Consider the following 56,808-nt stretch of genomic DNA (forward strand, 5'->3'; position numbering starts at 1 on the left):
TGAAGACGAGGGGGATGAGTTCGAGCGTCGAGAAGGCGCTCCCGATGGGCACCCAGAAGTCGGGCTGGCCGACCCACCAGTAGTGGTGCGAGACGCCGATGACGCCCGTACCCATCACCAGCAGGGCCTGGACCATCACCGCCTTCTCGGCCGAGCGCTTCGAGAGAAGGTTCATGCTGACCAGCGTGACGCCGACCAGCGCGACGATGAAGAACTCGAAGGCCCCCTCGACCCACATGTGAACGACCCACCAGCGCCAGAACTCGGTGACGACGATATTGGTCTGGGGCGTGTAGAGGAAGCCCGCGGTGAACAGCAGAGCAATGGAACCGCCCGCGTACAGAATCATGTGTGCGAGGCCCCACTTGGGTTCGCGGTCGAGCAGCGGCTTGAGTCCCCGCGCGACCAGCGTGGCCCACGCGAGGAAGCCGACGAGGATGCCGACCTGCCAGAGACGACCGACTTCGAGGTACTCCAGCCCCTCGTTGCCGAGGATCCACCAGAGCGCGTCGCCGAAGTACCCCTTCGCGCCGAGCCAGATGCCCGCCATGGCGCCGACCACGACCACGACGAGAACGCCGAGCAGGCGGTTTATCCACTTGCCCTGCTCGCGGGGTTCGCGACCAGTCAACAGGGGCGGAAGGAACAGGCCCGCGCCGAGCCACAGCGTCGCGATCCAGAGGATGCCGAGGTCGATGTGCCACGTCTTGGCGATGGTGAACGGCAGGACCTGGAGGATGTCGAAGCCCAGCATCTCGCCGAGACCGAAGAAGGCGTCGCGCTCGATGTAGAAGTGCGCGAGCAGGCCGCCGAGCAGGACCTGCGCGAGGAACAGACCCGCGCCGACGACCGCGAACCGGAGCGCCGCGGCCTGTCCCGGGAACAGGTTCACCTCGTCGGGCCGGGGCACCGTGACGCCCTCTGTCTCGGGTTCGGGGAGTTCGATGGACTTGTACAGCCAGACGCCGAACCCGGCCCCCGCGACGAGCAGAATCATGGCGATGACGCTCCACGTCATAGACGCGCCGGTCGCATCGTTACCGGCCGCCGGCTGGTAGGGCCACTCGTTAGTGTAACTGTGGTCCGCGCCTGGTCGGTCGGTGTGGGAAATCCACGCCGTCCAGAGCGCGAAGTCGGCGAACCGCTCGGCCGCCTCCTCGCTGTCGATCATGTTCGTCGGGACGCCGCGCTCGTGGCTCCCCTCGTGGTAGCGCTCGACGTACACCTGCGTCACCTGCTCGTGGGCGTACGCCTCTGCGGCGGAGTACTCGATGTCGGACGTGGGGTCGCCGTCGGTGAGGTCCGACTTCACCGCCACGTCCACGGTGGCCTGCTCACTGGCCGAGAGGCCGTCGTACGAGTCGGCGCCGTACTGTTCGTCGGCGTAGTACTGGCGCATGAACTTCACCTTCAGGTCGAGCGTGTCGGCGGTGAAGTCCTCGCCGTAGTACGCCCCGTTGCCCAGTATCGACCCGTGGTTCATCAGTCCGTCCGACTGGAAGGTCGTCTTGCCCGCCCGCACTTGCTCGGCGGTGACCACCGTCTCGCCGTCCGGACCGACGACTTCTTTCGGGATGGGCGGAGCCTGCTCGTAGGAGTACCACGCGCCGACGCCCATCACGAGTAGATTCAGGACGAAGACTGTCGCCAGTATCTTTCCAAGTGTGCTACGTCTCACTCTCATACACGTCGGAGTTCGTCGACGTGGGGCTTTTAACCGGAACGCGATTCCTGAAAATTGGGAAGGCGTCCGAACGTGTTCGTCCCAGCCTTGGGTCCCGTGTTCGACCTCTGCCTGCGACTGTCGAGGAGGTGAGGGGAAGAGGGTCGAAACGACGTGGAGAGGGACGTGCGCGACGCTATCTGGTCGACGTTCAAAATAGGACGGCGGTGACGGCGATTCGAACCCGTCGTACCGCTCGCGCGTCGTGGGCGACTGGTTTCCAGTCGACTACTGCTTGGGAAACTTGGCGACAAACTTCTCGGCCGCCTCGCGCTCTACCTCGTAGTTGTCGGCGTCGAACGACTCCACCTCCGCCTGCATCTCGTAGAACAGTGGTTTGGGTTCGTGGTCGTTGACGATCTCGAGGACCTCACCGCTGTCCATCTCCTCGAACGTCTCGTGTATCTTCGGGTGGCGTTGCGGCGGCGGAATTTCGCGCACGTCTAGCGTCGGCATACACGTACACTGAGACGGACCGGCCTATTCGGGATTCTCCCGAACCTGTTCGGACCGCGCGGCGGAGGAGCGTCTGGAAACCGTGCGCTCCGAGCGAGGCCCCCGCGTCGGACTGACGAACATCGTCGCCGTACGCAAACGCCGGGAGAACCGGAGGTCGATCCCCTGGAGGAAGTCGCGTTACGCGTCGGCGTCGGGGTCGAACGCTCCCTTCCGCAGCCCCTCGAGCACGGGGTCGTGTTCCGCGTCGGTCGGCGGCGGGGCCGTCACGAGCGTGGCCTCCAGGCGCTCGTCTCCTGCCTTCACGCCTCGACGCTCCCCTGCGGGAACGACCACCACGTCGCCCGGTCCGACATCGTGGTCGGTCTCGCCGTCGCGAACGACGCCCCGGCCGTCCTGGACGGTTATCGCCACGTCGCTGTCGGGTGCGTGGACGGGAATGAACTGCCCCGGTTCGAAGTAGCCGAGGACGACCTTCATCCGGTCGCTCCGGAAGACCGACCGGGCGCTGAACTGCTCGTCGTCGTACTCCCGCTCCGCGTCGAAGTCGGTGGCGACCATGTCAGAACCGTGGCGCGAGTCGGTCGTGGAGGCTTCGCCGAACGTGTTCGGTCCACGGCAGCGATGGTTTCGTCGAGAGAAGCGAACCATGGAGGTCCCCTAGTCCGCGTCGGGGTCGCTCCCGGCCTGCGCGAGGAAGCCGACACGGAGCGACTCGGGGCCGTGACGGACGACGACGCCGACCAGATTCAGCGCGAACACCGCGAAGCCGAGGGTCGCCACGACCCCGCCGACGAGACGGGCGATTTCGACCTCCGCGACCCCACCGCCGACGACCAGGGCGAGACCGCCGAGGGTCGACCAGAAGTCCGCCGCGGCGAGCCGGTCGTCGTAGAGGTCGTCTATCATCGGCACCGGTTCGAGACCCACGCGGTCGCTGTACTGGCGGACCCAGACGATGAAGGGGACGACGTGGTAGAGCGTCCCGAGCAGGACGAAGCCGACCACCACCGCGAGCAGGAGGTGGGTCGCGTCGGGCGGTCCGAAGGTCGCCGCCGGGTCGGTCGGGTCGGCGACCCACGCCGGCAGCGAGACGAGCGCCCAGACGACGAGCGCGAGCGCGACGACCGCGTACCTGGAGAGCATCGGCGTCCGCGCGACCCTGGTCTCGTAGAGTTTTCGTCCGAAGACGACCGCGAACGACAGCAGACTCGCCAGCACGAGCAGCGCGCCGATTCGAGCGGGCCACTCGGCCGCGAACAGACGTCCGCCCGCGAGCGCGACCACGCCGACCGGGTAGCCCACCTCCTCGAACCGCCGCAGGGGCGCGTCCATGCCGTGGAGTTCGGTCTGGGTGAACATCGTCGCCAGCTGGTAGAGCGCGCCCACGACCGTCGTGAGCACGACGCCGAACACCGCGAGCGTGGCGTGAGCGGCGACGACTCGCGGACGGGCGAGTCCCGCCGGAGCCAGCGTGGGCCGGACGAAATCGAGTGCGAGGACGAAGCCGAACGCGGTGACGACGGCGACGTAGCCGAGCGCGAGCGCGAAGTGACGCTCGGTCACGTCGAGGCTCTCGGCCTGCCGGAGCGTCCGGGCGACGTTGTAGACGAAAGTCCAGAACCCGGCGAGCATCAGCCCGCCGGCGACCGCGAGCCAGTCGAGTCGCCCCGATAGCAGCAGGCCAGCGAATCCGGCGACGCCAGCCGCGACGAGCGCGAGCTGGGCGACTGCGAGCCGCCGTGAGTGGAGGTCCACGCCCGACCAGACCGGAACGAACTGGGTCATCGCACCCATGATGGTGATACAGACCCACCCGACCAGCAAAAGGTGGACGTGGGCCAGCCCCGCGAGTCCACCGTCGAACCCCGCGGCCGAGGCTACACCGAGGGCGCTCCCCGCGAGCAGGAACGCGAAACCGACGAGGAAGTGGCCCAGGGGCACCGTCATCGGCGGGCCACGGTCGGCGTCGACGCCTGCGGGGACGGTCATCGTGGCGTTATCTCGACGCGCCACTCGTCCGGCCTGGTCTGCTCGGTCTCGTGGTCGAAGCCCCGCTGGTCCAACGCCGCGTACAGCGGTTCCGGCTCGAAGCTGTTGACGAGCACCAGCGTCTCGCCGGCGCTCAGTTCGTCGAGCGCCGACACGATATCGCTGAACGGTTCGCCCTCGATTTCACGCACGTCAAGTTCTCGTGGCATGTGTCACTCTCTGTGAGACGTCGGTCTATCGGTTGTCCCGACCATGTTCGACCGGGCACGGCAGAGACCACGAGCGCGCCTCACAGACGTTCGGCCGACCACATTGTTCCGGAGCGGCCTCGCAATCGCACGACAACGTCGCGACCACCGACCGACGGCTCGATCCGCCACCTCAGAACGGGGGCGACGGACCCTCGTCGGCGTTCGAATCGGGAGGGTCGCTCTGGTCACGAAGCCGACGTTCGAGGTCGCGGAGTTTACCGTTTATCTCGGTGCTCTGCTGGTGCATCGGTGCGACGGCGACCGACACCCGGTCGTAGTCGTGACGGTCGCTCAGTCCGTTCCACGCACGCAGTGCGCCGACCGTGAGGCTGTCGCTCTGCGGACAGAACTTCGTCGTCGGGGTGAACTCCGCGAGCAAGACGTTTCTCTCTCCAGGGGCAACCGCGTACCGGAACCCGGCACCGGGGTGGCGCGAATCGAGGTTGAGGCGCGCGAGGTTGTAGCCGAACGTCGCGTCGTAGACGCCCCGCTCTTCGAATATCTCGCGCGTGAGTCGATGGAAGTCGACGTGGTCGTCGCCCGTCAGCACGTCGGTTCCCTCGAGGAACGGACCGGGTTCGGGCAGGTGTCGGGGGACGAACTCGTCGTAGTCGTCGAAGGTTTCGTCGCTGGCATCCTCGCTAGCGAACGGGCGCGGGAATCCGGGCATGTGTGTGAGTAGGTCGAGGCGTCCGGTATCGGTGGTCCCGAACACGTTCGGACGGGATTTTCACCCGGCAGGAATCGGAGCTACTGCCATTTACGTACCCCACGAACCCCCGACCGATGACGGAACGCGATACGCTCAACCGACGGACGACATCGAAGACGAGGGACGCGATCGTCGCGGAGTGAGTCACTAGCATGTCCACACCTGCGAGCAAGTCCGCCGGACCACCGCCACGCGTAGACACGGCCGAACGCCCCTTCGTGCTGATATGGGAACTCACGCAGGCCTGCGACCTCGCCTGCGAACACTGCCGGGCCGACGCTCAGCCCGACCGCCACCCGGACGAACTCTCGACGACGGAGGCGAAGCGCCTCCTCGACCAAACTCGCGAGTTCGGGGAGAATCAACTGGTCGTGTTCTCCGGCGGTGACCCCCTGAAGCGCAACGACGTCGTCGACCTCGTGGAGTACGGAACCGACGTCGGCCTGAGCGTCACGATGACGCCGAGCGGCACCGCCTCGCTGACGCCCGACGCAGTTCGCGAACTCGCCGACGCGGGTCTGCGCCGGATGGCGGTCAGCATCGACGGTGCGACGGCCGACAACCACGACGACTTCCGGGGCGAACCGGGAAGTTTCGACGAGACGTTACGGGCCGCGTGTGCCGCCCGAGACGCGGGACTGCCGCTGCAGATCAACACGACGGTCTGTCGGCAGACCGTCTCGGACCTGCCGAAGATAGCCGACCTCGTGGCCGACCTCGGAGCGGTCCTCTGGAGCGTCTTCTTCCTCGTCCCGGTCGGACGGGGGGCGGCGTTGACGCCCATCTCGCCCGACCGGGCCGAGCGAGTGATGGAGTGGCTGGTCGACACCGACTGGCCGTTCAGCGTCAAGACGACCGAGGCACCCCACTATCGCCGGGTCGCCGTCCAGCAGACCGAGCGACCGCCGGACCGACAGATGGGTATCACCGCGGGTGACGGCTTCGCCTTCGTGAGTCACGTCGGCGAGGTCTACCCGTCGGGGTTCCTCCCGCTATCGGCCGGAAACGTCCGCGACCGGAGCGTGGTGGACGTCTACCGGGACTCGGAACTGTTCGAGTCCCTCCGCGAGAAAGACTCCCTTCGCGGGAAGTGTGGCGCCTGTCCGTTCCGCAACGTCTGTGGCGGAAGTCGGTCCAGAGCCTACGCCTACACGGGCGACCCGCTCGAAAGCGACCCTCTCTGTTCGTTCGTTCCGGAGGGGTACGACGGACCGCTTCTGTGGACGGACGTCGAGTGACGTCCGTCGCTGACGTTCCCGTCCGTCGGGCGTCGAGACGAACGTGTTCGGGACAGTCGATTCGGGAGTCGAAGCCGAATCCGGGTTCGTGACCCGACTCGCAGCACGGTGCGACCGGAAAACCGCCGACGAAGATGCCCTTGACACCCGAGAGGTGGCCGACCTGGTCCGCGACCGGGCCGAGCGAATCCGTCGCCGGGAGCTCCAGACTGCGCTCCGACGGCTGGAGACCTGCGGCCAGGTGGCGCCCGAGGACCGCCAGACGGTGTCCCGCCTCTCGGCCCGGATTACCGACGCGCTCGTCGAACGCTGGGTGGCGAATCTGGCCGACGACGGCGTCGACCACGCGGTCGCGCTCGAACTGCTCGCCGACGGCGAGGAGACCCGAACACGTTCGGAGATGGGATAACCGGCCCTCGCTCCCCGTTTTCGAGTATGAGAGTCGGCATCGTCGGCGGCGGCATCACGGGACTGGCGGTCCACCACTATCTGCAGGCGTCGGGCGTCAAGAGCGTCCTCTTCGAGGCGGCCGACGAACCCGGCGGCGTCGTCCGGAGCGCCGAAATCGAGGGGCGGGTACTCGACTTCGGACCCCAGCGAACTCGCCTCACCCCCGAGGTCGCCGGACTCGTGGAGTCGCTCGGACTGGCGGAGGAACTGCGGGAGGCCGACGACGTCCCCCTGTACGTCTACCATCACGGGACGCTTCGGCGGGTGCCTCAGACGCCGCGAGCGGCGGTGACGACCGACCTGCTCTCGTGGCGCGGGAAGGCCCGGGTTCTCCTCGAACCGTTCACCGGCCCGGCCCGCGACGGCGAGACGGTCGAGGAGTTTTTGACCCGGAAGTTCGGGGACGAGGTCGCCCGGTACTACTTCGGACCGCTCTATGGGGGGATCTACGGGTCACGTCCCGGAGAGATGCCGATGGAGTACTCGCTGTCCCGGGCGCTCGACTCGGCCGGCATCGAGGGAAGCGTCCTGACGTCGGTCGTCCGGAAGTTCCTGAACGGCCGGGAGGTCCCGCCGATCACCTCGTTCGACGACGGTCTCCAGCGATTGCCGGCGGCACTCGCCGACGCTCACGAGGAGAGCGTCCGCCTCGGAACCCCGGTGCGGGCGGTGCGCCGGGAGGGACCGGGGGCGAGGTTCGTCCTCGAAACGCCGGCTGGCGGGACGGTCGCGGACGAACTCGTCGTCACGACCCCGGCCGACGTGACCGCCGGTCTCCTCTGTGACCTCGCACCGGACTCCGCCGACGCACTCCGAACCCTGAACTACAACCCGCAGGTCGTCGTCCACCTCCACTCCGAGGCCGGCCTGACGGGTGCAGGGTATCAGATCCAGTACGACGAGGAGTTCCGGACGCTCGGCGTTACGTGGAACGCGAGTCTGCTGGACAGGGACGGTGTCTACACCTGTTTTCTCGCCGGGTCACGGAGTCCGGAGATGGTCGAGTGGAGCGACGAGCGCCTGGCAGCAGTGGCGGTCGAGGAGTTCAAAGAAGTCACCGGCCATCCGGCGCGGGTACTGTCCGTGCATCGACTGGAACGCGGGATGCCCGCCTACGACGCGAGCTGGACCGCACTGGACGGGGTTTCGACGCCCGACGGCGTTCATCTGTGTACGAACTACACGTCGCGGGCGGGGATTCCGGGCCGGATTCGGGAGGCGAAGGCGACGGCGGAAACCCTGGCCGAGCGCCAGACCGCCGACGTCACCCCTCGCTGTACTCCTTGATAATCTTCTCCTCAACGCGGTGCAGGACCTCGCTGGCGGTCGATTTCGCCACTCCTGCCTCCTCGGCGAGTTCCGTCAGCGAACACTCGCGCGGGGTGTCGTAGTACCCCGCCTCCACCGCGGCGTCCAGCAACTCCTGCTGACGGTCGGTCAGTAGACTCTCGGAGTCGACCATCTCCCGGACGTACTCCACGTCGAAGGACATCCCGAACGCCTCTAGTTGCGTCGTGAACGCCGAGAGACGGTCGCGCGAGGCGGTTATCTCGATCTCCGCCACGCCCTCCTGCACGGTAAACGGAAGTTCGAGCGGTAGCCCCGACTCCTGCACCGAGAATAGCAGTAGCGGTTCGGTCGTCTCGAACTCCACGAGCGCGGTCTCCTCGGAGGCCTCGTGGAGTTCGAGGCTCACGACTTCCTCGTCGTCGTCCATCGCGCGCACGACGGCGGGCAGGTCCGACGACGTGATCTCCAGCAGGCCGACGCCCGTTTCCTCGGCGGGCAAGGCGGCGAGCACGCGGAACTCGGCGTTCGGATGGGTCGACGACACCTGATGAATCCATACGTCTTCTGGGAGCGTGATGTGCAGTTTCGCGGTCGGCATCTGTACGTACATGTTCGGACCTCGCGCTCCCATAAGTCTCCCCGAACACGTTCGGGAAGTCGTCGAACGTGTTCGGGGCAACGGTCGTAGCGGTACGAGTCGTCGTTCGGACTATGCAGACCGACGTCACCGAAGCGGCAGTCGACCGGACTCGTGCTCCGACCGAACGACCACGCGAGACGCTCGACGTCCGAGCGCTCGGCCCGCCGAAACCGCTGACGCGGACGCTCGAAACGCTGGCCGACCTCGACGAGCTGACGGTGCTGATGCAGGTCAACAACCGTGCGCCCCAACACCTCTACCCGAAACTCACCGAGAGAGGGTACGAGTACGAGACCATCACGGACGACGGCGTGGTGGTGACTGCTATCTGGCAGACGAAGTGAGTACCGCGGAGACCACCTCCGTTACTGATGGTCGACGTCGGTCCGGTGAGCGGACGAGAAACGCAGGCCCTCTGTCGTGCCATCACGGCATTCGGAAGGGACGCGTCACGCGTCTGGAGCGATGAGCCGCGGGAGAACGAGTTCGGCGGTCAACAACCGGTGGAGTGTTACCGTCCAGGGGGTTCCCGGCGGACGCGTCTCGATGGGGGTCCCGAACGCGAAGGGACACGTATCACGCCGTCGACCGTGGTTCGGTCGTCGCCTCCCGCTCGGCCCGTCGCTGGATCCCCCGGAGCATCTTCCGCTCCATGACGAAGTGAGCCGGTTCCCAGAAGAGGTAATCGACCGCGTCGAGGAGTCGTGGACGTCCGGCCAGGGGACCGATCGAGGACTCGGCCGGCTTTGACCGCATTCGGGCCAGAAGCCGCGTCGTATCATCGCCGACCGGTTCGAGGACGAACGCCCACGTCCACGCCGGCGACTCGCCCGGCGGCCGGAGGACGAGCGCCCGTTCGGGGTCGAGACGGGCGACTTCGGGCGCCGACTCGGGCGACGATAGCGGGTAGTCGGGAGGGGCGAGCCGTACGACGTCGCCCTCCTCTAGGTCCTGATACTCCGGAACGATTCGCTCGACGTTGTGGATGTCCGCCCCGATAGCGTTCTCCAGCCAGTCGTAGCTGTAGAACCCGCCGCGGCCCTGCCCCATCTGGACGAGCCACGGCCAGACCTCCCCGGGGGGTGCGTCGATTTCGACCGCGTGCGTGACCTGTCTGGTCGTCCCCGCGAGCAGGTCGTCGCCGGGAAGCGATTTCCTCGCCTCCTCGTCGGTCGCTCCCCAGCGTCGGTGCCACGGCCTGACCAGGAAGTGGTACGTTCCCGCGAGCACCAGCACGGCCATCGCCGCGATTCGCCCGCGGGTCCAGGACGAACGGGGCTGTTCGCCGGTTTCGACGCTCCTCGCCGTCGTCTCGTGGGCCTGGCGCGCCCGCGTCTCGGCGTCGGTCGCCACGCGGTCCAGCGCGCGCGACATCAGGTACCCCGCGAACGGGCTGATGACCCGCCAGTACAGTCCGAAGTTCCGGCTGGCGCGTGCGTCCGTCGTCGCGGTGCGGGCCTCGTAGGAGAGCACCGTCCGGTTCTCGCCAAACGGCCGAACTGACAGGCTGATAGCGAGCTTCGCGTACCCCGGTTCGTCGAACGTCACGAACTCCTCGGGGTCGACCTGTCGCCACTCGATACTGGGCCGCCAGAACTTCCCGACGGCGCCGAAGACGAACTCCTCGCCCGGCGTTTCGTCCAGCAACGTCCACTCGTCGGTCTCCGGAACGTCGGCGAACCGCAATTGGTCCGGCGGAGCCTCCGGAGCGGTTCCCCGGAGCCAGTCCGAGAGCGCCACCGGCAGGTCGCGTAGCCGTCCGAGGGCGCGGACGACCGGCCCGAGGTCCAGCAGGTCGGCCGTCAGCATTGCCTCGTAGGTCGTCTCCGGGTCGGCGTCTACGACCGCGTGGCGAACTTCCGTCACGTCGTACTCCGGCAGGTACCTATCGACGAGCATCGACGGTTCCGCCTCGCTCGATGCTGGGTTCGTCGAGGGGTCCATCGTCCGTTCACCTCTCGCGGGGTACGGTTTCGAAGGTAATAGGTGGGACGGCAGTCCGATCGACGCGACGGTCCCCGAGTCGAGCGCTACGGCGCGAAACTCGCCAGCCACTGTCGACCACGGATATCGATAGCGTGGCAATAGATGTAGAAGAATCTCATCATAACCTTTTCCAGTCGAATATATTGTAAGCTTCGGTTCGTTTTCGCGCTACTGTTCGTAGACTGGGAGGAGTACTCCCCCGGACGACGTCGGCGGGTGGAGGGCGGAGGGAAGCCGTAGGACCCGGAGGGGACCGTTCCGGTAGCCGGCCTCGAGGCGAGTGGTCTCCTGAGTCGGGAGGCGGCGACCCCCTCGGGAAGTCCACGACGGCAGCAGGAACGCCCGTACGAGAAGCGAGGGCTGGGCGAGGAGACCGTCTCGAAGTCCCCTCGCGCCCGCGACGGGACCAGGTACGTAGTGACTGGCGTCGCGTCGACGCGTGCGCGAAGACTCCCCTTCGGAGCAGCCCTCCGGTCGGTCCCGTCCCTCGATGCCGTCCGAGTCCCTCTGAACCCGCGACATCGGCGAGGAGGACCGACAGGGCGACGAACCGGACGACGCCGACGATATCGCCAGTCCGTCCTGAAAGTGCCGAAACCGGCGTCGGCGACGAGTCCAGGTCGAAGAGCAGGCGAGGACAGCGCCGGCGTGGTGCCGGCGTCGCCGCGTCGTTTTTTCCGAGTCCGGACGACGCATCGAACGCTCGTATAACCTTCACGTATATCCAGTGTAAGCGTCAGGTTCGGGGGTCTCCCGGCGGAGGCGTCGGCCGTCCGGTCGCAACTGCCCGCCCCGGAGAGTTGCCGAGAGTCAGGAACGGACTCGGGCAGGGGTGGGCTTAATAGCCATGCCCCAGTGTCCCCCGACATGGAGCTAGATGCGCTTTTCGAGGATAGCTGTGCGCGCGACTGGGAGACGGTCGACGGCGAGGAAACGGCGGCGGTTCGGTTCGCCGTCATCGGCCTCGGCTGGTTCACGAAGGGACGCGCCCTGCCGGCGCTGGAAGCGAGTGACCGCTGCGAGCCGACGGTGATGGTCAGCAGCACGACCGAGAAGGCCGATCGAGTGGCGGCCGACACGGACGGCGCGGTCGACGGCATCGACTACGACGAGTTCCACGACGGCGTCGCCCGCGACGAGTACGACGCCGTCTACATCTGTACGCCCAACGCGCTGCACCTCGAATACGTTGAGACCGCGGCGGCGTACGGGAAACACGTCCTCTGCGAGAAGCCGATGGAACGCGACAGCGAGCGCGCCCGGGAACTCGTCGAGGCGTGCGAGGCGGCCGGCGTCGAACTGATGGTCGCCTACCGGATGCACACCGAACCGGCGGTCAGACGCGCGCGCGAACTCGTCGAGTCGGGGTTCGTCGGGGAACCGATGGAGGTGCGCGGGGACATGTCCCAGCGCTTGCTCGACCGTATCAATCCGGACCCCGACCAGTGGCGGCTCGACGAGGGGCTCGCCGGCGGTGGCGCGCTCTTCGACATCGGCATCTACCCGCTGAACACGGCCCGCTTCCTCCTGGACGCCGACCCCGTGGCCGTCACGGGCCGGACCGCCAGTACGCACGACGCCTTCGACGACGTGGACGAGACGGTGTCCTTCATGCTGGAGTTCCCCGACGAGGTGTACGCGTCCTGTTACGCCAGTCACAACGCTCGCCAGTCCAGCGGCATCACCGTGACCGGCACGGAGGGCCAGGTGCGCGTCGAACCCGCATTCTTCCAGGACCAGTCGCGGACGCTTCACGTCTCGCGGGGGGACAGTCGGTCGTCCATCACGCTCGAGAAGGTAGACCAGATGCTGGAGGAGTTCGACTACTTCGCCGACCGCGTCCGCGGTGACGCGCCGATGCACCCGGACGGCGAGCACGGTCTCATCGACATGGTGACGATGGAGGCCGTCTACGAGTCGGCGGCGGACCGCGAATGGGTCTCCACCGACCGGACATGAGCGGCGACCGTTCGCAGGACCCGACCGTCGACCGGCTTGTCGCCCGGATGACGCTTGACGAGAAGGTCGCCCAACTCGGCACCGTTCGCGTCGGAGCACTCCTGGAGGATGGTACGTTCTCCGAGGAGAAGGCGGCGGCCGAAATCGCCGACGGAATCGGACGCGTCACCCGGTTCGGTCGGGAGAGCGACCTCGGGCCGTGCGATCTCGCACGGGTTGCGAACGAGGTCCAGGCGTTCCTCGACGAGGAGACCCGTCTCGGCGTTCCCGCCATCGTCCGCGAGGAGAGCCTCTGTGGCTACGCGGGCAAGGGAGGAAGCACGTTTCCCCAGAGCATTGGCCTCGCGAGCACGTGGAATCCCGCGACGATAGAGCGCGTGGCGAACGAGGTCAGTCGCCAGCTCGAAGCCGTCGGCGTCGGCCTGACGCTGTCTCCCGTGGCCGACGTGGCCCGCGACTTCAGATGGGGGCGGACGGAGGAGACCTACGGCGAGGACCCGTTCCTCGTCGCCGAGATGGCCACTGCCTGCGTCGCCGGGCTCCAGGGACCAGACCGGGACGGCGTCTTCGCGACCCTGAAACACTTCGCCGGGCACGGTGCCCCCCGAGGTGGCCGGAATCGCGCGTCGGTCGACGTCTCACCCCGGGTCTTCCGGGAGCGCCACCTCTTCCCATTCGAGGCCGCTCTCGATGCGGGCGACGCCGCGTCGGTGATGGCCGCCTACCACGACGTCGACGGCATCCCGTGCCACGCGTCCCGCGAACTGCTGACGGACCTGCTGCGGGACGACTGGGGGTTCGAGGGCACCGTCGTCTCCGACGGCCGGGGTATCGAGATGCTCGCGACGGACCACCGGGTCGCGCCGAACCGGCAGGCGGCGGGCGTCCTGGCGATGAACGCCGGCATCGACGTCGAGGTGCCCGAGACGGAGTGTTACGGCGACGAACTCGTGGCGGCGGTCGAGGACGGTCGGGTGGACGAACGTCGCATCGACGAGGCCGTCCGGCGTCACCTCCGAGAGAAGGTTCAGTTGGGGCTGTTCGACGACCCGTTCGTGGACCCGACGGCCGCTCGGAACACCTTCGAGACCGACGCACAGCGCGCTCTCGCGCGCGAAGCGGCGCGACAGTCCATCGTCCTCCTGCAGAACCGGGGTGAACTCCTACCGCTCGATACGGACGTGGACTCGCTCGCAGTCGTCGGCCCGAACGCGGACGCACCGCGGAATCTGCTGGGGAACTACGCGTACGGAGCGAACGACGACAAGGACAGTTCCGTGCGCGTCGTTAGCCCGCTAGCGGGCATCAAGGCCGCCGCGCCGGACGGGACGGCCGTCACGCACGTCGAGGGCTGTTCGCTCACGGACGGAGCGGACGCGGACGTCGCCACCGCCGCGGACGCGGCGAGGGAGGCCGACGTCGCGGTGGTCTGTGTCGGAGGGAAGTCGGGCATCGACGTCGAACACGATTCAACGGGCACGTCTGGCGAGGCGCTCGACAGGGCCGAGTTGGGGCTGCCCGGTCGGCAACGTGAACTCCTGCAGGCGGTTCACGCGTCAGGGACGCCCGTGGTCGCGGTACTCGTCGGCGGGAGACCGCTCGCCGTCGAGTGGACGGCGGCGAACGTCCCGGCGGTCGTCGAGGCGTGGCTCCCGGGCGAGGAGGGCGGCAACGCCATCGCCGACGTGCTGTTCGGCGACGCGAACCCGGGCGGCAAGCTCCCGGTCTCGATTCCGCGTTCGGTCGGCCAGTCCTCCGTGGCGTACGACCGGAAGCCCGTCGCGTCGGACCACGAGTACGTGTTCGCCGACGCCGGCCCGCTGTACCCGTTCGGGCACGGGGAGAGTTACACGACGTTCGAGTACGGCGACCTCGATATCGACCCGGCGACTGTCACGCCGAGCGGGGCGGTGACCGCCAGCGTCGACGTCGCGAACGCCGGCCGTCGGGCCGGCGACGAGGTCGTCCAGTTCTACGCTCGAACCTCCGTCGCGAGTCGCGTTCGACCGTCCCGGTCGCTCGTCGGCTTCCGGCGCGTGTCGCTCGAACCGGGGGAGATTGCGACCGTCGAGTGCCACCTCCCGTCCGACCTGGTCGCGTTCTACGACCGCGAGGAACGACTGGTGGTCGAACCCGGGGACGTCGAGGTGCTGGTCGGGTCCTCGTCGGCCGACGTCCGGGCGTCGGAAACGTTCGAAATCCGCGGCGATACGACTCCAGTCACCGAACGACGGTACTTCAGCGACGTCACTATCGACGAGAGAGAATGAGAGTCTCGGGAGTGCATCGGACGGGCGTCGTTACCGAGGGGGCCGAAAGGAGACGGCGGCCGTCTCGGTCAGGCGTTGAACCCCTGGTGGAACCCGACGAGTTTCTCGCGCGAGAAGTGGTCGAGGGCGTACTTGATGCCCTCCTTGCCGACGCCGGAGTCCTTGAACCCGCCGTAGGGCATGTGGTCCGCGCGGAATCCGGAGACGGTGTTGATGTTGACGCCGCCGGCGTCGATCTCGTCCGCGGCGCGTTTTCCGCGGTCGATGTCCTGCGTGAACAGTCCGGCTTCGAGCCCGTAGTTCGTGTTGTTGGCCTCCTCGATGGCCTCGTCGAAGTCGCTCACCGGGATGACGGGCACGAGGGGTCCGAACACCTCCTCGCTGGCCGCGGGCATCTCCGGCGTGACGCCCGAGAGGACGGTCGGTTCGAACACGCGCTCCCCGAGGTCGCCGCCGTAGTTGCCGCCGTACTCCACGGTCGCACCCTGCTCGACCGTCGCCTCGAACAGGTCGACGACGGTCTGGAACTGGTCGTCGTCGACCATCGAGGCGACGTCGGTCTCGTCGTCCGTGGGGTCACCGACGGTCAGCGATTCGGCGGCGTCGACGAGCGCGTCGACGAGTTCGTCTTCGACGGTCTCGTGGACGAGAACGCGCTCGACGCTGTTGCAGACCTGCCCGGCGTTCGAACAGGCACCGCCGACGAGCTGTTCCGCGGCCTGCTCAATGTCGGTGTCGTCCCAGACGATGGTCGGGTCGTTCCCGCCGAGTTCCAGGGTGAGCTCCTTCATTCCGCTGTTGTTCGCGAGATACTTGCCGACGTCCGTCGACCCCGTGAAGGAGATGGCCTCGACCGCCTCGTGGTCGAGGATGGCGTCGCCGACGGTCGACCCGCTTCCAGTGACGACGTTCACGAGACCGTCGGGGGCGTCCACCTCCTCGGCGGCCTCCGCCAGACACTCGAACAGCACGATGGAACTCAGGGGCGTGTTGGACGCCGGTTTGCCGACGACGGCGTTGCCCGCGGCGAGGGCAGGACCGACCTTGTGGACCATGAGGTTCAGCGGGAAGTTGAACGGCGTGATGGCGGCGACGACGCCCAGCGGCTCGCGCTGGGTGAAACAGTGGTCCTTCGCGAACCCCTTCTGGCCGTCCATCGGAACGTACTCGCCGAACATCCGCTTTGCCTCCTCGCCGGAGAGCCGCAGCGTCTGTACGGCTCGGTCGACCTCGGTCCGCGACTCCGAGAGCGGTTTCCCCTGTTCACTCGTCACCACGTTCGATACCTCGTCCGCGCGTTCTTCGAGTCTGTCCGCGGCTGCGGTGAGCAGCTCGTAGCGCTCGTAGGCCGAGAGCGTCGACTCCTGGTACGCACGGTCGGCGGCCTCGATGGCCTCGTTCACTTGCTCCGCACTCGCGACCGGGACGGACCCGACGGTCGATCCGTCGTACGGATAGCTGACGTCCGTTCGGTCGTCGGCGTCGACCCACTCGCCGTCGATGAGCATCTGCTTGTCGAGACGGCTGGCTACTTCCAGGCTCATACCTCAACGTGGCCCAACGTCACAATAAGTGTTGCCCCCGGGAACGCCGCTCGCGCAGTCGCCGTGTGTCCGTCGCCTGCGACACGCGCCGTTTCTGACAGAAAGGAGAGGTTATAACCGATTGTGACTCCATCCCAAATTATAAATCGGTGCTAGTCCAGTCAATAGTCATGGACCTATCGGGGACAGTCGTTCCCATGGCTACGCCTACCGACAGGCGGAGCGGGGAAATCGATGTGTCTGCGCTCGAGCGATTCACGGACTCCCTCGTCCAGAGTGGCGTTCACGGCCTGTTTCCAGGGAGTTCTATCGGCGAGTTCTCGAGCCTGACGACCGAGCAGAATCGTACCGTCATAGAGACCGTCGCCGCCGTCGCCGACGACCGCGTTCCCGTCTTCGCGGGCTGTGGCCACACGAGCGTCGACGCCGTCGTGGAGAACGTACAGACGGCCGCAGCGGCGGACGCCGACGTCGCCGTCGTCGTCACCCCCTACTACCTGAGTACGACCCAGAACGGTCTCGACGGCTTCTTCACCGACGTCGCGGACCGGTCGCCGATTCCTGTCGTCCTGTACAACATCCCGCAGCTGACCGGCAACGCGATCGAGATAGAGACCGTGACGTCGCTCGCGGACCACCGGAACGTCGTCGGACTGAAAGACACCTCTGGCGACCTCACCTACCACCACCGGGTCAACGAACGGACCGCCGAGGAGTTCGCCGTCTTCCAGGGCGCGACCGAACTCGCCGCTGCGTCGCTCGAACTCGGATCCGACGGAATCATCGCGGGGCCCGCGAACGTCTTTCCGGAACACCTTGCTCGCCTGTACGAGGCCTTCGAGTCGAACGACCACGACGTTGTCTCCCACATCATGGAACGCATCGTCGCGCCCGCGGTCAGCGCGACGAACGACCTCCCGACCGCCGCGGCGGTCAAGCACCTCGTCGCCGTCCACGAGATGGACATCGGCGACCCGCTGCCGCCCCTGCCGACGCTGACGGAGTCCGAGCGGGCGCGACTGGAGCAGTCCTACGGACGCATCGTCGACGCCGCCGAGAACGAACTCGTCGAGCAGTGAGCGCCCGTTCCGCTCGTCGCCATCGTCGGAGTTGCCGAACTGAACGCGGTCGCGTCGGTGCGCCTCGACTGCGGCGGAGACGGCGAAAGAGAAGCAGTTTCGTCAGGCGTTGTTGACCTGGCTGTCGATCTGACTCTGGGCGTCGTCGAGCGCCTTCTTCGGTGACTTATTCTGGACCAGCGCCTTGTTGCACTCCGTGAAGACGATCTTCGAGAACGTCGAGTACTTCGGCGTCGAGGGGCGGGCGCTCGTCTGCTCGACGATTTTCTTGAACACCTTCAGGTGTTCCGCCTGCTCGAGGTACTTGTCCTTGTAGAGTTCCTTCCGGACCGGGAGTCGACTGTGCTCGAGCGCCATGTTCTTCTGGGCCTTCATCGAGGCCATGAAATTGGCGAACTGCTGGGCCGCCCCCTTGTTCTTCGAGTTCTTGTTGACGAAGATGTTCCAGCCGCCGAGACAGGAGTTCTGCGCGTTGGGGTTGCCCTTGGCCTTCGGCATCGGCGCGACGTCGAACTTGTCTTTGACCGCCGACCCGTCCTCGTTCATCAGCGCGTAGGCGTACGGCCAGTTGCGCATGAAGATGGTGTTGCCCTGCTGGAACGTCTTCCGGTTCTGGTCGGTGCTGGACGAGGGGATCGAGTCCGGCGTCACGTTGTGCTCGTGGATGAGGTCGACGGCGTGGGAGAGCGCGTCGACGCCCTTCTGGGTGTTCACCTTGAGTTTCCCGTTCTTCCGGACGCCGCCGCCCATGCCCCACAGCCAGTTGAGCCACATGATGGTCAGCCCCTCGTTGGCCCCACCCTGCCAGATGTAGCCGTTGAGGTCCTTGTCGCTGTTCTGCTTGATGTCTTTCGCCATCTTCACGAGCTCCATGTACGTCTTCGGAGGCTCGTCGTACCCGGCATCTTTCAGGAGGTCGGTGCGGTAGTACAGCGCGTTGGCGTCCGTGTGAATCGGCATCCCGTACATCGAGCCGTCGATGGTGACGGACTCGACGGGGGTCTTCAGCATCTTGTTCGTGAGGTTGTTCGAATCCTCGACCTTGGCCGCCCAGCCGTTCTTGACGAACTCCGCGGGCCAGACGACGTCCATGTTCCCGACGTCGAACGCCGAGGACTGGGAGATGAACTGGTTGACGTAGTACTTCCGCGTCGACGACGACTCGGCGGGCGTCTTCTGAGAGTTGAGTTGGACGTTCTTCGCCTGCTCGTTGAACATCGGCAGCAGGTCCTTCGCGTCCGCGCTGAAGTAGCCGGGGTAGACGTACTTTATCTTGGTCTTGCCCCCGTCCTGGTCGCCGGAGCCTCCGCCGCCACCGCCGCCGCCGCCACCACCGGTGCACCCTGCGAGCAGGGCGGTTCCACCGGCGGCCATTCCTTTCAGTAGCTGACGTTTCGAACGGCTAGTATCCTCGTTCCACATACATTGTCACACATGGTCAGGTGGTGTGATAACTGTTATTGTTAACACATATTCATTAACCCTGGAAGAAACCCGGGGCGGGTGGAACCGAGTCGCCAGGGCGTCAGGCCAGACCGGCGAGGGTCCGAATCTCGTGCCAGCGGTCGTCCTCAAGCTCGACGACGTCCCGGTTGCGGTCGCGCGCCACCGACCGCTCGCCGGGAAGGCGAATCTCGTCGACGTCGCTTGCCCGTTCGGACGCCTTCAACTCCCGCAGGAACGCGCTCGCCTCCGACGCGAAGTCGGGGCGGCCGAATGCCGACGGGTCGAGGGCGAGAAGGAAGTCGCCCTTCGTGCAGGGGTCGCCGGTGTGGTACGTGCCGGTCACGTCCGTTCCCATGGCCGCACCGACCAGACCGCCGGCCAACACCTCGACGGCGATGGCGAGGCCGGACCCCTTCGCGCCCCCGAACGGGAGGATGGTCCCCTCCAGCGCCACGGTGGGGTCGGTCGTCGGTTCGCCCTCCGCATCGAGCGCGACGGCTTCGGGGAGCGTCTCGCCACGCTCCTTTCGGTGGAGCACCGTTCCGCGCGCGATGGCGGACGTCGACATGTCGAGGTTGAACGGCGGGTCCGTCGGGAGGCCGACGGCGATGGGGTTCGTCCCCAGTATCGGTTCGGCCCCGCCGTACGGCGGCATCGCGGGTTCCGTGTTCGTGATGGCGACGCCGACGTACCCCTCCGAGCGTATCCGGTCGGTGTAGTAGCCGAGCATCCCGAGATGGTTCGTGTCGTGGACGCCAACGGCGCCGACGCCGAACTCGTCGGCGCGGTCCATCGCGGTCACCGCCGCTTCGCTCGCGACGACGGGGCCGAGTCGAGAGCCGCCGGAGAGCGTCACGGCGCCGCCACGTTCGGCGACCACCTCGATGGTGCCGTCGGGGTCAACGTTCCCGTGTTCGATGCCGCGGACGAACCGCGGCAGACGCAGGAGCCCGTGCGAGTGCTTCCCGCGGGCGTCCGCGCTCACCAGGGTTTCGGCCGTGAGTTCGGCGTCCGACGGCGAGATGCCATGGTTCTCGAAGGCCGCAGTCGCTACGTCCACGGCGCGCTGACAGTCTACCTCCATCTCACGTGGACGGTCCGATGCGGTGGATGGCGAACTGGCTCTCGCCGAGGGCCTCGCTCATCGTGAGTTTGCCGTTGACGACGTCCTCTATCTCGTCCCATAGCTGGTCGGTCGCCCAGTCGAAGGACTTGTCGCCGACGAGCGCGTCGCTCACGTCGACGTCGGTCTCTTCGGGGACGCGCTCGGCGCTGCCGGGGTTGCCGGTGACCTTGATGGTCGGCATGACGGCGTTCGAGAGCGTGTGTCCCTGGCCGGTCGAGATGACCATGAAGTGCGCGCCACTCGCGCCGATGCCCGTGACGGACTCGGCGCCGTGGCCGGGCGAGTCCATGATGTACATCCCCGACCTGTCGGGAATCTTCTCGGCGTAGTCGACCATGTCCTGGATGGGACCGTCGCCGGACTTGACGAGCGCGCCGAGCGACTTCTCCTCGATGGTCGTCAGGCCGCCGTCCATGTTGTCCGGGGTGGGCTGGGCGCCGCGGACGTCGTAGCCCGTCGCCTGCAGGCGCTCGTCCCACCACTCGACGCGGTCGAGTATCTTCTGTTTGACCTCCTCGGAGACCGCGCGCTCCGCGAGTTCCTTCTCGCCGCCGAAGAACTCGGGCGTCTCGGCGAAGACGCCGCGACCGCCGTGGTCGTCGATGAGTCGCCAGACCGCGCCCGCGGTCGCCTTATGCTGGCAGAGCCCCGAGGTGGTGTCCGACGTCGCACAGTTGATGCCGAAGGTGAGATTGGACATGTCCGCCGGAACGCGGCGCTGCGCACTGGCGTCCCGGACCATCTCCTGGGCAGCGTTGACTGTGGCCTTCAGACCGTTCATCACGCCTTTCTCCCGGTGGATGTTGACCGATTCGCTCGGTCGGCCGGTCTCGGCGACGTCGTCCGCGAGTTCGTCGCCGTCGACGATCTCGCCGGCGTGGGCGACCACGACCGCGCCGTAGGTGTTCGGATGCGTCGCGTAGCCCAGCAGCGTCCGGTACGTCTGGAAGACGTCGGGCTTGGTCTGGCACCGCCCGAGCGGGTGGGTGATGGGGATGGCGTCTTCGACGATGTCCGCCGCGCGCTCGACCGTGTCGTTCGCGTACGGGGCCGTCGAGACGATTACGACGTTGTTCCGGATGCCGATGCTACCGTCGTCGCGTTCGTATCCGAGGAATTCGCTCATGGTGTTCACTCGTGTGCTGCCTGCGCTTGGTTCTGGTCGTCGGCGAGGTCGCCGCGACCGTAGTTCGAGTCGACGTTGTGGACGTGGACCCAGTCGCCGGCCTCAATGTCGGTCGAGGCGTTTCCGATGCTCTTGCCGTACTTCGTGACCGTCTCCCCCTCGGGTATCGGCTCGAGTGCGAGTTTGTGGCCAAACTCGACATCGTCGTTCATCTCGATGGTTCGTTCCGCGTCGCCGACGGCGACGGTGACCGTCTCGCCGGCCTCGACGTCACGAAGCGCCGTTGCGACGTTGTCTGCAGGTTCTACGACCTCTATAAGCTGGTCGGCCATGCAATCGAGCGAACAGACTCCTTCGTATTAACAGTTGTTGTCAGCGGTACCGCTGGCGGGCGCGGCTGGTTAGAGAAGCGTCATGACGGCGGCCAGCGAGAGGGTGCCGACGGTGGCGAGATGAGCGACGACGAGGGCCACCGGCCGCATCCCCGCCGCACCGAGACTGTCGAGGTCCAGCTCGAAGCCGAGGCCGGCGAATGCCAGGGCGAACAGCCAGTCACCGGTGACGTCGATCGCGGCCACGGTCGACGACGGGAGGCTCACCGCGTTCACGATGACGATGACCGCGAGGAACCCCAGGAGGAACTTCGGGAAGCGATTCCAGAGCTCCGTGGGACCGGTCGAGTCGTCGGTGCCCGCCGTGTACCGGACCGCGTACGCGATGGCCAGCAGGCCGATGAAGGAGTTGCGGACGAGCTTCGTGACGGTCGCCCACCGTCCGGCCGTTTCCGACATCGCGAATCCCACGGCAGCGGTCGGGCCGGTGCTGAACAGGCTCAGGCCGGCCCAGATGCCGAACTGTTTGCCGGTGATGCTGAGAACGCTGCCGAGGGCCGGAAAGACGACGAGCGTCACCGCGTCGAACAGCAGTATCGTCGCCACGGCGTACGTGATGTCGGCCTCGTCGACGTCGATACTCCCGGCGACGGCCACCACCGCGGAGACGCCGCAGATACTCGCACCCGCGGCGAGCAACGACGTAGTTCGTCCGTCGACGTCGAGGAGACGTCCGGCGACCGTCTCCATGAAGAAGACGCCGACGACCACGGCCCCGGCGGCCAATCCGACGACGAGCGGGCCGGTGGTGACCAGTTCCTCGACAGTGAGACGGGCCCCGAGGAGGACGATACCGGTCTCCAGGAGGAGTTTGTGTCGACTCACGCCCGGCGTCGCCCAGTCCGGGACGCCGACCGTGTTGGCGACGAACGCGCCGACGGCGATGGCGACGATGAGGGGGCTGAGATGCGCGAGGCGCGTTCCGAGCGTGCGAGCGACGACCGTCACGCCCGCGAGGAGCGCGAGCCCCGGGAGGAGTCGTCGCGCGTGGGTCCGCGCCGTCATCCGACTATGAGATGGATAGACACGATTCCCACACCCAGAATCGTCGCCTTCCAGCCGCGGTCGAGCGCGCTCCACCAGCAGAGCGCGACACCGACAGCGTCGCTATCGAGAGACGCGGACGTTGCTGATACCATGGTCGTGTTCGCACTGTCTCCGACGAACTATTTAAAATTCGCGTTGCGGCGCTCCGCGGACTCCCGTAGGTTTATTGTCGAGGGTTGCTTCATGTGCGACGTATACGTATGCCAGACACTGTGGACCACGCAAGTAGCTCCCGCCGTGACTCGTCCGACGGGGCGTCGACGCCCGTCCAGTCGCGATGGCAGCGGTACCGAGAACTCCGGCTGACGGAGGAGGAACTGGCGACGGCGCTGTTGACGCCCGTCGTGCTGTTCCTCCTGGCCGTCTCCTTCTATCCCATCGTCGAGACGATACGGAGCAGCCTCTACACGGGGTACATCATCGAATCGCGGCCGACGACCTTCGTCGGCCTACAGAACTACGAGCAGATCCTGAGCAACGGCGGGTTCTGGAACTCGTTCAAGGTGAGCATGATCTACACCTTCGTGTCGGTGCCCGTCGAACTCGTCATCGGGCTCGGCATCGCCCTGCTCCTCCAGCGCGCGTTCAAGGGGAAGTACTTCATCCAAGCGGCGATTCTCTTCCCCTGGGCGCTGCCGACCGTCATCAACGCGAAGATATGGGCGTGGATGTTCCACGGACAGTACGGCGTCATCAACGACGTGCTCATCCGCCTCGGAATTCTCGAGTCGACGTACCCGTTCCTGGCGAAGCCGGACGTCGCGCTAGCGTCGATGATCTTCATCACCATCTGGAAGACCAGTTCCTTCATGGCGCTCATCCTGCTCGCGGGCCTGTCCGGCATCCCGGACCACCTCTACGAGGCGGCGCGCATGGACGGGGCGTCGAAGTGGCGGCAGTTCCGCGACATCACGCTCCCGCTGTTGAAACCGACCATCCTCGTCGCGCTCATCTTCCGGACGCTGCCGGCGTTCCAGGCGTTCGGACTCCCGTACGGCCTGACCGGGGGCGGTCCCGGGGAGGCGACGACGACGCTCGTCCTGTTCGACCACCAGCTCACGTTCACCCAGCTGGCGTTCGGCCGGGGGTCGGCCGCGGCGACGCTCATCACGCTGATGGCGCTGATAATCTCGCTCGTCTACGTCGGAACCCTCTACGAACCGGAGGTGCGCTAACATGAGTACGAAAACAGGCGGTACGTTCGACGTCGACTCGCTACAGGAGGTCGGGGAGAAACTGGGCTTCTACGGCTCGATACTCACCATCGCGGCCATCTCGATGTTCCCCGTCTTCTGGATGTTCCTCACGTCCATCAAGCAACCGTCGAACGTCGTCCAGTTCCCGGTCCACTACCTGCCGCAGAACCCGACGCTCGAGAACTACCGGACGGCGCTCGCGGACGCGCCGTTCATGCGCTACCTCCTCAATAGCGTGATCGTCGCCGGTGGGACAGCCATCGTCGACGTCATCCTGGGTGCGCTCGCCGGGTACGCGCTCTCGCGGCTCCGGTTCCGGTTCAAGCTACCCGTCCTCCTGCTCATCCTGGGCACGGCAATGTTGCCGTTCATCTCCCGGCTCATCCCGCTGTTCTCGCTGGCGCGGTCGTGGGGGCTGCTCAACGACTACGTCGGTCTCATCATCCCCTACGCCGCGTTCCAGCTTCCGTTCGCGGTCTGGATCTTCCAGGCGTACTTCAAGGAACTCCCCGACTCGCTGGAGGAAGCCGGACTGATGGACGGGCTCTCGCGCATCGGCGTCCTCTTTCGCATCATCCTCCCCGTCTCCGCGCCCGCGATGGCGACGACGGCCATCATCGTCTTCATCTACGCGTGGAACGAGTTCCTCTTCGCGCTGACGTTCATGACCGAGGACAGCATGCGGACGATCACGGTCGGCATCGCGACCTATCAGGGCGAGTTCCAGTACCCATGGGGTACCATCTCGGCCGCGGTGTTCATGTCCATCGTCCCGCTGATGCTGTTCATGCTCTTCTTCCAGCGGAAGGTCGTCGAGGGGCTCACGGCCGGCACCGGCAAGGCCTGACCGCTCGCCGCCCTCTTTCTCCCGTCCGGTCGCCGAGACGTCTCCAGTCGCACAGTGCCCGGACTCGCAGTAATCGCTAGCGTCGCTCTCGCGCCGGTTCAGGCGGGAAAAGGGGCCGCTACTCCACGCCGTTGACGACGTTCCACGGGTCGCCGCCCGCGAGGACGGACTCAACGATTTCGGCGACCGTTCGACGCCGCTCCTCGTTCGCCTCCTCGGAGTACCAGGCGACGTGGGGCGTTGCCACGACGCGGTCGTGGTCGCGCAGGGGGTCGTCGGTCGCCGGCGGTTCGTCAGGGAAGACGTCCAGGCCGGCGCCGGCTACCTCCCTGGCGTTCAGCGCGTCCAGCAGCGCGTCACCGTCGACGATGGGACCGCGCGCGACGTTCACCAGGCACGCCGAGTCCTTCATGCGGGCGAACGCCTCGGCGTCGAACAGCCCGCGAGTGTCGTCCGTCAGCGGCGAGTGGACGCTCACGAAGTCCGCGCGTTCGAGCAGTTCCTCGAACGCGACGAGGTCCGCGGGGTCGTCCTCGAGGTCGTCCGCGGAGAGGAACGGGTCGCTGGCGAGCACGTCCGCGCCCAGCGACGCGGCGCGGGAACCGACCTCGCGGCCGATAGCGCCGTACCCGACGACGCCGACAGTCCGTGTCGAGAACCGGTGGACCGGGGCACCGACGTCTCGGTTCCACTCGCCCCGCTCGACCGAACGGTCGTAGCGGGGGACGCTGCGGGCCATCGCGAGGAGCAGCGTGAGCGCGTGCATCGACACCTCCTCGAGACAGTAGTCGGGGACGTTCGTGACGGGGATGTCGCGGTCGGCGGCCGCGTCTACGTCGACGTTGTCGACGCCGATGCCGTACCGGGAGATGACCCGGACGTCGTCCATCGCGGCGATGGCGTCCGCGTCGATGTCGTAGCGGAGGTTGATGACCGCGTCGGCGGCCGCGAGCGTCTCCTCGACGTCTTCGGCGGTTTCGCCGACGTCGTCGGTGAGTTCCACGATCTCCGCGAGGTCGCCGAGGACGGACCGCTCGATGGACAGGTCTTCGAAGTCGTGGTCGGTGACGACTACGGTGTGAGTCATGGAGAGGTCAGACGATGAGTTCGGAGCCGTCGGTCAGATACTGCTCGCACAGGTCGCGGTTCAGTTCCACGCCGAGACCCGGTCCCTCCGGCACGTCGACGTACCCGTCCTCGAGGATGGGGCCGCTCCCCTCGGTCCTGACGGCCATCTCGTTCCACCACGGGACGTCGCGGGAGTGCCACTCCATGCAGAGGAAGTTGGGAATCGCCGCCGAAACGTGGGCGCCGGCCACCGTACCGAGAGGGCTCGAGATGTTGTGCGAGGCGATGGGGATGCCGTAGAGGTCACAGACGGTCGCGATGTCCACGTACTCGCCGAGGCCGCCGCACTTGTTCACGTCGGGGGCGGCGATGTCCATCATGCCCTGGCGGGCGGCCTTGTTGAACTGGTCGACCGTGACGAGGTTCTCGCCCGTGAGTACGGGCAGGTCGAGTTTCTCGGTGACGCGCTTCTGGGCGTCCCATTTCTCCGGCGGAACCGGGTCCTCGAGCCACGCCAGGTCGAACCGTTCGAGTTTCTTCCCGAGGCGAACGGCCGTCTCGACGGTGAAGTTCCAGTGGAGGTCCATCCCGAGGTCGATGTCGTAGCCGATCTCGTCGCGGACCGCCTCGACCAGCGACACCTTGTGTTCCAGCGCCTCGTTGTCCATCCGACGGTTGGCCTCGTCGTACGTCTCGTGGGTCGGGACGTCGAGGTCGAACTTCAGGGCGTCGAAGCCCTCGTCGACGACCTCGCGGGCCGCGCGAGCGTAGGACTCCGGCGTGTAGACGTCCTTCGGGTCGTGGCTCTCCGCCGCGCCGAGGGACTCGCCCGCGTGCGTGTCACAGTAAATCTTGATGCTGTCGCGGTACTTCCCGCCCAGCAGTTCGTAGACGGGGACGTCGAACATCTTGCCCTTGATGTCGTAACAGGCCGTCTCGATGGCGGTGAACGCTGCCTGGCCGATGCGACCCGTGCCAGTGTAGCGCTGTTCGAGGAGTTCCCGCAGTCGGTGCGTGTCGAGTGGGTTCTCGCCCTCCAGGTCGACGGTCATCCGCTCGGCCATGTCGAGCGCCGCTTCGGCGCGGAACGTCTCGCCGAGACCGTAGACGCCGGCGTCGGTCTCGACCTTGACGATGCCCCACGTGAAGTTGCCGGCGATGGCCATCGTCTTCACGTCAGTGATCTCGACGTCCCGTTCCGACGGTCGGTGGGTCTCCTCCACGCCCATGTCGCGCCAGGGAACGCCACCGCCCTGTGCGATGCGGTAGTCTGGCTTGTCGTTCGTCATCGTGTGTGTTCTTTCGCAACGGGCGAATAAAGATTGCGGTCACGGCAGTGGCAGAACGGAAGACGAGAAGGGGTCCGCGACGGGCGCCGGGGGCGACGGGGTAGTTTTAATAGTGCCACTCTCCCTAAATCGACTGTCAATGACGAGCGAACGCATTACCGTCGCGGCGGTCGACGACTACTCCGTCGACGGAACCGACGTCACGCTGGACTGTGCGACCGACGCGCCGGAGACGGCGACGGCGCGCACGCTCCCCGTGACACTCGAGTTCTACGACCCCAGAACGTTCAGATTCGCGCTCCGGGCGAACCCGGAAGTGAGCGCCAACCGGCAGTACCCCGAGTTCGACGAGGACGCGGTCGCCGAGGACTTCGCGCTCGACGCGACCGAGACGAACGGGGACCTCGTCCTCGACACGGGCGAGCTCCAGGTCGTCGTCGGTCTCGACGAGTGGAGCTTTCGCGTCGAGGACGACGGCGAATCGATTCTGCGGGAACAGCGCCGTGACCTGGACGTGTTCGCGCGGTCGCGCGTGGAGCCGCTCGGGGTCACCCAGGAGGAGATCAACCACAACCCCCGACGCGTCGCCGAGACGGGGACCGCGTTCGGTCTCGACCCGGACGAGAAGCTCTACGGGGCGGGCGAGCAGTTCGTTGAGTTCGACCGTCGCGGCCGGGAGATCGACCTCTGGCATGAGGAACCGCTCGGCACGGAGACGCCGCGAGCGTACAAGAACGTCCCCTTCCACCTCTCGACGAAGGGGTACGGGATGCTGGTGGACACGACAGCGCGCGTCCATTACGACTTCGGAAAGACGTCGACGGCCAGCGCGTCGGTCTCGGTCGCCGACGACGCGTTCGCGTTTGTCTTCTTCTACGGTCCCGAGTTCGACGACGTTCTGCGAAGGTACACCGCGCTCACCGGTCGGCCGAACCGCCCGCCGAAGTGGAGCTTCGGCACCTGGATGTCGCGACTGGGCTACGAGTCGCGCGACCAGCTGGAAGCCATCGCCGACAGACTGCGCGAGGAGCGGATTCCGAGCGACGTCCTCCACCTCGACCCGTTCTGGATGCGCGACCGCTCCTCGACGGACCTGGAGTGGGACACCGAGCAGTTCCCCGACCCCGAAGGGATGATCGAGGGACTGAACGAGGACGGCTTTCACCTCTCGCTCTGGGAGCATCCTCACATCCCGGTCGGCACGGACGCGTTCGACGAAGCGGCACGAGAGGGGTACTTCGTCACCGACGGCACCGGAAAACCGTACGTGATGGACAACACGTGCCAGGGCGACTACCGGGGAGCGCTCGTGGACTTCACGGACCCCGACGCAGTCGAGTGGTGGAAGGACAAGCACCGCAGCCTGCTGGAGATGGGCGTGGACGTGTTCAAGACGGACTACGGCGAGTACGTCCCCGAGGACGCGGTCTTCGCGAACGGAAAGAACGGGCAGTCGATGCACAACCTCTACCCCTACCTGTACAACGAGGCGGTCTACGAGGTGGTCGGCGAGGTCAACGGCGAAGACGAGGGCATCGTCTGGGGTCGCTCGGCCTGGACGGGGAGCCAGCGGTTCCCGATGCACTGGGGCGGCGACCCGCAGACGACCTGGAACGGCATGAGCGCGGCGCTGCGTGGCGGCCTGTCGGCGTCGCTATCCGGCATCGCCTACTGGAGCCACGACATCGGCGGGTTCCGCGGGACGCCCACCGACGCGCTCTACGCCCGGTGGTCGCAGTTCGGTCTCCTGTCGAGCAACGCTCGCTGCCACGGGACCACGCCCCGGGAGCCCTGGGAGTTCGGCGAGGACGCGCTGGACGTGTTCCGCGAGTACTCGCGCGTCCGGTACTCGCTGTTGCCGTACATCTACACGTACGCGGAGATCGCCACGCGGACCGGCCTCCCCGTAATCCGTCCGCTCGTCCTGGAGTACCAGGACGACCCGAACACCCACCGCCTCGATACGCAGTACCTCGTGGGCACCGACCTGCTCGTCGCACCGGTCTTCAAGGAGTCGGGGACGCGGGATGTCTACCTCCCCGAGGGCGAATGGGTGGACTTCTGGACCGACGAACGGTACGAGGGAGAGAGGACCGTCGGCGTCGACGCGCCGCTGGAGATCATGCCGATGTTCGTCCGTGCCGGTAGCGTCGTTCCCCGACGCGAACCGACCGAGACGGTACGGGCGGGGACGCCGGAGTCGCTGACGCTCGACGCGACGCTCGACGCCGAGGGCGCCGCTAGCGGCCGGTTCTACGACGTGGACGGCGACGAACTCGTGGACGTGGCGGTCGCCACCGAGGACGGGACGCTCTCCGTCTCGCTCGGCGAACTGACCGCCGACGCCGTCACCGTCGAGGCCGACGGAGCGACGCCGGACGCGGTCGCTGTCGACGGGGCCACCTTCGAGCGCGTCGACGGGACGCCGACGAGCGGCGAGTGGACGGTGGACGACGGTAGCGTGATCGTCGTCGCGTAGCCCAGCGGACGAAAGGTGGTTTTATTAACCGGGCTGGTAAACTATGCCACAACAGACAACAGGTGAACGATGGGACAGCTAAAACTCAAAGACCTGGTGAAAGTGTTCGACACGGGAGAGAACGAAATCGTAGCAGTCGACGACCTCGACATTACAGTCGACGACGGGGACTTCCTCGTCCTCGTCGGGCCGTCCGGGTGCGGCAAGTCGACGACGCTCCGGTGTATCGCCGGCCTGGAGACGGTGACGTCGGGACAAATACTGCTCGACGACCGCGAGATAACCCACCTCAAGCCGAAAGAACGCGACATGGCGATGGTGTTCCAGAACTACGCGCTCTACCCGCACATGTCCGTTCGGAAGAACATCGGCTACGGGTTGAAGATCACGACCGACCTCGACAAAAGCGAAATCGACGAACGCGTCGAAGAGACGGCGACGCTCCTCGAAATCGAGGAGTTGCTCGACAAGAAGCCCTCCGAACTCTCCGGCGGCCAGCAGCAACGCGTCGCGCTCGGGCGCGCCATCATCCGGGAACCCGAAGTGTTCCTGATGGACGAACCACTCAGCAATCTCGACGCGAAGCTGCGGACGACGATGCGCACCGAGATCCAACAGCTCCAGCAGGACATGGACGTGACCACCATCTACGTTACTCACGACCAGACGGAGGCGATGACGATGGGTGATTACATCGCCGTCCTCAACGACGGGAAACTCCAGCAGCTCGGCACGCCGCTCGAATGCTATCACAAACCCAGGAACCGTTTCGTCGCAGGGTTCATCGGGTCACCCTCGATGAACTTCTTCGACGTGAAACGCGGCGGGAACGTTCTGGAACACGAAGCGTTCACCTACGCTATCTCCGGCGAGACGGTCGACGCCATCGACCAGGCGTCCGACCGGTTGACGATGGGTATCCGCCCCGAACACATCGCCATCGTCGATGAGAACGTGGAGAACGCCGTTCGGACCGAAGTCGAAGTGGTCGAACCCATGGGGGAACTCAGTTACGTCTATCTCACGATCGGCGATGCGACGTACACTGCGAGCGTCAGTGGAGAGATGCGTCTCTCCTCCGGCGACGTCGTCGACGTCGAGTTTCCGGAGGACAAGATTCACCTCTTCGACACCGAGACGGGCGAGGCCGTGAAGAACAGCCGGACGACCGAGACCGTCGAATCGGCGTCTCGAGCCTGACTGCGACCCGTTTCCGAACCGATTTTCGCCGCCGTCGAGTGGGTAGCAACCGGACGGTGACCAATCGACCGACGCCCGAGTGGGACGTTCGCTAGTCGCAAACAATATGGGCCTGTGTCGAGTACGACCACGTATGAGCAAGCACGGCGGTCCGAGTGGCGAGGGACGGCGGGTGAAGGCCGTCCAGACGACGACAGAGATCCTTGAAGCGCTGCGGGAACTGGACGGGGCCGGCGTCACCGAACTGGCCGACCATCTCGACATCGCCAAAGCGACGGTGCACAGCCATCTCGCGACGCTCGTCGACAACGAGTTCGTCGTCAAGCGCGGCGACGAGTACCGGGTCAGTCTTCGGTTCGTCGACTTCGGGGAGTACGCGAAGTCGAACGTCGACATCTACGAGATAACGAAGAAGGAGGTAGACCGACTGGCCGAAGAGACCGGCGAAGTGGCCCAGTTCATGATAGAGGAACACGGGAAAGGCGTCTACCTCCACAAGGCGAGTGGAGACAACGCCATCCAGACGGCGTCGTACACGGGCAACCGGAAGGACCTTCACTGCACTGCGCTCGGGAAGGCGATACTCTCACAGCTCTCCAGAGCGAGAGTCGATGAGATCATCGACAAAACGGGGTTACCCCAGCGGACTCCGAACACCGTTTCCACTCGCGACGAACTGTTCGAAGAACTGGATGCGATTCGCGAACAGAAGGTCGCGTTCGACGACGAGGAGATTCTCCAGGGGCTGCGATGCGTGGCCGCACCGATAGCGCATCCAAACGGCGATATCCAGGGCGCAATCAGCATCTCTGGCCCGACCAGCCGGTTCAAAGGCGACAGGTTCCGGGAAGAACTGCCCGAGATCGTCCGCGGTGCAGCCAATGTCATCGAAGTGAACGCTACGCAGGTGTAGTCGTTCGCTCATTGCAAATACGCGGCGACAGCGCCCGAGAGGGCTATTTCGATGATTTTCCGCACGTAATCGAACGAAAAGTGACGAGATGCGCCAGTTCGAGGGGCAGTACCGCCGTCTAGAGTCGTTTTCCGTTGGAACCGGTCGACACCGAGATTCGTGGACGGTGAACGGCGTCGTAGTCACACGATTCGGCCAGAGAAACGGTCGCTGACGCGCCGTTCGTCCGGTTCCAACGCCTCTTCGTCTACCTGACTGTTCCTCCATCGGAGCGTCCGAAGAGCGTAGCGGTCGGCCGGTATCACCGCTCTTCCCGTCGGTATCGCCGCCTCGCCGCCGTGCCCTCCAACCGACGCGTGGGCTCGCTTCACTGCTTTCCGTTCGCAACGGTGTTCGCCGATTGCAAACGGGATGGCACGGCTCTCTACGTAGCTGATAGGGCGGACGGCACTGGTCGAAGACGTTCGTCCCGTCTCGCGACCGTACGGACCGGCCTGGCGCCGCTCGTTCGAGAAAACAGACCTTCGGCATCCTACATTACACCACTAATATTGTAATAGCTGGTTTCACTCCGAGGGGGGACAGCCACAGCCACCGTCTTTGAGGATCTCGTCGACCGTGTACGACTGACCACAGGTGTCACAGAGCACGCGCACGTCGACGATGACGTCGAAGTCGCCCAGCGTGATGCGGTCGGTGGTCTCGAGGTTCTCGAGCGTTGTCTCCGTGACGGCTGCAGTTCTCGTCCGCAATCGCTGTACGGTTTCGGCGCTCTTCTCCACCTGATCCGTCTCGTCCGCGTTCGACTCGTAGCTCACGCCGCGATGTTTCGTCAGGTACGTGTGGATCGCCTGATGGGTGACGAAGTCGTCTTCGAGTTCCTCAACGGCGACGCCGTCACGCGCGAGCGCGTTCCTCGTTTCAGTCCGCACCCCGCTGCTCACCGAGTCGTCCGTCAACAGGCGGTACGTGTTCTCGACTTCGCCCTCCAGCGGCGAGGCACCTGCCTGGTCCAGCGCTGCGCGTAGCACGGCCCGATTGAAGACGTCAGCCAGTTCGCGGAGGCTGTACTCCTCCTCGTCGTTGCCCGTCCAGTACGCTTCGAGTTGCTCGCCCATCCCCGCCAGTTCGTACTCGTCGATTACCCGCTGGACCTTGCTTCGAGTACCTGAATTCTTGCTCATACCTCACAGTAGCTCACGTTACACCTTTGACTGTTTCGAAGACGGACGGCAGGTCCCGACCATTCGCGGTGGCGGAACCCCAGGTCACCCCAGGACGGTACGGAACGTCCCGGAGGAGCTCGTTACAGATATAGAAGTGTAACAGTTCTCGGGGACCTTCGAGCAAGTGACCGAGGAGAGAGCGATGGCCTCCCGTCACGAAGGTTCGCACGTCCTCCTCGCCGTAGCGGCGATACTCGAACGTGAACTCACCGAACGACGGACCGGCTCCTCTACCGCAGTCAGCGGACTACCGCGCCCACATTGATATAGCGGTATGTAGTTTAAAAGCGCGGGGCGGTGGGGCCACAGGAGAAACGAAGGTTCGATGGTCGTCGCTGATAGAAGCGACAGCAGAATTTCACGAGAGTTCGACGTCCGACGGTTCCGGCTTTGCCGAAAGACTGCGGTTCCCGTGGCAGATGCTCCGGCGGGTCGGTCGCCAGCCCACTGCCTCCGTACCCTCCGGTTCCGTTCTCGCATCGTCGTCCGTGAGTCGCACCGAGCGAGGGCCGGCTCCGACGTACGAGGATAGCAGAGCCGGTCCGAACGCCGGGATGTCGCCGTTCACCACTTGCGTCACGATCCAGTACCAGGAGACGTTCTCGCCATCGCTGTCCTTCGCGTCGAATCGTCCCTCCCTCGTCGGCCGGCGGCGGTAATCACGAAGCATAGAGCCGCGTATCAACGGGGGGTTCCGTCCGACTCCGACTGGTAGACGGCGAGCGCCTCGTCTCATGTTGGGACAACGAGATAGGTCAGGAGGGTTCGGACGTGACTCTCCCGTGACTGGACGAGTCCGCAAAGAACGCGGCTCGTCCATCGGGATATGGGTTCGTCGTCATGTCACGATTCTATGGATGTCTGCGATTCCCAGGAATCGGACGAACTGTGCGATTCCATATAACTCCAGGAACCGTTACAGTTCGACGGGTACCTCCGGAGACGACCGTGACGTGCGAGGTGGTCGTCGACGAACGAGGCCGTCATCGTGGACGTGACTCCCTTTCCTCGAATTGTTAGAGGGACACAGCGGCGAATTCCACGACACTGGTCCCCCGGTAATTTCGATGTTTACGACTCTCACGAATCGTGCGATGCCGAGAAATTATACGATGTATACGAGTCGCACAATTCTTAAATAGGGTCCGTGCGTGGGTTACGACAGAGTCACCGGCTAGGTGTACAATGCCTACGAATCGTACGAGTCTAGCAGTTCGTAGAACAGCTGGAGTTCGCGAACTCCACCCGGAGGACAGGAGGTACACATGACAAACGAGAATACTGACGAACGTGAATCGCGGGCGGTGTCCGTCGGCGTACTCAAAGGCGGATTCGGCAAGACGACGACGGCGCTCAATCTCGCACGAGAGCTCGCACACCGTAACGGCTCTGCACTTGTCGTCGACCTCGACGACAACGGACACATGAGCCAGAATCTCGGATACGGCGACCAGTATCAGGCCGACGAAAATCACGCAGAAGCGGTCCTCATCGGCAGCGAAGACCCGAAACAGTACATCGAGTCAGTGGTCGGCGGGCTCGACATCTTCCCCGCACACGAAGCACTCGAGGACGTCCAGAGCGGCCTGAAAGAAGCGACGATGGGGACGACGCGATTGAAAGAGAATCTCGTCGACCCCCTGCTCGGCGACGAGTACGAATACATCGTCGTCGACTGCCCGGCGAACCGCGGCAAGCTCAACGACAACGCGATGTACGCGACCGGAAACATCATCATCCCGCTGCGCGCCGAAAGCGGTTACGAGAGTGGACTCACGAGCACCGTCCAGCGCCTCGTCATGCAAGCGCGGGAATACTTCGAGCTCGACATCCTGGCGGTGACGCCGACCGATCTGGAGAACCGCATCGACTACGACACGCGTGACCGCGCCCTCCTCGAGGAGATCAACTCTCGGGAAGCAGTGGCCAAACTCGTCCCCAACTACGCCCGCCTTACCGACGACGACTGGGCTGCACTCGAGAACGGAAGCTACGACGACGACCTCCCCGGCATCAGACATCGGTCGGCGATCGACCGGGCGCACGACGAGGGGCTCCCGCTCCGCGATTACGAGGAGTCGTGCGACCAGCTATCGGCGTACGCCGAACTGTCACAGATCGTCGAGCGGGGCGAGGTGGTTCGGGAATGACGGGTGCATTCGACGACCTCGAGGACGCAGTCGCCGAACAGGAAGAACCGGAGGAAGAGACGTCGAAGACGACCACGGACGGGGAAGCGCGGACAGAAAGCGAGCAGGGAACGACCCAGGACCCACGGTCGACGCCGGCGTTCGAGTTCTCCTCGGATCTGCGCCGCAGTATCTACACCCGCGAGCAGTCCTGGCAGTCATTCGAGGACGGCCGGGACCTTGAGATGACCCGCGTCCTCCGCGACCACGATGTTCGCGACGTAACCTCCCGGGAAGTCCACGACGCCATGGTCCGTCTCGCCGCCGAAAACCCCGACGAGCTCGCACGATTAGTCCTCGACAGTCGCGGAATCGATATCGACGAAGAGTAGGTCGACAGTTAACGATCACCGACCACGGCCTGTTACACTCGCCGTTCGACTCTCCGAGCTGGTACGACATCTACGATTTGCACACTGCGCGAGTTGTGAACGTCGTACGGACTGTGAGAATCGTACGATTCGTAACTGGTGTAGGAGATCCATCTCACGATTCCCATGGGAAGGGCGAAACGTCGGCGGTAAACAGGCCTACTCTGCAGTTCAGTTACGTTACGAATCGTGCGACGTTGACGAACTCCACGAATTTTGCGAACTCTCAGCGCTGTAACTGCACCACATGCGGCCACTTTCGACGCTCCTGAACTCGAAGACGGCCGGTCAAGAAGCCGAGACGAAGTTTACGATGCTCGAACGGTTTACGATTCTTGAACCGCTTACGATTCCCGAGCCTCGCGAAATTCTCGGCCAAATCCACCGGAAAGGGTGAGTGAACATACTTCGATAGAATCGTGCGAATCTTACGATTCTGAAGACTTTTAGACATCCTTCGAACTGAGAATTTCGTACGAAGTGTAAACGTCGGACAACTCTCGCTGAGGACACAAATACGTTCAACGATGTTCGAGACGTTGACGATTCGTGATCTTCGTTAGAATCTCGAGCATTCTGCGATTCACAGGGGTTGTACGATTCGGGAACGCAGGAAGCTGAGAAAGGACTATCGCTATTTCTCTTCCGGCACGCTGGACGGCTGGAAATTAGTCGCTGACTATGTCTTTTGCTGCTGGTCGTAGACGAGAGAGGAATCGGGTTTCGCCGGTGAGATGAGATATCGTCACGCGAGCTCTTCTAGCTGACTGTCCCGGAGCACGGCCTTCAACACGACGTCGGTGTCTTTCACGAGTCGATGCACCAGGTAGCTTCCCTGCCCTCGACCGCCGCCCGTCCGCGTCGACTCGACGACGCCGAGGAACGCTTGTTCCTTTAGCAGTTCGTAGACGCGGTGTTCACCGAGAATGTTGACGCTGAGCTGCTTGCAAACGACCTGATAGCGCTCGTAGATCTCACTCGTCGAGAACTCGTCTCTGGAGTTCTCCTTCGTAAGACGACCGAGGGCGTAGAGGTTGAACTTTACCTGGGTCGTCGATCCCCGAAGGAGTTCTTCGAAGCGATCGATCTCGGCCCACTCCTGGGCTTCGCGGACGTGGTCTTCGGACACCTGCTCGTCGCCCTGGCGTTCGGCGAGTTCACCAGCGTGACGGAGGATCTCGATCGCCTTTCGAGCGTCACCGTGCTCCTGGGCGGCGAACGCGGCAGTGAGGGGAATGACTTCGTCCGTGAGAACGCCGTCTTTGAACGCGTCGCGACGATGGTTCATGATGTCCCGGAGTTGATTGGCGTCGTACGGCTGGAAGACGAACTCCTCCTCGCGGAGGCTACTCTTGACGCGCTCGTTCAGTTCGTCCCGATACTCGATCTTGTTGCTGATCGCCACGATACCGAGATGACAGTCGGCCTTTCCGGATTCGCGTGCGCGCGAGAGTTGCATCAGCACGTCGTCGTCTTCGAGTCTGTCCACCTCGTCGAGAATTATCACGACGGCATCGTAGACCGCGTCGAGAATCTCCCAGAGATAATCGTAGTACTCACCGCTGCCGATGCCTGCCCTGGGAATGGAAAAGTCGGTTCGGGCCTCGTCGTTGAGGTCGCGAGTGATAGTCCGTGCGACGCGGGTCTGGGTGTTGTGCTGTGCACAGTCAACGTACACGGTGCCGACCGAGACGTCCTGAGCGACGGCGGCCCGGCGTGCACGTTCGGTGACGTGACGAGCGACTTGCCCGTTCCCGTTTTCCCGTAGATCATCACGTTGTTCGGCGGTTCGGTGCGGACGATAGGGCGGAGTTCGGCGGCGACTGCTTCGATTTCGCTGTTGCGGCCGACGATCCGGTTGCTCTCCGGGACGTGACCGACTTTCAGCAGTTCTTTTCGTTCGAAAATCGACGTGTGGACGGCCTCGTCCTCGTCCCAGTTGAACAGGGGATCCTCCGACGGATCCTCGAAAGGATCGTCGACGTCGGAGAGACGTGCGGGGTCGTCGGTCATACTTCATGTCCTATCGCTATTGTATAAAAAACTACTCCCTCCTCGGCCAGAGTGTATCTCCCGTAAATACAGCGGGCGAATCGTCGAGGTTTAGAATTTCTGACTCGCAGCTTCGTTACCGCACACCCCTCGTCCAGACTGTATTCCGATGGACGTCGCGGTGGTCGACCGACGCGGAAATCCCTCGCGAGCTCTCGGCGCGACCCACCCCTGGTCCAGAGTGAAAACGCAGTCACCGACGAACGTCGAATCGAGGACGATTGCGAGAACCGGAGCGCTGGCCACACCCCTCGTCCAGAGTGTATCGGACTAACGAACCTGCCACACCCCTCGTCCAAAGTGAAAGGCCGACCGATTCGCGGTCGTCATCCGCCACTGTGATTCGTCCGGGACACCCCCGATACAGAGTGTACTGTTACAGCGGTCGAAGAGAGTTCGGTCCTCACGCCACTCGTCAATGTCGTCTAGCACGTGCCGTGAGGAGACGTCGTTCTTCTCGTTCCTCACCGGGTTTACTCGGATAGATACGGTGGACGGGTTCGGTTGGCTGGAGTGCGACAAAGTGACGATCCGTTCTCTCTCGCCAGTACGTTCCCCTCGTCGCCCCCACGTCTCGTGTTGCCAGTACGCGTTTCCCTCTCGCCGGTACGCCCCCCCTTATCACACAAACACACACTCCTCGTCCAGAGTGAAACGCGACGAAGGTAGGCACTGTCCGTGCAGGCGGTCGCCATCCGACCGTCGTTCGGAGTAGTCTAGCCATCGTTCGAGGCAGTCGTCTCGAGGAAATACTCGCCGTACGTAACGTCATCCTGACCGTCGTTGTTGGGGTATTAGCCCGAACGAGTACAGCTCTATCGTGGAAGCAACCATACGCCGTCCAGGTGGGACAGTCGAACCGACGGGACAACCGAGAGGATTGGGACCCACTTATCGACCAACTCACTCCTCGATGTAGAAGTTCACCTCTCGATGTAGAAATCGATCTAGAAGTTTTATGTGGTGGCATAGTATCATAATTCATTATACAGTTCGTTCTATAGTGAGGAGAACGACTGTTCGTTCCGAACGGCCGAAACGCACGGTCGTAATGTTCCGTTCGTGGTGTCTCCAGTGTTTTCGTCGAGCGGACGGTATCTCCGACGGTATCCGACAGAAAATCCCTCGTCTACCCGTTTTCATTGAAGTCATCACCGTATGGGTGGTTCGTTCGACCCCCCTACCCCACCCTTCCCCTCCAAGAAATACACTCTGGACGAGGGGTGTGTGTCACCGTCGTCTTCTCGACCGACACGGATGAACCGGGTCCGTAACCGACACCACCTCACCGAGATCTTCGTCCGTTTAGACGTCAACGACGTTGCGCTCGTCTCTCCGGTCATTACGTTCACCGTCGGAGGACAACGACCCGACGGCTGGTCGAATCCAATCGACGACGGTTCGCCGCTGGGCCACGTCCGCGATTGCTCGCTATCGCTCGCTTCAGGATGGAGACGTAGTGTTCACTAACGCTCGCTCCTGGTCGGAGACGCAGCGCTCGCTATCGCTCGAACGGCCCCTGCGACGTGCGTTCGTTCGGCGAATCGTCTGCTCGTTCGCTGTAGGTTGTGAACGCCGCTCGCGATAGCTTTCCCGGTCTCGGCGGCGATGTCCCAGCTCGGTCGTTCGACCGACTGGATGTGGGACGTCGCCCACCGACTGGGATGTGCGAGGAGATATAGGTCCTGACACGCTCCCGACTCGAGGGCGCGTATCACGTCGTCGGTCGAACGAACGTGGCCGAAGCCGGGGACGGACACGTTCCAGTCGCGGCCGGTATCGGAACAGTACAACCGTTCGCTGGTGCCATCGTCGTCGGCTTCTACCTCGTACGCTCTCCCGGTGAGATCGTAGTCCGCCGGCGTCCGGGTACCTTCCCACAGATCCGTGTTCAGGTGGGGAGAGAGCGGACTCCCGTGAGAGCAGATCGTGTCGACGGTAACGTGCTGGCGAAACGACGCCAAGTTGGCGGCGAACCGGGCGTGTGCTCGTCGCACGTCACCGCGTTCGTTCGCCAAGTCCTCGTAGTGATAGCCGATTTCGTGACCGTCCGCCTCCATCGATTCGGCGAGGTCGGGGTCGAACGTACTCGTCCGGAAGTAGTAGGTGGCGTCGATTCCCAGGTCGGTTTCCACCTCGGCCAGTGCGACAGCGTTGTGGACGCGGCGGTCCACGTCGTGCCGGAGCACGATGGAGGGCGTATCTAGGGTAGTCGTGTCGAAGTACTCGGCCACGGTGTAGAACTCGTACCCTTGGTCGAGTGCCGTCCTCAACAGTTGCTTATAGTCCGAGAGGCCGAAGCCGGATAATTGCATGATTCCAGCTCCAAATGGTAGTGATGCCTTAATTGTTATGAGCACGATACTAACGGAATAGGCTCTCCCTTCCCGCGTCGAACCGCTACCTACAGGATGCAACTAACCGTACAGGGTCCCTCTGGGGACTCTTAATCTTCTCTTTCAGAGAGCGGTTACCGTAAAAAGCGCTCCTTTCACGGCCGAACCGTGCTGACGACATCGAACGCAGATCGCCACGTATGGAACCTGCCCAGCGTCGACGCCGTCGAAGAGCGTCCTTCTCCGTTACGAACGTGACACGGACGGGCTCGCACGACTCCGATGATTCCGGACGGGTGGCTCGCGACACGCTCCGAACTACGTCGAGATACGCCGACGATTCGGTCGAGTAATCCTCGTTCGATGGTGATAGGCAGGCGTCGAAAAGATGAATCGAGCGAAACCATCCTCCTCGTTTATTGACCCCATCGCGGTACCGTCGTGGGGATGAGATGGAACGTTCAACGCAGTGTAGCGGTCGTAACGGCGCTGTTGATGCTCACGAGCGTCGCAGGTGCTTCGACAGCGGCGGCCCAATCCGGACAAGCGCGGGAGGGCGTCACGCTCCAGGACGTGACCGTCGACCGACTTCAGGTCGGGAACGCGACGGTCGAGAACGCGACGATAGGGACGATACAGGCGAACGAGATACAGCTTCGAGACAAAGGCCGGACGCTCACGGGCGTCATGATTACGGACGTTCGTCTCGAACAGTTGACGCTTGCGAACGCCAGTCTCGAGAGCGTCAACGGGACGAATCTTTCAGGTAGACAGCAGTCCGCTGGAAACATCGCGGTCGAAAACGCATCCTTCCGGCAGATGTTGATCCGGCAGGTCACCGTCGATACGGTCGTCGTTGAGGAGTTCCAGACCGGAGCCACGACGGAGACGACGACCACCCGGACGGAGACGGCGAACGAAACGGACAACCAGACGACGACGGAGATGGCGAACGAGACGACGGCCAACGGAAACGAGAGCTTCGGTACTGCCGTCGTCGACCAGGTCCAACTCGAACAGCTCACTATCGGATCGCTCACCGTTGAGCAGGTGACGACCGGCCAGTCGCAACCGGACGTGGAGTCCATCGCGGAGGGGACCGAGCCCGACTTCGACTTCGTGAGCATTGCCGCTAACAACGGATCCGTCGACGAGGCCACGGCACGGATTGCCTCCGCCGGCGACGTCGTCGTCGGAGCGGAGTTCAACGAGACGACGACTACCGCTGCGGCGAATGTGACCACGACGCCCGCTGCGACGGCGACGGAAGCGGCGAACGCCACTACCGAGGCCGCCGGAACGACCACGACCGCGGCGCCGGCCGCCACGGAGACGACCGAGGCACCTGAAGAGGCGACCGAGGAACCCGAAGAGACGACCGCTGCGGCAACTACCGAAGCCGCCGGTGAAACCACGGCGACCGAGGCCGCGGAAACGACCGAGGCAGGGGCGACCGTGACAGATGCCGCGAACGAGACGGCGGCGTGACCGACGAGGAGTTCGGTCGGGTCAGTAATCGCTGGCGAAGAGAGAAACGAATCGTCGACCGTGACTTCGGTCGGTGCAGAAGGCGTCCACGGTGGTGACGAATCACGGTAGCGACCACCGACGCCGTCGACTCGTTTTGCCGCTTTCACACGGTCCGGTCCACGCTGGTCGCCAACGGTAGTCCTCACGGGGTCGTGTCCAACGGCAACGTCCCGGAGAGAACGACCTCCAGTCGCCGTTCGACGGCTGCTCCGATTCGGACGGGCCTACGCTTCCAGTTGGGTTCGCACTTCCGAGAGCATCTCGTCGATGCCCGCGTCCTGGAGTTGTTCGTCCGCGAAGCGTAGCCTGAGACGCGGGCGTCCGACCTCGATGGGGACCTTTTCGGTGTCGATGATCCCGTTGTCCTCCAGTCTCGTCTTCGTGCGCGAGAACGTCGCCTTGCTCGCGAGGCTGACGTCTTCGCCCCACTTGCTGATGTCGTAGAGCAACACCTCGTTTCTCGCAGCAACGAGCAAGCAAATGGTCACCTCGTCGAGGTCACTGTCGCTGTCTACGGTCTCGACTGCGTCGAGAATCTGGTCGAAATCGTCGGCCGCGTCCTCCCCGATGTCTTCCCGCATCGTCTCCCGAACCTGTGACAGCGGAGGCGTCCGGAGCGTGACTTCGTCGGCGTTCTCCCACTCCTCCGAGAACACCGTTCGCATTCGCTCAACCAGTTCCGGGTCGTCCGACTGGAACCCCGTCACGTCTCCCTCCACCTCGACGAGCGGTATGGCCTGGTCCGCCGTGATCAGCAGCGAACTCCGGGCGACGTCTTCCGTCGACCGTGGCGACAGCCGCCCGTCGGCCATCAGGTCGGCAGCGTGGCCCGCGGTGACGAAGTCGTCGAAGATGTCCTTCGGCGTCTGCTCGTCCGTGAGCACGCGCAGTTCGGAGAGATCTCCCTCGAACTCTATGGCGGCCGTAATCAGACCATTGAACTCGGTCCGTGATGGATTAACCACGAGGATCGGCTCGGTTGTTGTCTCGAAGAGATTGTGAAAGAGGTCGACGATGTCGTGGTCAAGCAATTCGGCGGATGGCATAATGGGACTTGGTGGCGGTATATACTTTGTTGTTCACCGATTGCTCCTAAGAATTCCCGGCTTAATGCGCGCGAAGACTCCGATCGCGGCTAGCCGAATGTCCCACAACGGCGATTGACTATAAATACCCCTTCCCGCGTTGCGAACGAGCACTTCGACGGGCGTTCTCGGTCCCGAATATGGTTTCTCTCGCGATGGCGACGAGCGGTCGGGCCTCCGAAAGCACGGTGACCGCTCCCCGTCTCTCTGCGCCGAAACTACCGCTCGTAAATGACTAGGAAATAACGGACGAGACTCGACGCCGATACGGGAGGAAACTTCGACTCCGGGCCAAGCGACGAGTGCGTACCTCGGGGGAAATCCATGACCTCCGGTGAACGTGACGCGACCGGTCGCGTTCGCCCACGGGTGTCAGAGCGGTCGCCGCAGTCCGCGAAACGTGTCCGTCGCGGAATCGCTCCGGTCCCGGAAGTCTGTACGCACTGCTTCGACCTCCCTGCAGGAGAGAATCGGACGCGAGGAAGTGGGTTCGACGTTCCGCCCCCGACCGATTGATTGCAGTCACCGAGCGGCTCGGAACTGACGACGTGACAAACGGTCCTACGCCGGGAGGCTTCGGCTCCAGCACGGGAGGAGGCCGCGTTTCGAGCCGCGTCGCGCTTCAAGTCGCGGCGAGAAGCGACTTCGATATCGCGACTGTCCGTTCCGACGTTGGGACCTCCGTACGGTAACCCAGATTAGGGGGGCGAGCGGTCAGGGTGAGCCTGGAGGAATCCGAAGACGCTACCGGCGCTCCAGGCCGCGGGTTCGCAGGCGTCGGGGTGTCTCAGGGTCGTCGGACCGTCGTCGACTCCGTCGGTACCCGGGACGAGTTCCGGAAAGCCGAACCTGTCGTGTCGCCCCCGCTCGTAACTGTGTCGCAGCGCCGCGAGTCCTCTCTCGGCGACCGTTTCGGCGGCGTCGTCGAAGCCCCGTTCCGCAAATCCCATCGCGGCGATGCTGTTGTCGTGCGGCCAGACGCTGCCGCGGTGATAGGAGAGCGGGTCGAAAGCGTCGTGGGACGCGGCGAAGGTCCGGAGACCCGCGGAAGCGAGAACGTCCTCGTCCGTGAGGCGGTCGACCGCGCTCGCTACCCGGTCCCTGGAGCCGAGTCCGCCCCAGAGAGCGTGCGCCTGGTTGGACGCGACGCTGTCGATAACGCCTGCCTCGTCGACGCCCAGCGCGTAGCAGCCCTCGTCGGGGAGCCAGAATCGATCCTCGAATGACGCCGAAAGCCGCCGTGCGACGGTGACGCACTCGTCGGCGAGCGCCTCGTCGCCGTACCGACGTGCGAGCGGCGCGAATCGGGTGAGCGCTCGGTGGACATACCCCTGTACCTCCGCAAGGCGAACGGTCCCCGTCGCCGGGGTGCCGTCGGGTCGGGCGAGTGCTTCGGCGCTGTCTTTCCAGCCGAGATGGGCTAGACCATACGGATGGTCGTGGGGTTCGTACGCAAGAAATCCGCATTCGTCGAGCGACCCGAGCGTCCACTCGATGGCTGCTCTGGCGGCATCGAAGAGGTCGCCTGCCAGCGACTCGTCGCCGGTCGCGTCGACGGTGTCGGCGTACAGCGAGGCGAAAAGCGGCGTCGCATCGACCGTCCCGTAGTAGGGCCGGCGAATCGATTCGCCGGCGTCGACGAGGTCACCGCGCCGGTGTTCGTGGAGTATCCGGCCCGGTGCTTCCAGCGTGGCGTCGTCCCGAGTCTGCCCCTGTTCGGCGGCGAGATAGCGGAGCGTCCGCTCCGCTACGTTCGCGTCGAACGGGAGCAATTGATAGCTGACGACGAGCGAATCGCGTCCGAAGGGGGCGAGAAAGCGCGGGGCGCCGGCACCGGGAACGCCGCTCGGAAGCATCAGGGCGTCGAGCGTCCGTCGCGCCGCCGCGAGGAGTCGTTCGTCACCGGTCGTGGGGAGGTCGGGCGAGACGTCCGGAGCGGTTCGTTCACCGTCGGAGAGGGAGACGTCGATGACGGCCTCGGCGCGACCGGCGCTCGCTAGTTCGACGGACGAGGTGATGAGACCCCCGTTCTCCGTCAGCGACGCCGAGGTTTCGTCGTTCGGAGCAATCGTCACCGCACGGCGCGCGTCGTCACGACCGTCTGCGGTGAAACGCAGTGACCCCCGGTCGACGGTTCGGTCGACGGTGGGGGCGGGTATCTCCCGGGGGGAGAAGAACGACGGGACTTCGAAGACGTGAGAGAAGTCCGGTACGACGGTGATGGAGACGTCGGCTGTGCTTGGTGTCGGGGTGTTGTTCTGCACCGACACCGTGAGGCGGACGCCGTCGCTCGCGATTCGGAACTGTTTGGTTAGCGTCCACGCGCGGGCGTCTCCTCGCCCGGGCCCCCGAGCGTCGCTCGCGAGCGTCGTGGTGATGGCGTCGCCGTCGAGTTCCCGGCCGAGCACGTCCCACTTGACGTCGTCACCGGTTCGCAGTTCTACGTCGACGCCGTCCAGAAGGCGGTGGTCGGCGCTGTAAATGCCGCAATACCCGTTCGAGCGTGCGACGTCCCCGAACTCGTCGACGACGACCTGTCGGCCGCCGGCCGTCGCGAGTGCGCATTCGTCCGGTAGCATCACCCGGCGTCCTCCCCGTACTGGACGGATTCGATGTGTATGCGGCGAGCCTCGATGGTTTCGAGGGTGGCACCCCACCCACCGATAGTGTACTCGTCACCGTCGTCGGTTTCCAGCACGATGGCGGCTCTGCCGGCCAGATTCGACAGCGTCGGAACGACGGTAGACTCGTCGGTCGGTCCGTTCGCGTAAATCACGTCCTCGATGGTGCCGGTGATTTCTCGTTCGTTACCTCGGCCGATTGTCTGACCTTCGATGGTGGCCGTAATCACATCTCCGTCGGAGAGGACGGGGAGTATGTCTCGGATACACTCGCGAACGTCGACGTACACGGCCGGGAGCGTCGTGGAGCGCGCCGAGAAGATGGTCGGCCATGACTCCCAGAGGGCGGCTTGGAAGTACCAGTGAAGGACGTACGTGAGTTCTTTGTCCTCGAAGATGACGCCGTACTGGTCGACGGGCTCGGTGTGGGGGGCGAAGCACGTCACGTCGCGGTCGACGATGAGAACGAACGGGGCAGGGAGGTTTCGGTGTCTGGCCTCGGTGACGGCACCGGTGAGTTCGTCGTCGTCCGGAGGAGACGACGGACGCTCCGGAGAGGTGTTGAACGAGACGGTGACGATGATGTCGTCCTCGTAGGCCTCGCGGAGGAGCGGTTCAAGTCGACCGAACTGGTCGGGCGTGAGAGAAAGGTCGACGTGGTTTTCGGCGTCCCGTATGGCGGCCTTTGCTCGCTCGAAGACGGTGTCGAAACGTTTGACGAAGCTCACGCGATGCCCGTCGATGCCGGCCTGCTCCCACCGCTCCTGAATCTCTTCCGCCGTCCGTTCGAGCGTCCGGGCTTTCGACTGTAGCTTTTCGAAGACATCGGTCGGCTCTCGGGCGCGGGCGTGGAGAGAGTCCTGTTCGTACGTCTCGGCGTATCCCTTCTCTTCGAGGTCGCGGAGGATGTCGTACACCCGCGACCGGGGGACGTCGCCCTTCTCGGCGAGTTCGGTCGCCGGTGCGCTTCCCATGTTGAGGAGGGCGACGTACGTGCTGATCTCGTACTCCGTGAGTCCTGCTTCTTCGAGTCCGTCCCTGAGATCGCCTGGTGTCATCGTTTTCCCACGTCTGTCGCGACTTCTGTTTTGTATTTCGCCGGGTCCGAGTTTCTCAATGAAAGTTTAATATGTATAGTGTTCACTCTATTAGCAACAACATGGGATAGCTTTATATATCTTTGTTGTCCACGTGGACGTGACGCACTCCCATGAACGGTGGCACCAAACAGACCACGAATCGGCGGCGGCTACTCACTACACTCGGCGGTGGCACGGCGGCGCTACTCGCCGGCTGTCTCGGCAGCGGTGGCCAGCAGTCGAATGGCGGCAGTACGAATGTCAAATTCTGGACGACGCAGACCGAAAACGAACGGCTGAAGGTCATCAGGGACCTCGTCGGAAGCTTCGAGAAGAATCACGATCCGACGGTTAAGATGACGTCGGTCAAGGAGAGCGACCTCCCGTCGCAGATTTCCTCGGCGCGCGCTTCCAGCACGCTTCCCTCGATCGGCGGGTTCGGCCTCGGACAAATGCAGAAACTCGGATCCGGCGGTCTCCTGTCCAAGAAAGCGGCGAAGAACGTCATATCGGCCGTGGGCGAAGACAAGTTCTACGACGGAGCGCTTTCGCTCACGCAGGCACCCGACGGCGGCCACTTCGCGGTCCCGTTCCACGGGTGGCTCCAGGGCTTCTGGTACTCTAAGAGCGTCTGGGAGGAACACGGACTTGACGCCCCGAACTCCTGGGACAGCATCCTCGCCGCGGCCAAGGCGCTCCACAAGCCCGACAGCAACCAGTACGGCATCGTCGTCGGGACGAAGAAGACGCCGTTCGCTCGCCAGTGCTTCACGCCGTTTGCGCGATCCAACGGCGCCCGGGTGTTCAACGAGAACGGCGACATCGTCTTCGACAGCGACGAAATGGTCGAAGCGCTCGACTTCTACTCGAAACTCGCCCAGTACACCCCGCCTGGAAAGGACACGTGGAAGACGGCCAATAACACGTATCTCAACGACCAGTGCCAATTCGTCCAGTACTCCACCTACTTGATGGGCGACATCACGAAGGAGGGCGAGAAGATGGTCAAAGACACGGCGTTCACGCCGTCCATCGAGAAGCAGCGCAAGAGTTCATTCGGCCAGATAGTCACGCTCAGCATGCTCTCGTCTGCCGGCAAGAAGGAGCGAAAGGCGTCACAGGAGTTCGCCGAATACCTGATGACCGGCAAGCAGTACCTGAAGTGGCTCCACATGGCTCCCGGCGGCATGAATCCCGTGCTCAAGCCGACCGCACAGAACGACGCCTACAAGGACAACGAGACGTTGAAGGCGTGGGGGAACACGGTTGAGGACATCTCTGCCGGGTTCGCCAACATCGAGCGGTTCGGTTACGTCAACGGCAAGTCGTTCCCGAAACTCGGCGACCTCACGAGCCAGTACCTCATCGCCGAAGCCGTCTCACGCGTGTCGGGCGGTGAGGACCCCGAGAAGGTCGCGACGCAACAGGCGGAAAAGATGCGGGAAGCCGTTAAAGAGTGACCCTCTAGCGGTCGCCCACTCATCATGTCTGTCACAAACTCGCTACGTCCGTTAGTCGACCGCGACGAGCTAACGCTGGAGCAGAAGGAGGCGCTGCTCGGATACGCGCTCATCGCACCGGCGCTCCTCCTCGTGGTCGCCGTCATCCTTTATCCAGTGGCCTACAACGTCTATCTGAGCTTCACCGAGATTCCACTCGACCCGGCCGAGGCTCCGGAGTGGGTCGGACTCCAGCATTACTCCACCCTGTTGTCCAGTTCTCAATTCTGGGCCGCGTTCAAGAACACCGTCGTGTTCACGTTCTTCAGCGACGTTCTGGCGACATTGGGTGGCCTCGGGGCGGCTCTCCTCTTCAACAAGAAGTTCCGTGGCCGTCGACTCGCCCGCGGACTGATGTTGTTACCGTACGTCGCTCCGTTGATCGCGGTTGCGTACATCTGGCAGCTGCTGCTGGACCCGCTCTACGGCGTCGTCCCGTGGCTGTTCAGCGACGTGCTTCACCTGTACGGCGGCAACATCGACCTCCTCAACAGTTCGAAAACGGCGCTGGGGATGGTAATCGCGTTCGACGCATGGCGCTACTTCCCGTTCGCGTTCCTGATGCTGATTGCTCGAGTGCAGTCGATTCCGCAGGACATGTACGAAGCCGCGAAAATCGACGGTGCCGGGAAGCTCGCGCAGTTCAAGGACATCACGCTGCCCGAACTGAAGTACGTCCTGGCGACGGTGTTCCTGCTGCGTTGGATTTGGAACTTCAACAAGTTCGCCGACATCTGGCTGCTCACCCGGAAGGTCAACACGCTACCGCTGTACGCGTACCAGACCGCCTTCTCGAACTACCAGATGGGCCAGGCGGCGGCAATTTCGATGGTCCTGTTCCTGGCGCTGATGGGCTTCGTACTGGTGTACGTCAGCACCGTGCTGGAGTGGTGAACATGATAGGAACGATACTTCAGGCGACATCGGACACGGCACGGACGACCGTCGACGGATTCCGTGCGGCGTTCCGGACGAACCGCATCGAAGGCAACCGATGGGAGCGCGCGGTATTCTACGTGAGTCTCGCGCTCACGTTGGTCGTCTCGCTGTTCCCGTTCTACTGGATGGCGGTCACGAGCGTCATGCCGGAGGGAGCCATCTACTCGCTTCCGCCGACGTTCGTCCCCGAAGAAATAACGCTGCGACACTACGAAAGCGTCTTCAGTCCGCAGACGTTCCCGTTCGTCACGTACTTCAAGAACAGCCTCGTCATCGCGACCATCACGGCCGGGCTATCGGTGCTCGTCGCGACGTTCGGCGCGTACAGCTTCGCGCGACTGGACTACCCCGGGCACGGACTGTTCTCGCGGGGCGTCCTGATGGTGTACATGTTCTCGGGCATCCTGCTGGTCGTCCCGCTGTTCCAAGTCGTCGTCTGGCTCGGGCTCGTCGACTCCCTGAAGAGCCTGGTCATCACGTACCTCGTCCAGACGTTGCCGGTGTCGCTGTACATGCTCGGTAACTACTTCCGGAGCGTCCCGCCCGAGATCGAGGAGGCGGCGATGATGGACGGCTATTCGCGGCTCGAAGTCATATTCCGCATCACGCTGCCGCTGTCGGCGCCGGCTATCGTCGCCGTGTTCATCTACACGTTCATGATATCGTGGAACGAGTACCTGTTCGCGAGCATCTTCCTCAAATCGCAGTCGAACTTCACCCTTCCCATCGGACTGGACGCCCTCTCGTCGGGCTTCCACCAGGTGTGGGGGCAGATAATGGCCGCATCGCTCATGACCAGCATTCCGATAATCATCATGTTCGTCTACCTCGAGAAGTACATGGTCGAGGGACTGACATTCGGCGCGGTGGAGGGATAGCATGACGGTAGGCAACCCGACGACGGACTCCGCCGAACTCGGCGGCGCCGGCGAGCGGATACATTTGGAAAACGTCCGCAAGGAATTCGGTGAACTCGTCGCCGTCAACGACCTGTCGCTGCGGATTCGCGAGGGGGAATTCCTCGTCCTCCTCGGTCCGTCCGGTTGCGGAAAGACGACGACGTTGCGCATGATTGCTGGACTGGAGACGCCGACCGGCGGCGAGATATCCATCGGTGACGAGACGGTGACGCGGACGCTCCCGCAGGAGCGAGAGCTCTCGATGGTGTTCCAGTCGTACGCTCTCTACCCGCACAAGACGGTTCGCGAGAACCTCGCGTTCCCGCTCGGGAAGATGGATCTCGACGACGACGAGCGAGAAACCCGGATTCGGCGCGTCGCGGAAACCTTGGAAATCGCCGGCCTGCTCGACAAGGACCCCGGCCAACTCTCCGGCGGACAACGCCAGCGGGTCGCGCTCGGTCGAACCATCATCCGCGAACCGCGCGCGTTCCTCATGGACGAACCCCTCTCGAATCTCGACGCCCGACTCCGCGTTCAAACGCGGGCGGAACTGCGGGCGCTCCAGCAGGACCTCGGAACGACGACGGTGTACGTCACTCACGACCAAGAGGAGGCGATGAGCCTCGCCGACCGCATCGCCGTCATGAAGGACGGCGAACTCCAGCAGGTCGGACCGCCCGAGGACGTCTACGAACAACCGACCAACGAGTTCGTCGCCGGCTTCATAGGCGAACCGGCGATGAACTTCTTCGCGCTGACGGCCGACGACCGGCCGACGCTCTTCCCGGACGACCCCGTCCCGCTGGGGACGTCGCTTCCGGAGGCCGCCGAAACGGTGGGTGTCCGGCCCGAACACGTCCACCTCGCGAGCGAGGTCGACGGGGAGACGCCGTCGACGATGCCGCCGTTCGAGTGCGGGGTCGACGTCGTCGAACCGCTCGGAAACGCCTACGAGGTCGAACTCGTACGCGGGACGACGACGTTCACCGCTCGCCAACGCTCGCTCCCGGACAACGTCGCGACGGACGCGACGGTCGACGTCGTCTTCGACACCGACGCCGTCCACGCGTTCGACGCGTCCGGCGCCGCGCTCCTCGAAGGGGGTGAGGTCGATGGCTGAACTCGACCTGAACGACGTCACGAAGGTGTACGACGACGCCCAGGGAACCGAGACGGCCGTCGATTCGCTTGACCTGACGGCTTCCGACGGCGAATTCGTCGTCCTGGTCGGTCCCTCCGGTTGCGGGAAGTCGACGACACTCCGGATGCTCGCGGGTCTCGAGACTGTGAGCGACGGAACCATCGAGATAGCGGGAAAGGAGGTCCAGCATCTCGCCCCGTCCGAGCGGGCCGTCGCGATGGTGTTCCAGTCGTACGCGCTCTACTCCCAGATGACCGCCCGCGAGAACATGGGGTACGGGCTGAAACACGCGGACGGACTTTCGAAGCGGGAGCGCCACGCCAAGGTCGAGGACATCGCCGAACTCCTCGACATCGCGCAATTGCTCAACGACACACCCGACGAGATGAGCGGCGGCCAGAAACAGCGGGTCGCGCTCGGACGCGCCATCGTCCGCGAACCGGACGTGTTCCTGCTCGACGAACCGCTGTCGAACCTCGACGCGAAACTGCGGGCGCGGATGCGGACGGAACTCCAGCGCATCCAGGAGGACCTGGGCGTGACGACGGTGTACGTCACGCACGACCAGACGGAGGCGATGACGATGGCCGACCGCATCGCGGTGATGGACGACGGCGTCCTCCAGCAGGTCGCCCCGCCCGAGAAGGCGTACGACCACCCGGTCAACGAGTTCGTCGCCACGTTCCTGGGCAGTCCCTCGATGAACGTGCTGGATGCGACGGTCGACGTCGCCGGTGACGACGCCAGATTCCGTCGAGACGGAACGACGTTCGCCGCAATGCCCGCCGACGCCGCTCCCGTTCGCGACGGCGAGACGGTTCGCCTCGGCGTCCGGCCCGAAGACATGCGGCTGGTGGCCGACGAACCGTCGTTCGAGGCCACCGTGTCGGTCGCCGAGTACCAGGGCAACGACAACTTCGTCCACCTATCGGCGGGCGACAGCGACCTCACCGCGCGAGTTCCGCCCGACGTGTATCCGAACCCGAACGACGTGGTCGACGTCTCCGTCGCCCCCGAGGACGTCTACCTCTTCGATTCGACGACCGGCGAATCGCTCAAGACTCGCGGTCTACAACCCACCGCCGACCGGCAGCGCGGTGCGGTTTCGACCGATTGACTCCACCGACAATGATGACGAACACAGAGAACGACGCTCGACGCTCACCCGACGAAGAACAGTCGCCCAACCAGTCGGCGGTCCCGGACGTGCGGTCGCCGCGGTTCCATCTCGCGGTCCTCGACGACCTCGTCTATCCAGCGGACGGTCCCGGGGCCGTGCCACTGGCCAGCTTTCCCGACAATCGCTACCCCTACGCGTACCCGCGAGACATCGCGTGTATCACCCGGGCGTGGCTCGCCGCGCTCCGCGCCGACGTCCGGCCTGAGCACTGCCGCGACGAAATCGTCGCTGCCGCCCGGTTCATGCTCGACGTACAGGACCTGAGCGGTCGCTGGCGACAACGCTACGCCCTCGACGGAACGGACGAGAGCATCTACGTTCAGGAGGACAACGTCGGGCACGGTCTTCGAATCCTCGCCCACGCCGTCGTCGCCCTCGACGAAACCGACGGGGTCGACGCGGCGTCCGACTCGTTCGTGGCCGATGCCGTCGAGGCCATCGACACCGCCGCCTCCCACGCACGTTCGGAGCTGTTCGACCCGAACGCGCACCTGATCGAGAGCACGACGAGCATCCACGAGGGCCGCATCGAATCCGGCTACACGCTGTGGGTGAACGCCGTCTTCGTCGCCGCACTCCGGCAGGCCAACGACGCTCTGACGAGGCTTCCGGTCGAAACCGAGGTCGAGGAAGAACGGATAGCCGACCTGCTGCGCTTGCTCGAAAGCGGCGTCGAGCGAGCGTTCACGAGTACGCCGCAGGTACCGCGGCGCTACTCCCCGGACGGAAACGTCGACACCCGGCCGGACGTGACGCTGTTCGCGCCGTACTACTTCGGCCTAGAGGACCTCTTCGGCGCGGCGGCCGTCGACGCCGCCGAACGCGCCGCGACAGCGCTCGAAGACCCGCGACTCGGCGGCCTCCAGCGGTTCATGGGATTCTACCGGGACTACGAAGTCCAGCAGCACGGCGGCAACGGTCCGTGGATGCAATACACGGCGTGGCACGCGCAGTTCCGGTACGACTGCGACGAACCGGAGCGCGGCGATGCCGTCCTCGACACTATCGAACGGTACGTCGACGAGGACGGGTACATTCCGGAGCACCTCACCACGCGAGCGCGGTTCGAATCGTTCATGGAGAACGAGTGGCACACACGACGGGACTTCGAGAAGGAGTTCGACGAAGCGGTGCTTCGCGACGTCCCCTTCGACCTCATCGTCGAGGAAGCCCGGAACATGCGCGACTCCTACCGGCGACTCGCCGACCGGGTCCGGGAGGACGACGTGGTCGGGTTCGCACGACCGCTCGCCTGGAGTCACGCCGAAGTGTTAACCGCGCTCCTCCGTCGCGAGGACTGACCGTTCGACGTCCGGGCGCTCGAGTCGTTCCGCTCGTTTCTCCGAACCGCCTCAGACGACGCGTTCGAGCACTTCGAAGCATGCGCTGAGCGGATGGTAGCCGACGGTCACCGCCGGGGACTGGTCGACGTCGGGGTGGACGGCGTTGTCCCGCGTGAGTTTGAAGAACCAGTTGCCGTACTTCTGGTTCACCACGTTGTCCCACGCGTACTCCCAGAACCGGTCGTACCACTCCCAGTAGCGGTCGTTCCCGGTTCGGTCGGCAAGCAGGGCGGCGGCCGCGATGCCCTCCGCGAGCTTCCAGTAGTACTTGTCCGTGACGATTGACTCCCCGTCGCGGTCGAAGTTGTAGTAGAACCCGCCGTACTCTTCGTCCCAGCCGTTCTCGACGGCGCTCTCGAAGAAGTGCTCGGCGCGTTCGACGAGCCACGACTCCTCGCGGTGCCGGTCGAGCATCAGCAGGAGTTTGCTCCACTCCAGCAGATGGCCGGGCTGGTAGCCCCACGGCCGGAACAGGTGGTCCGGTTCGTCGCGGTTGTACTCCCAGTCGAGGTCCCAGTCGTCCGTGTAATGCTCCCAGACGAGGCCGTCGCCCCGGTCGGCGAGCCGGCGGGCGAGAGCGTCGGCGATGGCGTACGCGCGGTCGAGATACCGCCGGTCGTCGGTCGCCTCGTACGCGGCGAGCATCGCCTCGCACATATGCATGTTCGCGTTCTGGCCGCGGTAGGCCGACGTCGGCTCCCAGTCGGCGTCGAGTTCGCTGCGACAGAGGTCGTGGTCGGGCTCCCAGAAGTGCTCGTCGACGAGGTCGTAGACGGCGTCGACTTCCTCGCGCGCACCCGGGAGGTCGGCCTTCGTCGCCGTCGCGAGCGCCAGCAGGACGAACGCGTGGCCGTAACAGGACCGCGTCGCGTCGGTCACGTCGCGGCCGTCGAGCAGCCACGCGAACCCACCGCTATCCTCGTCGCGGTGCTCGGACAGCAGGAACTGGAGTCCGTGCGTCGCCGCCGAGCGACACCAGTCGGGCCCGTCGAGGAGTTCGCCGACGCTGAAGTTGTACACGAGGCGGCACGTGGCGACGAGATGCTTCGTCCGACCGTCGTAGACGTGGCCGTCGTGGTCGCTCAACTGTGCGACGTACCCGCCGTGGGTGTGGTCGATGCAGTCCGGATAGTAGAAGTTCAGTAGCTGTCCGGCGTGCTGGCGAAGCCACCGCGCGTCACGGAACAGCGTCGGAGTGTCGTCCATCGATACTGAATATCGGTCGACGTGCCGAATAAACCTTGAGGGTCACACACGCGGGTACATTTAATTAGTAACTCCGAAGCGCGGTCGGACCGAACGACCGTGACGAGAACCGTCGGTCGCCTCGTTCGACCGGACCGGGATACGGCAGGGTCGTCTCTGCGAGAGACGGTCACCCGAGTTCGGAGACGCGGAACTTGAGGTAGCCGAGGAGGGGAGCGACGGTCGCCCAGCAGCCCAGTATCAGGACGTTGAACCAGGACTGTCTGGCGAGCCGGTCGCTCTCGTGGTGGAACGTCCCCAAAATCTGGTACTGGTCGAACACGCCCGCGTACACGACCTCGGTGGCCTGGAGGTACGCCGTCGCCGGGGAGAGCACGCTAACGAGTTCGCGCGTCGACTCCGAGAGCGTTATTCCCAGGGTCGAGGTGAGGGCGTCGATTACCGTGTCGAGGCTGATCACGGGGAGGAATCCGAACCAGAACGGGACGAGGACGAAGTACGCACCGATGACGGCGAACATCGCCCGCGACCGACTCGCGGTCGTCGCCGAGAGGCTGACGAAGATGCCAGTGACCGTCAGCGCGTACAGCGCCGAGACGGCGGCGAACTTGAGAAAACGAATCGGGTCGGCACCGTTCGTGAACGTCGCCGCGGCGATAACGAACCCGACGACGGTCGCTAGTACCACCGCAGACACGGCGACGACAGCGCGGGAGACGTACTTCCCGAGGAAGTACTCGGCGCGACTGTTCGGTAGCCCGAGCACGTACTTTATCGCCCCACCGCTGCGGTCGCCAGCGATGGAGAGATACGTCAACGAGGCGACGAACAGCGGAAACGCGAACCCGACGAGCGCGGAGACGTCGTAGAGCGTCCGGTAAGCGTCGTCGTAGATGCTGATTTCGGAGCCGAACACGAGCGCGACGAGCGCAGTGAACACGCCGACGACGCCGAGGACGACGCACGACCGGCGGACGTTCCGGAGGTCGTCTCGCGTGACGGTGTAGAAACTCATTCGGCATCACCCCCGGTGCCGACCGCGGCCCTCACGTTCGCCTCGGGCGATTCGGCGGTGGGCGCGTAGTCGGCCGCGCCGTCGTCGCCCGTGGTGTACCGTTCGAACAACGCTTCGAGGGACGCTTCCTCGATGGAGATGTCCGTGACGGTCGCGCGGTCGTCGATTCGGCGGAGCGCTCGCATCTTCGCCGTCGGTCTCGCACACGTCGCCCGGACCGTCCGCCCGTCGACGGTGACGTCGGTGACGGCCTCGACGTCGTCGAGCGAGATACCGGACGGCGAGCGTTCGACGGTGGCCTCGACGACCGACTCGGCGCCCAGTTCCGTGCGGAGGTTGTCGACGGTGTCGACGGTGACGAGTTTCCCGGCCTGCATGATGGCGACGCGGTCGCAGACCTTCTCGACCTCGTCGAGCACGTGCGAGGAGAAGAACACGGTCGCGCCGCGGTCGACCTCCTCCCGGACGATCTGGCGGAGGAGCTTGATACCTTTCGGGTCCAGTCCGGAGGAGGGTTCGTCGAGGACGAGCACGTCGGGGTCACCGACGAGCGCGACGCCGAGCGACATCCGCTGTTTCATCCCCTTCGAGTAGTCGCCCGCCGGTCGCCGGGCGTCGTCGGGGTCGAAACCGACGCGGTCGAGGATAGCGTCCGGGTCGTCGTCGGCGCCCTTCGTCTCGATGGCCGAGACGACGTGTTCGCGACCGGTGAGGTTCTCGTACACGTCGTACCCCTCCGGGAGCAGTCCGATTCGCTTCCGTATCGCCCGCGAGTTCGTGGTGACGTCGTGGCCAAGAATCGATGCCGTTCCCGACGACGGCTTCAGGAACCCGAGGAGCACGCTGATCGTCGTCGACTTCCCGGCACCGTTGGGACCGAGGAACCCGAAGACTTCCCCCTCCTCAACGCTCAACGAGAGGTCGTCGACGGCGACGAAGTCCCCGAATCGCCGTGTCAGTCCGTCAGTTTCGATCGCTACCATTGTCCGGAAACAAGTAGAACAACTGATAAAAGCTCGGCGAAATGCGTCTCGCGTTCCTCCGATTCCGGACGATTTCACTACTCTTGGAGAACTCTACGTGAGTCGCCCCGTTCGAAGACATCTCCGTCCCCCCGCAGTCGAGCAGACGGCCGGTTCCGTGGCGGTCGAGGGAACGACCCCTAACGCGACGGAAGGCCGGCGTCGACGATCGCCAGTATCAGGTAGAGGTCCGAACGCCGAGTTCCTCGAGGAGGGTCTCGGCCGCGGCACGGGACGACCGTGGCCCCCGCCCGGTGACGAGATCGCCGTCGACGCGAACGCTCACGTCCTGATCGACTTCGGCGTCCCAGTTGCCGCCGGCGGCCTCGACCTCGTCTTCCACCCAGTACGGA

The 56,808-nt window shown here is 64.5% G+C and carries 48 protein-coding genes and 1 pseudogene (2 of these 49 only partly in view); 21 read left to right on the forward strand and 28 right to left on the reverse strand.

Annotated features, from left to right (window positions below):
• From ACRYA2_RS10870 to ACRYA2_RS10895, 6 genes are all read right to left on the reverse strand, one after another.
• A protein-coding gene (locus tag ACRYA2_RS10870; protein ID WP_433627628.1) for a nitric-oxide reductase large subunit crosses the window boundary here: on the reverse strand, window positions 1–1,684 show its 5' portion. The gene continues 614 nt to the left of window position 1, outside the view; only the first 1,684 of its 2,298 coding nucleotides appear in the window; its start codon is at window positions 1,682–1,684; the stop codon falls past the left edge of the window.
• Between the two features lie 267 nt (window positions 1,685–1,951).
• Window positions 1,952–2,179, reverse strand: a complete 228-nt coding sequence (locus tag ACRYA2_RS10875; protein WP_433627631.1) for a DUF2249 domain-containing protein — start codon at window positions 2,177–2,179, stop codon at window positions 1,952–1,954.
• Window positions 2,180–2,359: 180 nt separating this feature from the next.
• Window positions 2,360–2,740, reverse strand: coding sequence for a cupin domain-containing protein (locus ACRYA2_RS10880; protein WP_433627633.1), 381 nt, complete (start codon window positions 2,738–2,740; stop codon window positions 2,360–2,362).
• Window positions 2,741–2,839: 99 nt separating this feature from the next.
• Window positions 2,840–4,171, reverse strand: a complete 1,332-nt coding sequence (locus ACRYA2_RS10885; protein ID WP_433627636.1) for a hypothetical protein — start codon at window positions 4,169–4,171, stop codon at window positions 2,840–2,842.
• Entirely contained in the window at window positions 4,168–4,380 is a 213-nt protein-coding gene (locus ACRYA2_RS10890) for a DUF2249 domain-containing protein (protein ID WP_433627639.1), read from the reverse strand. Before ACRYA2_RS10890 ends, ACRYA2_RS10885 begins: the two co-directional genes overlap by 4 nt.
• Before the next feature lie 172 nt (window positions 4,381–4,552).
• The gene (locus tag ACRYA2_RS10895; RefSeq protein WP_433627642.1) at window positions 4,553–5,092 is read right to left on the reverse strand and encodes a DUF7998 family protein; all 540 of its coding nucleotides are present in this window, start codon (window positions 5,090–5,092) and stop codon (window positions 4,553–4,555) included.
• A 194-nt stretch (window positions 5,093–5,286) separates the two neighbouring features.
• Here ACRYA2_RS10895 and ACRYA2_RS10900 point away from each other — a divergent pair, with 194 nt between their 5' ends.
• From ACRYA2_RS10900 to hemG, 3 genes are read left to right on the forward strand one after another with little or no spacing between them, the layout of a single operon-like run.
• Window positions 5,287–6,372: a radical SAM protein gene (locus ACRYA2_RS10900; RefSeq protein ID WP_433627645.1), complete on the forward strand. Its 1,086-nt coding sequence runs from the start codon at window positions 5,287–5,289 to the stop codon at window positions 6,370–6,372.
• Between the two features lie 43 nt (window positions 6,373–6,415).
• Window positions 6,416–6,781 carry a hypothetical protein gene (locus tag ACRYA2_RS10905; protein WP_433627648.1) on the forward strand — a complete coding sequence of 122 codons (366 nt, stop codon included), beginning with the start codon at window positions 6,416–6,418 and terminating at the stop codon, window positions 6,779–6,781.
• 26 nt (window positions 6,782–6,807) lie between these two features.
• On the forward strand, window positions 6,808–8,109 hold the full coding sequence (gene hemG, locus ACRYA2_RS10910; protein WP_433627651.1) for a protoporphyrinogen oxidase: 1,302 nt from the start codon (window positions 6,808–6,810) through the stop codon (window positions 8,107–8,109).
• On the opposite strand, the gene ACRYA2_RS10915 is transcribed toward hemG, so the two are convergent.
• Entirely contained in the window at window positions 8,087–8,710 is a 624-nt protein-coding gene (locus ACRYA2_RS10915; protein WP_433627793.1) for a helix-turn-helix domain-containing protein, read from the reverse strand. The two genes, hemG and ACRYA2_RS10915, sit on opposite strands and share 23 nt — an antisense overlap.
• Before the next feature lie 113 nt (window positions 8,711–8,823).
• Between ACRYA2_RS10915 and ACRYA2_RS10920 the strand changes: the two genes are divergently transcribed.
• Window positions 8,824–9,096 (forward strand): DUF2249 domain-containing protein, encoded by a 273-nt coding sequence (locus ACRYA2_RS10920; protein ID WP_433627653.1) that lies wholly within the window; start codon window positions 8,824–8,826, stop codon window positions 9,094–9,096.
• A 232-nt stretch (window positions 9,097–9,328) separates the two neighbouring features.
• Here the strand turns inward: ACRYA2_RS10920 and ACRYA2_RS10925 are convergent, their stop codons facing one another.
• Both ACRYA2_RS10925 and ACRYA2_RS10930 read right to left on the reverse strand, forming a co-directional pair.
• Window positions 9,329–10,696, reverse strand: a complete 1,368-nt coding sequence (locus tag ACRYA2_RS10925; RefSeq protein WP_433627656.1) for a hypothetical protein — start codon at window positions 10,694–10,696, stop codon at window positions 9,329–9,331.
• Window positions 10,697–10,906: 210 nt separating this feature from the next.
• Complete coding sequence (locus tag ACRYA2_RS10930) at window positions 10,907–11,260, reverse strand: hypothetical protein (RefSeq protein WP_433627659.1); 354 nt, start codon at window positions 11,258–11,260, stop codon at window positions 10,907–10,909.
• A 345-nt stretch (window positions 11,261–11,605) separates the two neighbouring features.
• On the opposite strand from ACRYA2_RS10930, the gene gfo6 reads away from it, so the two are divergent.
• The gene (gene gfo6 / locus ACRYA2_RS10935; RefSeq protein ID WP_433627662.1) at window positions 11,606–12,697 is read left to right on the forward strand and encodes a D-xylose 1-dehydrogenase Gfo6; all 1,092 of its coding nucleotides are present in this window, start codon (window positions 11,606–11,608) and stop codon (window positions 12,695–12,697) included.
• Complete coding sequence (locus tag ACRYA2_RS10940) at window positions 12,673–14,967, forward strand: glycoside hydrolase family 3 N-terminal domain-containing protein (protein ID WP_433627665.1); 2,295 nt, start codon at window positions 12,673–12,675, stop codon at window positions 14,965–14,967. Before gfo6 ends, ACRYA2_RS10940 begins: the two co-directional genes overlap by 25 nt.
• Window positions 14,968–15,035: 68 nt before the next feature.
• Here the strand turns inward: ACRYA2_RS10940 and ACRYA2_RS10945 are convergent, their stop codons facing one another.
• The gene (locus tag ACRYA2_RS10945) at window positions 15,036–16,511 is read right to left on the reverse strand and encodes an aldehyde dehydrogenase family protein (protein WP_433627668.1); all 1,476 of its coding nucleotides are present in this window, start codon (window positions 16,509–16,511) and stop codon (window positions 15,036–15,038) included.
• Between the two features lie 170 nt (window positions 16,512–16,681).
• Here ACRYA2_RS10945 and ACRYA2_RS10950 point away from each other — a divergent pair, with 170 nt between their 5' ends.
• Window positions 16,682–17,590 (forward strand): dihydrodipicolinate synthase family protein, encoded by a 909-nt coding sequence (locus ACRYA2_RS10950; protein ID WP_433627671.1) that lies wholly within the window; start codon window positions 16,682–16,684, stop codon window positions 17,588–17,590.
• Window positions 17,591–17,692: 102 nt separating this feature from the next.
• Here ACRYA2_RS10950 and ACRYA2_RS10955 read toward each other — a convergent pair whose 3' ends face one another.
• From ACRYA2_RS10955 to ACRYA2_RS10975, 5 genes are all read right to left on the reverse strand, one after another.
• Window positions 17,693–19,012 carry an ABC transporter substrate-binding protein gene (locus ACRYA2_RS10955; RefSeq protein ID WP_433627673.1) on the reverse strand — a complete coding sequence of 440 codons (1,320 nt, stop codon included), beginning with the start codon at window positions 19,010–19,012 and terminating at the stop codon, window positions 17,693–17,695.
• 103 nt (window positions 19,013–19,115) lie between these two features.
• Window positions 19,116–20,120, reverse strand: coding sequence for an Ldh family oxidoreductase (locus ACRYA2_RS10960; protein ID WP_433627676.1), 1,005 nt, complete (start codon window positions 20,118–20,120; stop codon window positions 19,116–19,118).
• Window position 20,121: 1 nt separating this feature from the next.
• Entirely contained in the window at window positions 20,122–21,288 is a 1,167-nt protein-coding gene (locus ACRYA2_RS10965) for a UxaA family hydrolase (RefSeq protein ID WP_433627679.1), read from the reverse strand.
• Window positions 21,289–21,293: 5 nt separating this feature from the next.
• Window positions 21,294–21,620, reverse strand: a complete 327-nt coding sequence (locus tag ACRYA2_RS10970) for a UxaA family hydrolase (protein ID WP_433627682.1) — start codon at window positions 21,618–21,620, stop codon at window positions 21,294–21,296.
• A gap of 69 nt (window positions 21,621–21,689) precedes the next feature.
• Window positions 21,690–22,685 (reverse strand): YeiH family protein, encoded by a 996-nt coding sequence (locus tag ACRYA2_RS10975; protein WP_433627685.1) that lies wholly within the window; start codon window positions 22,683–22,685, stop codon window positions 21,690–21,692.
• Window positions 22,686–22,927: 242 nt separating this feature from the next.
• Here ACRYA2_RS10975 and ACRYA2_RS10980 point away from each other — a divergent pair, with 242 nt between their 5' ends.
• Together ACRYA2_RS10980 and ACRYA2_RS10985 are read left to right on the forward strand one after the other, a co-directional pair.
• Window positions 22,928–23,902 carry a carbohydrate ABC transporter permease gene (locus ACRYA2_RS10980; RefSeq protein WP_433627688.1) on the forward strand — a complete coding sequence of 325 codons (975 nt, stop codon included), beginning with the start codon at window positions 22,928–22,930 and terminating at the stop codon, window positions 23,900–23,902.
• Window position 23,903: 1 nt separating this feature from the next.
• Window positions 23,904–24,770, forward strand: coding sequence for a carbohydrate ABC transporter permease (locus ACRYA2_RS10985; protein ID WP_433627691.1), 867 nt, complete (start codon window positions 23,904–23,906; stop codon window positions 24,768–24,770).
• Between the two features lie 118 nt (window positions 24,771–24,888).
• Here ACRYA2_RS10985 and ACRYA2_RS10990 read toward each other — a convergent pair whose 3' ends face one another.
• Both ACRYA2_RS10990 and ACRYA2_RS10995 read right to left on the reverse strand, forming a co-directional pair.
• A complete protein-coding gene (locus ACRYA2_RS10990) occupies window positions 24,889–25,857 on the reverse strand; it encodes a C-terminal binding protein (protein ID WP_433627693.1) in 969 nt (322 codons plus the stop codon).
• A gap of 7 nt (window positions 25,858–25,864) precedes the next feature.
• The gene (locus tag ACRYA2_RS10995; RefSeq protein WP_433627695.1) at window positions 25,865–27,127 is read right to left on the reverse strand and encodes a mandelate racemase/muconate lactonizing enzyme family protein; all 1,263 of its coding nucleotides are present in this window, start codon (window positions 27,125–27,127) and stop codon (window positions 25,865–25,867) included.
• 139 nt (window positions 27,128–27,266) lie between these two features.
• On the opposite strand from ACRYA2_RS10995, the gene yicI reads away from it, so the two are divergent.
• The 3 genes from yicI (at window position 27,267) to ACRYA2_RS11010 (ending at window position 31,719) form a co-directional block, all read left to right on the forward strand.
• Window positions 27,267–29,606 (forward strand): alpha-xylosidase, encoded by a 2,340-nt coding sequence (yicI, locus tag ACRYA2_RS11000; RefSeq protein ID WP_433627698.1) that lies wholly within the window; start codon window positions 27,267–27,269, stop codon window positions 29,604–29,606.
• 69 nt (window positions 29,607–29,675) lie between these two features.
• Entirely contained in the window at window positions 29,676–30,806 is a 1,131-nt protein-coding gene (locus ACRYA2_RS11005; RefSeq protein WP_433627701.1) for an ABC transporter ATP-binding protein, read from the forward strand.
• Window positions 30,807–30,939: 133 nt separating this feature from the next.
• Complete coding sequence (locus ACRYA2_RS11010; RefSeq protein WP_433627704.1) at window positions 30,940–31,719, forward strand: IclR family transcriptional regulator; 780 nt, start codon at window positions 30,940–30,942, stop codon at window positions 31,717–31,719.
• 566 nt (window positions 31,720–32,285) lie between these two features.
• Here ACRYA2_RS11010 and rdfA read toward each other — a convergent pair.
• On the reverse strand, window positions 32,286–32,903 hold the full coding sequence (gene rdfA, locus ACRYA2_RS11015) for a rod-determining factor RdfA (protein WP_433627707.1): 618 nt from the start codon (window positions 32,901–32,903) through the stop codon (window positions 32,286–32,288).
• A gap of 400 nt (window positions 32,904–33,303) precedes the next feature.
• The gene (locus ACRYA2_RS11020) at window positions 33,304–33,615 is read right to left on the reverse strand and encodes a hypothetical protein (protein WP_433627709.1); all 312 of its coding nucleotides are present in this window, start codon (window positions 33,613–33,615) and stop codon (window positions 33,304–33,306) included.
• Window positions 33,616–34,210: 595 nt separating this feature from the next.
• On the opposite strand from ACRYA2_RS11020, the gene ACRYA2_RS11025 reads away from it, so the two are divergent.
• Complete coding sequence (locus tag ACRYA2_RS11025) at window positions 34,211–35,095, forward strand: ParA family protein (RefSeq protein WP_433627712.1); 885 nt, start codon at window positions 34,211–34,213, stop codon at window positions 35,093–35,095.
• Complete coding sequence (locus ACRYA2_RS11030) at window positions 35,092–35,466, forward strand: DUF7970 domain-containing protein (protein ID WP_433627714.1); 375 nt, start codon at window positions 35,092–35,094, stop codon at window positions 35,464–35,466. The genes ACRYA2_RS11025 and ACRYA2_RS11030 overlap by 4 nt, the downstream gene beginning before the upstream one ends.
• Window positions 35,467–36,250: 784 nt before the next feature.
• On the opposite strand, the pseudogene ACRYA2_RS11035 reads toward ACRYA2_RS11030, so the two are convergent.
• Window positions 36,251–37,518 (reverse strand): annotated as a pseudogene (locus ACRYA2_RS11035) (Cdc6/Cdc18 family protein).
• Window positions 37,519–39,023: 1,505 nt separating this feature from the next.
• A complete protein-coding gene (locus ACRYA2_RS11040) occupies window positions 39,024–39,872 on the reverse strand; it encodes a hypothetical protein (RefSeq protein ID WP_433627717.1) in 849 nt (282 codons plus the stop codon).
• Between the two features lie 516 nt (window positions 39,873–40,388).
• Between ACRYA2_RS11040 and ACRYA2_RS11045 the strand changes: the two genes are divergently transcribed.
• Window positions 40,389–41,381 (forward strand): hypothetical protein, encoded by a 993-nt coding sequence (locus ACRYA2_RS11045; RefSeq protein WP_433627719.1) that lies wholly within the window; start codon window positions 40,389–40,391, stop codon window positions 41,379–41,381.
• A 266-nt stretch (window positions 41,382–41,647) separates the two neighbouring features.
• Here the strand turns inward: ACRYA2_RS11045 and tbsP are convergent, their stop codons facing one another.
• From tbsP to ACRYA2_RS11060, 3 genes are all read right to left on the reverse strand, one after another.
• Entirely contained in the window at window positions 41,648–42,469 is an 822-nt protein-coding gene (tbsP, locus tag ACRYA2_RS11050) for a transcriptional regulator TbsP (protein ID WP_433627722.1), read from the reverse strand.
• A gap of 737 nt (window positions 42,470–43,206) precedes the next feature.
• Window positions 43,207–45,087 (reverse strand): amylo-alpha-1,6-glucosidase, encoded by a 1,881-nt coding sequence (locus ACRYA2_RS11055; RefSeq protein WP_433627725.1) that lies wholly within the window; start codon window positions 45,085–45,087, stop codon window positions 43,207–43,209.
• Window positions 45,087–46,187, reverse strand: a complete 1,101-nt coding sequence (locus ACRYA2_RS11060; RefSeq protein ID WP_433627728.1) for a TrmB family transcriptional regulator — start codon at window positions 46,185–46,187, stop codon at window positions 45,087–45,089. Before ACRYA2_RS11060 ends, ACRYA2_RS11055 begins: the two co-directional genes overlap by 1 nt.
• A gap of 152 nt (window positions 46,188–46,339) precedes the next feature.
• On the opposite strand from ACRYA2_RS11060, the gene ACRYA2_RS11065 reads away from it, so the two are divergent.
• From ACRYA2_RS11065 to ACRYA2_RS11090, 6 genes are read left to right on the forward strand one after another with little or no spacing between them, the layout of a single operon-like run.
• Complete coding sequence (locus tag ACRYA2_RS11065) at window positions 46,340–47,668, forward strand: ABC transporter substrate-binding protein (protein WP_433627731.1); 1,329 nt, start codon at window positions 46,340–46,342, stop codon at window positions 47,666–47,668.
• Between the two features lie 24 nt (window positions 47,669–47,692).
• The gene (locus tag ACRYA2_RS11070; RefSeq protein WP_433627733.1) at window positions 47,693–48,601 is read left to right on the forward strand and encodes a carbohydrate ABC transporter permease; all 909 of its coding nucleotides are present in this window, start codon (window positions 47,693–47,695) and stop codon (window positions 48,599–48,601) included.
• A 2-nt stretch (window positions 48,602–48,603) separates the two neighbouring features.
• Window positions 48,604–49,524, forward strand: a complete 921-nt coding sequence (locus ACRYA2_RS11075) for a carbohydrate ABC transporter permease (RefSeq protein WP_433627735.1) — start codon at window positions 48,604–48,606, stop codon at window positions 49,522–49,524.
• 1 nt (window position 49,525) lies between these two features.
• On the forward strand, window positions 49,526–50,668 hold the full coding sequence (locus tag ACRYA2_RS11080; protein ID WP_433627738.1) for an ABC transporter ATP-binding protein: 1,143 nt from the start codon (window positions 49,526–49,528) through the stop codon (window positions 50,666–50,668).
• A complete protein-coding gene (locus tag ACRYA2_RS11085; RefSeq protein WP_433627740.1) occupies window positions 50,661–51,806 on the forward strand; it encodes an ABC transporter ATP-binding protein in 1,146 nt (381 codons plus the stop codon). The genes ACRYA2_RS11080 and ACRYA2_RS11085 overlap by 8 nt, the downstream gene beginning before the upstream one ends.
• Before the next feature lie 14 nt (window positions 51,807–51,820).
• A complete protein-coding gene (locus ACRYA2_RS11090) occupies window positions 51,821–53,170 on the forward strand; it encodes a glucoamylase (protein ID WP_433627743.1) in 1,350 nt (449 codons plus the stop codon).
• 51 nt (window positions 53,171–53,221) lie between these two features.
• Here the strand turns inward: ACRYA2_RS11090 and ACRYA2_RS11095 are convergent, their stop codons facing one another.
• The 4 genes from ACRYA2_RS11095 to ACRYA2_RS11110 form a co-directional block, all read right to left on the reverse strand.
• Complete coding sequence (locus tag ACRYA2_RS11095; protein WP_433627746.1) at window positions 53,222–54,418, reverse strand: AGE family epimerase/isomerase; 1,197 nt, start codon at window positions 54,416–54,418, stop codon at window positions 53,222–53,224.
• A gap of 169 nt (window positions 54,419–54,587) precedes the next feature.
• Entirely contained in the window at window positions 54,588–55,433 is an 846-nt protein-coding gene (locus tag ACRYA2_RS11100; RefSeq protein ID WP_433627749.1) for an ABC transporter permease, read from the reverse strand.
• On the reverse strand, window positions 55,430–56,416 hold the full coding sequence (locus ACRYA2_RS11105) for an ABC transporter ATP-binding protein (protein ID WP_433627753.1): 987 nt from the start codon (window positions 56,414–56,416) through the stop codon (window positions 55,430–55,432). Before ACRYA2_RS11105 ends, ACRYA2_RS11100 begins: the two co-directional genes overlap by 4 nt.
• Window positions 56,417–56,633: 217 nt before the next feature.
• On the reverse strand, window positions 56,634–56,808 hold the 3' end of the coding sequence (locus ACRYA2_RS11110; RefSeq protein WP_433627756.1) for a type 1 glutamine amidotransferase domain-containing protein. 524 nt of this gene lie beyond the right edge of the window; 175 of the gene's 699 nt are visible here — the last part of the coding sequence; its start codon lies off the right edge, out of view; its stop codon occupies window positions 56,634–56,636.

The organism is Halomicrococcus pelagicus (assembly GCF_050954125.1).

What these genes read in the sequence shown, in the direction of transcription:
- ACRYA2_RS10875 (WP_433627631.1), bottom strand. Translation starts at nt 2,179, where the DNA reads ATGCCGACGCTAGACGTGCGCGAAATTCCGCCGCCGCAACGCCACCCG.
- ACRYA2_RS10880 (WP_433627633.1), bottom strand. Translation starts at nt 2,740, where the DNA reads ATGGTCGCCACCGACTTCGACGCGGAGCGGGAGTACGACGACGAGCAG.
- ACRYA2_RS10885 (WP_433627636.1), bottom strand. Translation starts at nt 4,171, where the DNA reads ATGACCGTCCCCGCAGGCGTCGACGCCGACCGTGGCCCGCCGATGACG.
- ACRYA2_RS10890 (WP_433627639.1), bottom strand. Translation starts at nt 4,380, where the DNA reads ATGCCACGAGAACTTGACGTGCGTGAAATCGAGGGCGAACCGTTCAGC.
- ACRYA2_RS10895 (WP_433627642.1), bottom strand. Translation starts at nt 5,092, where the DNA reads ATGCCCGGATTCCCGCGCCCGTTCGCTAGCGAGGATGCCAGCGACGAA.
- ACRYA2_RS10900 (WP_433627645.1), top strand. Translation starts at nt 5,287, where the DNA reads ATGTCCACACCTGCGAGCAAGTCCGCCGGACCACCGCCACGCGTAGAC.
- hemG (WP_433627651.1), top strand. Translation starts at nt 6,808, where the DNA reads ATGAGAGTCGGCATCGTCGGCGGCGGCATCACGGGACTGGCGGTCCAC.
- ACRYA2_RS10915 (WP_433627793.1), bottom strand. Translation starts at nt 8,710, where the DNA reads ATGCCGACCGCGAAACTGCACATCACGCTCCCAGAAGACGTATGGATT.
- ACRYA2_RS10920 (WP_433627653.1), top strand. Translation starts at nt 8,824, where the DNA reads ATGCAGACCGACGTCACCGAAGCGGCAGTCGACCGGACTCGTGCTCCG.
- ACRYA2_RS10925 (WP_433627656.1), bottom strand. Translation starts at nt 10,696, where the DNA reads ATGGACCCCTCGACGAACCCAGCATCGAGCGAGGCGGAACCGTCGATG.
- ACRYA2_RS10930 (WP_433627659.1), bottom strand. Translation starts at nt 11,260, where the DNA reads ATGTCGCGGGTTCAGAGGGACTCGGACGGCATCGAGGGACGGGACCGA.
- gfo6 (WP_433627662.1), top strand. Translation starts at nt 11,606, where the DNA reads ATGGAGCTAGATGCGCTTTTCGAGGATAGCTGTGCGCGCGACTGGGAG.
- ACRYA2_RS10940 (WP_433627665.1), top strand. Translation starts at nt 12,673, where the DNA reads ATGGGTCTCCACCGACCGGACATGAGCGGCGACCGTTCGCAGGACCCG.
- ACRYA2_RS10945 (WP_433627668.1), bottom strand. Translation starts at nt 16,511, where the DNA reads ATGAGCCTGGAAGTAGCCAGCCGTCTCGACAAGCAGATGCTCATCGAC.
- ACRYA2_RS10950 (WP_433627671.1), top strand. Translation starts at nt 16,682, where the DNA reads ATGGACCTATCGGGGACAGTCGTTCCCATGGCTACGCCTACCGACAGG.
- ACRYA2_RS10955 (WP_433627673.1), bottom strand. Translation starts at nt 19,012, where the DNA reads ATGTGGAACGAGGATACTAGCCGTTCGAAACGTCAGCTACTGAAAGGA.
- ACRYA2_RS10960 (WP_433627676.1), bottom strand. Translation starts at nt 20,120, where the DNA reads ATGGAGGTAGACTGTCAGCGCGCCGTGGACGTAGCGACTGCGGCCTTC.
- ACRYA2_RS10965 (WP_433627679.1), bottom strand. Translation starts at nt 21,288, where the DNA reads ATGAGCGAATTCCTCGGATACGAACGCGACGACGGTAGCATCGGCATC.
- ACRYA2_RS10970 (WP_433627682.1), bottom strand. Translation starts at nt 21,620, where the DNA reads ATGGCCGACCAGCTTATAGAGGTCGTAGAACCTGCAGACAACGTCGCA.
- ACRYA2_RS10975 (WP_433627685.1), bottom strand. Translation starts at nt 22,685, where the DNA reads ATGACGGCGCGGACCCACGCGCGACGACTCCTCCCGGGGCTCGCGCTC.
- ACRYA2_RS10980 (WP_433627688.1), top strand. Translation starts at nt 22,928, where the DNA reads ATGCCAGACACTGTGGACCACGCAAGTAGCTCCCGCCGTGACTCGTCC.
- ACRYA2_RS10985 (WP_433627691.1), top strand. Translation starts at nt 23,904, where the DNA reads ATGAGTACGAAAACAGGCGGTACGTTCGACGTCGACTCGCTACAGGAG.
- ACRYA2_RS10990 (WP_433627693.1), bottom strand. Translation starts at nt 25,857, where the DNA reads ATGACTCACACCGTAGTCGTCACCGACCACGACTTCGAAGACCTGTCC.
- ACRYA2_RS10995 (WP_433627695.1), bottom strand. Translation starts at nt 27,127, where the DNA reads ATGACGAACGACAAGCCAGACTACCGCATCGCACAGGGCGGTGGCGTT.
- yicI (WP_433627698.1), top strand. Translation starts at nt 27,267, where the DNA reads ATGACGAGCGAACGCATTACCGTCGCGGCGGTCGACGACTACTCCGTC.
- ACRYA2_RS11005 (WP_433627701.1), top strand. Translation starts at nt 29,676, where the DNA reads ATGGGACAGCTAAAACTCAAAGACCTGGTGAAAGTGTTCGACACGGGA.
- ACRYA2_RS11010 (WP_433627704.1), top strand. Translation starts at nt 30,940, where the DNA reads ATGAGCAAGCACGGCGGTCCGAGTGGCGAGGGACGGCGGGTGAAGGCC.
- rdfA (WP_433627707.1), bottom strand. Translation starts at nt 32,903, where the DNA reads ATGAGCAAGAATTCAGGTACTCGAAGCAAGGTCCAGCGGGTAATCGAC.
- ACRYA2_RS11020 (WP_433627709.1), bottom strand. Translation starts at nt 33,615, where the DNA reads ATGCTTCGTGATTACCGCCGCCGGCCGACGAGGGAGGGACGATTCGAC.
- ACRYA2_RS11025 (WP_433627712.1), top strand. Translation starts at nt 34,211, where the DNA reads ATGACAAACGAGAATACTGACGAACGTGAATCGCGGGCGGTGTCCGTC.
- ACRYA2_RS11030 (WP_433627714.1), top strand. Translation starts at nt 35,092, where the DNA reads ATGACGGGTGCATTCGACGACCTCGAGGACGCAGTCGCCGAACAGGAA.
- ACRYA2_RS11040 (WP_433627717.1), bottom strand. Translation starts at nt 39,872, where the DNA reads ATGCAATTATCCGGCTTCGGCCTCTCGGACTATAAGCAACTGTTGAGG.
- ACRYA2_RS11045 (WP_433627719.1), top strand. Translation starts at nt 40,389, where the DNA reads ATGCTCACGAGCGTCGCAGGTGCTTCGACAGCGGCGGCCCAATCCGGA.
- tbsP (WP_433627722.1), bottom strand. Translation starts at nt 42,469, where the DNA reads ATGCCATCCGCCGAATTGCTTGACCACGACATCGTCGACCTCTTTCAC.
- ACRYA2_RS11055 (WP_433627725.1), bottom strand. Translation starts at nt 45,087, where the DNA reads ATGCTACCGGACGAATGCGCACTCGCGACGGCCGGCGGCCGACAGGTC.
- ACRYA2_RS11060 (WP_433627728.1), bottom strand. Translation starts at nt 46,187, where the DNA reads ATGACACCAGGCGATCTCAGGGACGGACTCGAAGAAGCAGGACTCACG.
- ACRYA2_RS11065 (WP_433627731.1), top strand. Translation starts at nt 46,340, where the DNA reads ATGAACGGTGGCACCAAACAGACCACGAATCGGCGGCGGCTACTCACT.
- ACRYA2_RS11070 (WP_433627733.1), top strand. Translation starts at nt 47,693, where the DNA reads ATGTCTGTCACAAACTCGCTACGTCCGTTAGTCGACCGCGACGAGCTA.
- ACRYA2_RS11075 (WP_433627735.1), top strand. Translation starts at nt 48,604, where the DNA reads ATGATAGGAACGATACTTCAGGCGACATCGGACACGGCACGGACGACC.
- ACRYA2_RS11080 (WP_433627738.1), top strand. Translation starts at nt 49,526, where the DNA reads ATGACGGTAGGCAACCCGACGACGGACTCCGCCGAACTCGGCGGCGCC.
- ACRYA2_RS11085 (WP_433627740.1), top strand. Translation starts at nt 50,661, where the DNA reads ATGGCTGAACTCGACCTGAACGACGTCACGAAGGTGTACGACGACGCC.
- ACRYA2_RS11090 (WP_433627743.1), top strand. Translation starts at nt 51,821, where the DNA reads ATGACGAACACAGAGAACGACGCTCGACGCTCACCCGACGAAGAACAG.
- ACRYA2_RS11095 (WP_433627746.1), bottom strand. Translation starts at nt 54,418, where the DNA reads ATGGACGACACTCCGACGCTGTTCCGTGACGCGCGGTGGCTTCGCCAG.
- ACRYA2_RS11100 (WP_433627749.1), bottom strand. Translation starts at nt 55,433, where the DNA reads ATGAGTTTCTACACCGTCACGCGAGACGACCTCCGGAACGTCCGCCGG.
- ACRYA2_RS11105 (WP_433627753.1), bottom strand. Translation starts at nt 56,416, where the DNA reads ATGGTAGCGATCGAAACTGACGGACTGACACGGCGATTCGGGGACTTC.